The 56,511-nt window shown below is 50.9% G+C and carries 51 protein-coding genes and 1 pseudogene; 29 read left to right on the top strand and 23 right to left on the bottom strand.

What is annotated here, in order from left to right; all coding sequences use genetic code 11:
* Window positions 1-134 precede the first annotated feature (134 nt).
* Window positions 135-899, bottom strand: a complete 765-nt coding sequence (gene nfeF, locus FTE26_RS02065; protein WP_001065895.1) for an NADPH-dependent ferric chelate reductase NfeF — start codon at window positions 897-899, stop codon at window positions 135-137.
* Window positions 900-1,175: 276 nt separating this feature from the next.
* Here nfeF and nfeR point away from each other — a divergent pair, with 276 nt between their 5' ends.
* Window positions 1,176-1,799 (top strand): DNA-binding transcriptional regulator NfeR, encoded by a 624-nt coding sequence (gene nfeR / locus FTE26_RS02060; protein ID WP_000018003.1) that lies wholly within the window; start codon window positions 1,176-1,178, stop codon window positions 1,797-1,799.
* A 153-nt stretch (window positions 1,800-1,952) separates the two neighbouring features.
* Here nfeR and aer read toward each other — a convergent pair whose 3' ends face one another.
* Complete coding sequence (gene aer / locus FTE26_RS02055) at window positions 1,953-3,473, bottom strand: aerotaxis sensor receptor Aer (protein WP_000094682.1); 1,521 nt, start codon at window positions 3,471-3,473, stop codon at window positions 1,953-1,955.
* 417 nt (window positions 3,474-3,890) lie between these two features.
* On the opposite strand from aer, the gene ygjG reads away from it, so the two are divergent.
* Window positions 3,891-5,270, top strand: coding sequence for a putrescine aminotransferase (gene ygjG / locus FTE26_RS02050; protein WP_001297164.1), 1,380 nt, complete (start codon window positions 3,891-3,893; stop codon window positions 5,268-5,270).
* Between the two features lie 41 nt (window positions 5,271-5,311).
* Here the strand turns inward: ygjG and FTE26_RS02045 are convergent, their stop codons facing one another.
* Window positions 5,312-5,644: a tRNA-binding protein gene (locus FTE26_RS02045; protein ID WP_000450589.1), complete on the bottom strand. Its 333-nt coding sequence runs from the start codon at window positions 5,642-5,644 to the stop codon at window positions 5,312-5,314.
* Window positions 5,645-5,862: 218 nt separating this feature from the next.
* On the opposite strand from FTE26_RS02045, the gene ebgR reads away from it, so the two are divergent.
* The 7 genes from ebgR to fadH all read left to right on the top strand — a co-directional run bounded on the left by ebgR (window position 5,863) and on the right by fadH (window position 17,980).
* Complete coding sequence (ebgR, locus tag FTE26_RS02040) at window positions 5,863-6,846, top strand: transcriptional regulator EbgR (RefSeq protein ID WP_000212470.1); 984 nt, start codon at window positions 5,863-5,865, stop codon at window positions 6,844-6,846.
* Window positions 6,847-7,029: 183 nt separating this feature from the next.
* Window positions 7,030-10,122, top strand: a complete 3,093-nt coding sequence (gene ebgA, locus FTE26_RS02035) for a beta-galactosidase subunit alpha (RefSeq protein WP_001082882.1) — start codon at window positions 7,030-7,032, stop codon at window positions 10,120-10,122.
* Complete coding sequence (locus tag FTE26_RS02030; RefSeq protein WP_001219954.1) at window positions 10,119-10,568, top strand: beta-galactosidase subunit beta; 450 nt, start codon at window positions 10,119-10,121, stop codon at window positions 10,566-10,568. Before ebgA ends, FTE26_RS02030 begins: the two co-directional genes overlap by 4 nt.
* A gap of 62 nt (window positions 10,569-10,630) precedes the next feature.
* Entirely contained in the window at window positions 10,631-12,064 is a 1,434-nt protein-coding gene (locus FTE26_RS02025; RefSeq protein WP_001285446.1) for an amino acid permease, read from the top strand.
* 133 nt (window positions 12,065-12,197) lie between these two features.
* The gene (gene ygjJ / locus FTE26_RS02020) at window positions 12,198-13,268 is read left to right on the top strand and encodes a protein YgjJ (RefSeq protein ID WP_000767657.1); all 1,071 of its coding nucleotides are present in this window, start codon (window positions 12,198-12,200) and stop codon (window positions 13,266-13,268) included.
* Between the two features lie 16 nt (window positions 13,269-13,284).
* Entirely contained in the window at window positions 13,285-15,636 is a 2,352-nt protein-coding gene (gene ygjK, locus FTE26_RS02015) for an alpha-glucosidase (protein ID WP_000695479.1), read from the top strand.
* A 325-nt stretch (window positions 15,637-15,961) separates the two neighbouring features.
* On the top strand, window positions 15,962-17,980 hold the full coding sequence (fadH, locus tag FTE26_RS02010) for an NADPH-dependent 2,4-dienoyl-CoA reductase (RefSeq protein WP_000121473.1): 2,019 nt from the start codon (window positions 15,962-15,964) through the stop codon (window positions 17,978-17,980).
* 44 nt (window positions 17,981-18,024) lie between these two features.
* Here the strand turns inward: fadH and higA are convergent, their stop codons facing one another.
* The 3 genes and pseudogenes from higA to rlmG form a co-directional block, all read right to left on the bottom strand.
* The gene (higA, locus tag FTE26_RS02005; protein WP_000560266.1) at window positions 18,025-18,441 is read right to left on the bottom strand and encodes a type II toxin-antitoxin system antitoxin HigA; all 417 of its coding nucleotides are present in this window, start codon (window positions 18,439-18,441) and stop codon (window positions 18,025-18,027) included.
* Window positions 18,438-18,515, bottom strand: a pseudogene (locus FTE26_RS02000) (type II toxin-antitoxin system toxin HigB); the annotation flags it as partial. The gene higA and the pseudogene FTE26_RS02000, both read right to left, overlap by 4 nt.
* 196 nt (window positions 18,516-18,711) lie before the next feature.
* Window positions 18,712-19,848 carry a 23S rRNA (guanine(1835)-N(2))-methyltransferase RlmG gene (gene rlmG, locus FTE26_RS01995; protein ID WP_000018690.1) on the bottom strand — a complete coding sequence of 379 codons (1,137 nt, stop codon included), beginning with the start codon at window positions 19,846-19,848 and terminating at the stop codon, window positions 18,712-18,714.
* A gap of 84 nt (window positions 19,849-19,932) precedes the next feature.
* Here rlmG and FTE26_RS01990 point away from each other — a divergent pair, with 84 nt between their 5' ends.
* The 5 genes from FTE26_RS01990 (at window position 19,933) to sstT (ending at window position 25,152) form a co-directional block, all read left to right on the top strand.
* Complete coding sequence (locus FTE26_RS01990) at window positions 19,933-20,436, top strand: M48 metallopeptidase family protein (protein ID WP_001348306.1); 504 nt, start codon at window positions 19,933-19,935, stop codon at window positions 20,434-20,436.
* A 76-nt stretch (window positions 20,437-20,512) separates the two neighbouring features.
* A complete protein-coding gene (locus FTE26_RS01985) occupies window positions 20,513-21,196 on the top strand; it encodes a SanA/YdcF family protein (RefSeq protein ID WP_001183050.1) in 684 nt (227 codons plus the stop codon).
* A gap of 78 nt (window positions 21,197-21,274) precedes the next feature.
* Window positions 21,275-22,261 (top strand): Gfo/Idh/MocA family protein, encoded by a 987-nt coding sequence (locus FTE26_RS01980; protein ID WP_001297165.1) that lies wholly within the window; start codon window positions 21,275-21,277, stop codon window positions 22,259-22,261.
* A gap of 282 nt (window positions 22,262-22,543) precedes the next feature.
* On the top strand, window positions 22,544-23,509 hold the full coding sequence (alx, locus tag FTE26_RS01975) for a TerC family membrane protein Alx (RefSeq protein WP_001098806.1): 966 nt from the start codon (window positions 22,544-22,546) through the stop codon (window positions 23,507-23,509).
* Window positions 23,510-23,907: 398 nt separating this feature from the next.
* On the top strand, window positions 23,908-25,152 hold the full coding sequence (gene sstT / locus FTE26_RS01970; RefSeq protein WP_000211663.1) for a serine/threonine transporter SstT: 1,245 nt from the start codon (window positions 23,908-23,910) through the stop codon (window positions 25,150-25,152).
* Window positions 25,153-25,156: 4 nt separating this feature from the next.
* Here the strand turns inward: sstT and FTE26_RS01965 are convergent, their stop codons facing one another.
* From FTE26_RS01965 to uxaC, 3 genes are all read right to left on the bottom strand, one after another.
* Window positions 25,157-25,708 carry a YgjV family protein gene (locus tag FTE26_RS01965; RefSeq protein ID WP_000128137.1) on the bottom strand — a complete coding sequence of 184 codons (552 nt, stop codon included), beginning with the start codon at window positions 25,706-25,708 and terminating at the stop codon, window positions 25,157-25,159.
* 82 nt (window positions 25,709-25,790) lie between these two features.
* The gene (gene uxaA / locus FTE26_RS01960) at window positions 25,791-27,278 is read right to left on the bottom strand and encodes an altronate dehydratase (RefSeq protein WP_001199378.1); all 1,488 of its coding nucleotides are present in this window, start codon (window positions 27,276-27,278) and stop codon (window positions 25,791-25,793) included.
* A gap of 14 nt (window positions 27,279-27,292) precedes the next feature.
* The gene (gene uxaC / locus FTE26_RS01955) at window positions 27,293-28,705 is read right to left on the bottom strand and encodes a glucuronate isomerase (RefSeq protein ID WP_000187441.1); all 1,413 of its coding nucleotides are present in this window, start codon (window positions 28,703-28,705) and stop codon (window positions 27,293-27,295) included.
* Window positions 28,706-29,187: 482 nt separating this feature from the next.
* Between uxaC and exuT the strand changes: the two genes are divergently transcribed.
* Complete coding sequence (gene exuT / locus FTE26_RS01950; RefSeq protein WP_001297161.1) at window positions 29,188-30,486, top strand: hexuronate transporter ExuT; 1,299 nt, start codon at window positions 29,188-29,190, stop codon at window positions 30,484-30,486.
* Window positions 30,487-30,573: 87 nt separating this feature from the next.
* Here the strand turns inward: exuT and FTE26_RS01945 are convergent, their stop codons facing one another.
* The 4 genes from FTE26_RS01945 to FTE26_RS01930 form a co-directional block, all read right to left on the bottom strand.
* Entirely contained in the window at window positions 30,574-31,662 is a 1,089-nt protein-coding gene (locus tag FTE26_RS01945) for a CfaE/CblD family pilus tip adhesin (RefSeq protein ID WP_001245988.1), read from the bottom strand.
* The gene (locus FTE26_RS01940; RefSeq protein WP_000358666.1) at window positions 31,659-34,343 is read right to left on the bottom strand and encodes a TcfC E-set like domain-containing protein; all 2,685 of its coding nucleotides are present in this window, start codon (window positions 34,341-34,343) and stop codon (window positions 31,659-31,661) included. Before FTE26_RS01940 ends, FTE26_RS01945 begins: the two co-directional genes overlap by 4 nt.
* Before the next feature lie 91 nt (window positions 34,344-34,434).
* On the bottom strand, window positions 34,435-34,935 hold the full coding sequence (locus FTE26_RS01935; RefSeq protein WP_000755097.1) for a CS1 type fimbrial major subunit: 501 nt from the start codon (window positions 34,933-34,935) through the stop codon (window positions 34,435-34,437).
* Between the two features lie 29 nt (window positions 34,936-34,964).
* Window positions 34,965-35,681, bottom strand: a complete 717-nt coding sequence (locus FTE26_RS01930) for a fimbria/pilus periplasmic chaperone (protein ID WP_000225866.1) — start codon at window positions 35,679-35,681, stop codon at window positions 34,965-34,967.
* 295 nt (window positions 35,682-35,976) lie between these two features.
* Between FTE26_RS01930 and exuR the strand changes: the two genes are divergently transcribed.
* The 12 genes from exuR to FTE26_RS01870 all read left to right on the top strand — a co-directional run bounded on the left by exuR (window position 35,977) and on the right by FTE26_RS01870 (window position 42,591).
* Window positions 35,977-36,753, top strand: a complete 777-nt coding sequence (exuR, locus tag FTE26_RS01925) for a transcriptional regulator ExuR (RefSeq protein WP_000406488.1) — start codon at window positions 35,977-35,979, stop codon at window positions 36,751-36,753.
* 239 nt (window positions 36,754-36,992) lie between these two features.
* Window positions 36,993-37,076, top strand: a complete 84-nt coding sequence (yqiM, locus tag FTE26_RS01920) for a protein YqiM (protein ID WP_211180508.1) — start codon at window positions 36,993-36,995, stop codon at window positions 37,074-37,076.
* 21 nt (window positions 37,077-37,097) lie between these two features.
* Window positions 37,098-37,760: a DedA family general envelope maintenance protein YqjA gene (gene yqjA, locus FTE26_RS01915; protein WP_000422149.1), complete on the top strand. Its 663-nt coding sequence runs from the start codon at window positions 37,098-37,100 to the stop codon at window positions 37,758-37,760.
* A gap of 3 nt (window positions 37,761-37,763) precedes the next feature.
* The gene (gene mzrA, locus FTE26_RS01910; protein WP_001166768.1) at window positions 37,764-38,147 is read left to right on the top strand and encodes an EnvZ/OmpR regulon moderator MzrA; all 384 of its coding nucleotides are present in this window, start codon (window positions 37,764-37,766) and stop codon (window positions 38,145-38,147) included.
* A 146-nt stretch (window positions 38,148-38,293) separates the two neighbouring features.
* Window positions 38,294-38,662: a DUF1090 family protein YqjC gene (yqjC, locus tag FTE26_RS01905; RefSeq protein WP_001297156.1), complete on the top strand. Its 369-nt coding sequence runs from the start codon at window positions 38,294-38,296 to the stop codon at window positions 38,660-38,662.
* A 37-nt stretch (window positions 38,663-38,699) separates the two neighbouring features.
* A complete protein-coding gene (locus tag FTE26_RS01900; protein ID WP_000031415.1) occupies window positions 38,700-39,005 on the top strand; it encodes a DUF883 family protein in 306 nt (101 codons plus the stop codon).
* 2 nt (window positions 39,006-39,007) lie between these two features.
* Window positions 39,008-39,412, top strand: a complete 405-nt coding sequence (locus FTE26_RS01895) for a phage holin family protein (protein WP_000785722.1) — start codon at window positions 39,008-39,010, stop codon at window positions 39,410-39,412.
* A complete protein-coding gene (locus FTE26_RS01890; protein WP_000096086.1) occupies window positions 39,402-39,701 on the top strand; it encodes a YqjK-like family protein in 300 nt (99 codons plus the stop codon). The genes FTE26_RS01895 and FTE26_RS01890 overlap by 11 nt, the downstream gene beginning before the upstream one ends.
* 185 nt (window positions 39,702-39,886) lie before the next feature.
* Window positions 39,887-40,279, top strand: coding sequence for a DoxX family protein (locus FTE26_RS01885; RefSeq protein WP_000732233.1), 393 nt, complete (start codon window positions 39,887-39,889; stop codon window positions 40,277-40,279).
* A gap of 69 nt (window positions 40,280-40,348) precedes the next feature.
* Window positions 40,349-41,335: a glutathionyl-hydroquinone reductase YqjG gene (yqjG, locus tag FTE26_RS01880; protein ID WP_000531201.1), complete on the top strand. Its 987-nt coding sequence runs from the start codon at window positions 40,349-40,351 to the stop codon at window positions 41,333-41,335.
* Between the two features lie 292 nt (window positions 41,336-41,627).
* Window positions 41,628-41,993, top strand: coding sequence for a DUF805 domain-containing protein (locus FTE26_RS01875; RefSeq protein WP_000384145.1), 366 nt, complete (start codon window positions 41,628-41,630; stop codon window positions 41,991-41,993).
* 241 nt (window positions 41,994-42,234) lie between these two features.
* On the top strand, window positions 42,235-42,591 hold the full coding sequence (locus FTE26_RS01870) for a DUF805 domain-containing protein (RefSeq protein WP_001198780.1): 357 nt from the start codon (window positions 42,235-42,237) through the stop codon (window positions 42,589-42,591).
* A 50-nt stretch (window positions 42,592-42,641) separates the two neighbouring features.
* On the opposite strand, the gene yhaJ is transcribed toward FTE26_RS01870, so the two are convergent.
* Window positions 42,642-43,538, bottom strand: a complete 897-nt coding sequence (gene yhaJ, locus FTE26_RS01865; protein ID WP_001041010.1) for a DNA-binding transcriptional regulator YhaJ — start codon at window positions 43,536-43,538, stop codon at window positions 42,642-42,644.
* A 104-nt stretch (window positions 43,539-43,642) separates the two neighbouring features.
* On the opposite strand from yhaJ, the gene FTE26_RS01860 reads away from it, so the two are divergent.
* Complete coding sequence (locus FTE26_RS01860; RefSeq protein ID WP_000633577.1) at window positions 43,643-44,344, top strand: pirin family protein; 702 nt, start codon at window positions 43,643-43,645, stop codon at window positions 44,342-44,344.
* Between the two features lie 22 nt (window positions 44,345-44,366).
* A complete protein-coding gene (yhaL, locus tag FTE26_RS01855; RefSeq protein ID WP_001295544.1) occupies window positions 44,367-44,531 on the top strand; it encodes a protein YhaL in 165 nt (54 codons plus the stop codon).
* A gap of 211 nt (window positions 44,532-44,742) precedes the next feature.
* Here the strand turns inward: yhaL and cyuA are convergent, their stop codons facing one another.
* The 9 genes from cyuA to tdcA form a co-directional block, all read right to left on the bottom strand.
* Window positions 44,743-46,053 carry a cysteine desulfidase gene (gene cyuA / locus FTE26_RS01850; protein ID WP_000460519.1) on the bottom strand — a complete coding sequence of 437 codons (1,311 nt, stop codon included), beginning with the start codon at window positions 46,051-46,053 and terminating at the stop codon, window positions 44,743-44,745.
* Between the two features lie 27 nt (window positions 46,054-46,080).
* Complete coding sequence (locus tag FTE26_RS01845) at window positions 46,081-47,412, bottom strand: amino acid permease (protein WP_000401598.1); 1,332 nt, start codon at window positions 47,410-47,412, stop codon at window positions 46,081-46,083.
* A gap of 274 nt (window positions 47,413-47,686) precedes the next feature.
* Entirely contained in the window at window positions 47,687-49,051 is a 1,365-nt protein-coding gene (gene tdcG / locus FTE26_RS01840) for an L-serine ammonia-lyase (RefSeq protein ID WP_000622101.1), read from the bottom strand.
* A 71-nt stretch (window positions 49,052-49,122) separates the two neighbouring features.
* On the bottom strand, window positions 49,123-49,512 hold the full coding sequence (locus FTE26_RS01835; protein WP_000719990.1) for an enamine/imine deaminase: 390 nt from the start codon (window positions 49,510-49,512) through the stop codon (window positions 49,123-49,125).
* 13 nt (window positions 49,513-49,525) lie between these two features.
* Window positions 49,526-51,820: a 2-ketobutyrate formate-lyase/pyruvate formate-lyase gene (gene tdcE / locus FTE26_RS01830; protein WP_000861734.1), complete on the bottom strand. Its 2,295-nt coding sequence runs from the start codon at window positions 51,818-51,820 to the stop codon at window positions 49,526-49,528.
* A gap of 33 nt (window positions 51,821-51,853) precedes the next feature.
* On the bottom strand, window positions 51,854-53,062 hold the full coding sequence (tdcD, locus tag FTE26_RS01825) for a propionate kinase (RefSeq protein ID WP_001297162.1): 1,209 nt from the start codon (window positions 53,060-53,062) through the stop codon (window positions 51,854-51,856).
* A gap of 25 nt (window positions 53,063-53,087) precedes the next feature.
* Window positions 53,088-54,419, bottom strand: a complete 1,332-nt coding sequence (gene tdcC / locus FTE26_RS01820) for a threonine/serine transporter TdcC (protein ID WP_000107720.1) — start codon at window positions 54,417-54,419, stop codon at window positions 53,088-53,090.
* Between the two features lie 21 nt (window positions 54,420-54,440).
* Window positions 54,441-55,430: a bifunctional threonine ammonia-lyase/L-serine ammonia-lyase TdcB gene (tdcB, locus tag FTE26_RS01815; protein WP_000548347.1), complete on the bottom strand. Its 990-nt coding sequence runs from the start codon at window positions 55,428-55,430 to the stop codon at window positions 54,441-54,443.
* Between the two features lie 98 nt (window positions 55,431-55,528).
* Window positions 55,529-56,434, bottom strand: a complete 906-nt coding sequence (gene tdcA / locus FTE26_RS01810) for a transcriptional regulator TdcA (RefSeq protein WP_272457446.1) — start codon at window positions 56,432-56,434, stop codon at window positions 55,529-55,531.
* Window positions 56,435-56,511: the final 77 nt, after the last annotated feature.

The following is a 56,511-nucleotide window of genomic DNA, read 5'->3' as shown; positions in this document are numbered from 1 at the left end:
TCGCTAAGTATCTGTAAGTAAAGGGTTATCAACCAACTCATAATCGCTTGGTCGCTGGTTCAAGTCCAGCAGGGGCCACCAGATATAGCAAAGGCTGACGAGAAATCGTCAGCCTTTTTCTTTTTATATATCAGTTACTTTGCGTGCCAGTAAGCCGCTGCACGTACCCGCTGTGGGTCATACTGTTCCGCTTCAAAGCGGCGGCTTAAATTCTTAACGACTTTACCTTCGCCGGTTATCCAGATGAAGTAATCATCGGCAGGGATTTGCATCTGCGCCAGACGCGCATCTACCGCCTGCTCATCATGTGCCAGCCATTCGATATTAAAACCATCAAGGTGCGCGAGATAATCCTGACAGGCGTTATCCCGCACGCTAACCAGCGCACTAACTTGCGGTTTAACGGCAAGTTTGCTCAACGTTTCCAGGCGGCGGCGCAGTGCGGGCATTCCGGATTCATCGCAGACATACAGCTGATACGCGTAATCTTCCGGCACCACCAGCGAACCGCGCGGACCTGCCACCGTAAGTTTATCGCCCGGTTGCGCCTGCATCGCCCAGCCGCTGGCGACCCCACCGTCGTGAATAAAGAAATCGATCGCCAGTTCATGGCGTAGTTCGTCATACAGCGGCGTATAGTCACGCGACGGTGGGCGTGGTCCTTCCGGCCAGACGATGCCCTCTTCCGTTACCGTTGGCGGCACAAAGTGAGCGTCAGGTTGAGGAAAGAAGAGTTTGCTGTGATCGTCAAAGCCGCGCGATGTAAAACCGTCCAGCGCCTCGCCGCCGAGGACAATGCGCTGAAAACCGGCGCTGATGCGCTCAACGCGTAACACAGTCAGTTCACGGAAGCGCAGATCATTGCGAACGCGCTGCGGGTAGCGGGGGGAGTTATTCATTGTTATCGCCTTCGTGATAGTAATCAGATATATCTAAATAATTTTCGTAAATGATAATGATTGTTAATCATGATAAATGCAAGCGATTTGTAGAACTGATATATCTGAAGTATGTGAAGGCATTCAGTGCCATAGCAATGCTGCCGGATGCGGCGTGAACGTCTTATCCGGCCTGGATGTGAGGTGCTTCCACGTTTAAAAATCATTTTTGTACTTGCAGTAATGCTCACATCAGATATAAATTAGATATATCTAATCAAGCAAAAGGAGGCTGATATGAGCCATCATCACGAAGGGTGTTGTAAACATGAAGGCCAGCCACGCCATGAGGGCTGCTGCAAAGGTGAGAAGTCAGAACACGAGCACTGCGGACACGGTCACCAGCATGAACACGGTCAATGCTGCGGTGGTCGCCACGGTCGCGGCGGCGGTCGTCGGCAACGTTTCTTTGGTCACGGTGAATTGCGTCTGGTGATTCTGGATATTCTCTCGCGCGATGACAGCCACGGTTACGAATTGATTAAAGCGATTGAGAACCTAACCCAGGGGAATTACACCCCAAGCCCGGGCGTCATCTACCCAACGCTGGATTTTCTGCAGGAGCAGTCGCTGATTACCATCCGCGAAGAGGAAGGTGGTAAGAAGCAGATTGCGCTGACCGAACAAGGCGCGCAGTGGCTGGAAGAAAACCGCGAACAGGTGGAGATGATTGAAGAACGCATCAAAGCGCGTTGCGTTGGCGCGGCGCTGCGCCAGAACCCGCAAATGAAGCGGGCGCTGGATAATTTTAAAGCGGTGCTGGATTTACGCGTCAACCAGAGCGATATCAGTGATGCACAAATAAAAAAGATCATTGCGGTGATCGACCGCGCCGCTTTTGATATTACGCAACTGGATTAATCGCCGCATCCGCCAGTGGCGCGGTGCAATTGCCGGATGCGACGCTTGACGCGCCTTATCCGGCCTACACCCGCTACACACCCCGCAGGCCTGATAAGATGCGCCAGCATCGCATCAGGCATTGTGCTCCAACCGCCGGATCCGGCATACCGATTAATGCAGCACCGTCACCGCGTCTTCCAGTCGGCTGGCGCGGTGTTTCACCATCGCCGACACCTGCGCACTCTCTTCCACCAGCTCGGCATTTTTCTGGGTGATCAGGTTAAGCTCATCCACTGCACGGGTCAGGCTGGAAAGCCCATCGGCCTGTTCCAGCGTTGAATGGCTAATCTGGGCGATCAACTGGGTGACGTTTTTCACCTGTGCCACAATATCTTCCATCGTCCGTCCGGCGGCGTGTACCTGCTGCGAACCGGATTGCACCTTATCAGCACTGGCATCAATCAGCTTGCGAATATCGTTGGCAGCATTAGCGCTGCGGCTGGCTAAATGACGCACTTCCCCTGCCACCACTGCAAAACCTTTGCCCTGTTCGCCGGCACGCGCCGCTTCCACCGCCGCATTCAGGGCCAGAATATTGGTCTGAAATGCAATATCGTTAATCAGCGAAGTAATGGTGCCAATGCGCTGGGTACTGTCGGCGATATCGTCCATTGTCTTGATCACCGTGGTCATCGCCTCCCCACCCTGCACTGCCGCATTACTGGCGGTGATAGAAAGTTTATCGGCAGCCGACGCCGTGGCAGAGTTCTGTTTCACCGACGCCGCCATTTGGTTCATGGTCGCCACCGTTTGCTGAACGTTATCAACTGTCTGCTGGGTATGTTCGTTCAGTTCATCGGTGCCTTTCGCCAGCGTCTCACTGCCATTTCTGACACTGGACACCTGGCTTGAGACATCGTTAATTAGCCAACGGCACATCAGGCCAAGCTGCCCTACCGCGCGTAATGTCAGCCCCAGCTCATCGCTGCGATTCAGGTGCTCAACACTATTACGCTCTCCGGTCGCCACCTTCAGTGCCTGACGGGCGACATTTTCTATCGGGCGCACAATCTGCCATTCAAAACAAGCGCTTGCCAACAATACCACTAACACACAGAGGAAATACGTCACCACCGGGGCAGCAACAAACCAAAGCATGGCCGCCAGCAAGATAAACATCAGGGTCATCACTCCACGCGCCCGCCAGCGAAGCGGTAATGAAGGCAGTTTACCCAGCCAGCCTTTACGCACCACCAGGCCTTTATGAATACGCTTACTGGTACGTCCGGCGTTCAGCGCTTTGTACAGCGGCTCCACCGCCGCAATCTCTTCATCCGTCGCCCGGGTACGAATCGACATATAGCCACTGATTTTTCCCTCGCGCACCATCGGTACCGCATTGGCCCGCACCCAATAATGGTCGCCATTTTTGCGGCGATTTTTCACGATGCCGCTCCAGGGCTCCCCTTTTTTCAGGGTGAACCACATATCCGCAAACGCCGCTTTTGGCATATCCGGGTGACGCACCATGTTGTGCGGCTGCCCTTGTAACTCTTGCAAGGTAAAGCCGCTCACCTGCACAAAAGTGTCATTAGCATGAGTGATATAGCTTTGCAGATCGGTAGTGGACATCAGAGTGGTATCGTCCGCCAGCGGGGTATTTTGCTGAGTGACATACGGATGAGAAGACATGTTCGCGTCCTGTGCAGGTTATATGGTTGTTAACTTCTTGTCAGAGTTTATGTCGGCCCCGCTGCGGTTATCTTTAACCGATTAATTTGATTTAGATCGCAATTTGCGATTAAAGCACAAATCTAATTCTTTGATTTAAAATACTTTCACTCTGTTACTATACGAAAACGTTAATTATCTTGCCCAAAAATCAGGCAATTATTGCCCTGAAAACGTGCATTTGCGCAGCAATCATCAAATCCATACCCGACAAAAACCGTGCAAAATAACAACAAATGTTAACAAATAGCATTAAATATTGCACAAATGATAACCGAATTTGTGTTTATCCCGATTTTCGCGATCGCAGCCGGAGTGGCGCAATCCCTGCAATACTTAAATCGGTATCATGTGATACGCGAGCCTCCGGAGCATATTTTGAACAGGTTACCTTCGAGCGCATCGGCTTTAGCGTGCAGCGCCCACGCCCTGAATCTCATTGAAAAGCGAACGCTGGATCATGAGGAGATGAAAGCACTTAACCGAGAGGTGATTGAATACTTCAAAGAGCATGTCAATCCGGGGTTTTTAGAGTATCGCAAATCTGTTACCGCCGGCGGGGATTACGGAGCCGTAGAGTGGCAAGCGGGAGGTTTAAATACGCTTGTCGACACCCAGGGACAGGAGTTTATCGACTGCCTGGGAGGTTTTGGAATTTTCAACGTGGGGCACCGTAATCCAGTTGTGGTTTCCGCCGTACAGAATCAACTTGCGAAACAACCGCTGCACAGCCAGGAGCTGCTCGATCCGTTACGGGCGATGTTGGCGAAAACCCTTGCTGCGCTAACGCCCGGTAAACTGAAATACAGCTTCTTCTGTAATAGCGGCACCGAGTCCGTTGAAGCAGCGCTGAAGCTGGCGAAAGCTTACCAGTCACCGCGCGGCAAGTTTACTTTTATTGCCACCAGCGGCGCGTTCCACGGTAAATCACTTGGCGCGCTGTCGGCCACGGCGAAATCGACCTTCCGCAAACCGTTTATGCCACTGCTGCCGGGCTTCCGTCATGTGCCGTTTGGCAATATCGAAGCCATGCGCACGGCTCTTAACGAGTGCAAAAAAACCGGTGATGATGTGGCTGCGGTGATCCTCGAACCGATTCAGGGTGAAGGTGGCGTAATTCTGCCGCCGCCGGGCTATCTCACCGCCGTACGTAAGCTATGCGATGAGTTCGGCGCACTGATGATCCTCGATGAAGTACAAACGGGCATGGGGCGCACGGGCAAGATGTTCGCCTGCGAGCATGAGAACGTACAGCCGGATATCCTCTGCCTTGCCAAAGCGCTCGGCGGCGGCGTGATGCCGATTGGCGCGACCATCGCCACTGAAGAGGTGTTTTCAGTTCTGTTCGACAACCCATTCCTGCATACCACCACCTTTGGCGGCAACCCGCTGGCCTGTGCGGCGGCGCTGGCGACCATCAATGTGTTGCTGGAGCAGAACTTACCGGCTCAGGCTGAGCAAAAAGGCGATATGTTGCTGGACGGTTTCCGTCAACTGGCGCGGGAATATCCCGATCTGGTACAGGAAGCGCGTGGTAAAGGGATGTTGATGGCAATTGAGTTTGTTGATAACGAAATCGGCTATAACTTTGCCAGCGAGATGTTCCGCCAGCGCGTACTGGTGGCCGGAACGCTCAATAACGCCAAAACGATCCGCATTGAACCGCCACTGACACTGACCATTGAACAGTGTGAACTGGTGATCAAAGCGGCGCGTAAGGCGCTGGCGGCCATGCGAGTAAGTGTCGAAGAAGCGTAATATCAAATCGGATGGCGATACGACGTCGCCATCCGATCTTTTTATACGACGCGTACGCCCGCAGGCATCATCCGCTCCGGCGTTAACAACACGCTTTCACTGCCGTCATCGGTTTCCGCACACAACAGCATGCATTCCGACGTTTCACCACGCATTTTCGCTTTTTGCAGATTGCATAAGACCACCACCGTTTTCCCCATCAGCTCTTCTTCGCTGTAGTACGGCACCAGGCTGGTCACGGTTTGCAGTGTTTTTTCCCCCACATCAACCTGTACGATGTACAGCTTGTCGGCGTTTTCATGGCGTTTCACTTCCACAATCTTTCCGACGCGCATTTCCAGACGTGCAAAATCAGCGTAAGCCACGGTTTCCATTGTTTCCTCCCTTCGGGTAAAATTTTACTAAACTATAGCAAAAGTTTTTCTCAATCCTGTAGGCTAAAAATGGAGAATGCAGGCGTGATCACATTCGTGAGCCGCTGTGTTACCGTTACAGCGTCAAAGAAACGCGCTTTATTTACTGAAAACAGGTGACCCGATAAGCACTTCCTCTACAATGGGGGCGCACATCAGGGAAAGTAAAAAAGGTAAACATGGCAACACTAAAAGACATCGCAATCGAAGCTGGCGTATCCCTGGCGACAGTATCCAGGGTCTTAAATGACGATCCGACATTGAATGTGAAAGAAGAGACGAAACATCGCATTCTCGAGATCGCCGAAAAGCTGGAGTACAAGACCAGTAGTGCCCGTAAACTCCAGACAGGTGCAGTCAACCAACACCATATTCTGGCTATCTACAGCTACCAACAGGAGCTGGAGATCAACGATCCTTACTATCTGGCGATCCGCCACGGCATTGAAACTCAGTGCGAAAAGCTGGGCATTGAGCTCACCAACTGTTATGAACACAGCGGATTACCAGACATTAAAAACGTCACCGGTATTTTAATTGTCGGCAAACCCACGCCCGCCCTGCGCGCCGCCGCCTGTGCGTTGACCGACAATATCTGTTTTATCGACTTTCACGAACCCGGCAGCGGTTACGATGCGGTGGATATCGATCTGGCACGCATCAGTAAAGAAATCATCGACTTCTATATCAACCAGGGCGTTAATCGTATTGGTTTTATTGGCGGTGAAGATGAGCCTGGCAAGGCGGATATTCGTGAGGTCGCCTTTGCGGAATATGGCCGACTGAAACAAGTGGTACGCGAAGAGGATATCTGGCGCGGCGGTTTTTCCAGTTCGTCGGGTTATGAACTGGCAAAACAAATGCTGGCGCGGGAAGACTATCCGAAGGCACTGTTTGTTGCTTCCGATTCCATTGCTATCGGCGTACTGCGGGCAATTCATGAACGAGGCCTGAACATCCCACAGGATATTTCGCTTATCAGCGTTAACGATATCCCCACCGCGCGATTTACCTTTCCGCCGCTCTCCACCGTGCGCATCCATTCCGAGATGATGGGAAGTCAGGGCGTTAACCTGGTGTATGAAAAAGCCCGCGATGGTCGCGCGCTGCCGCTGTTAGTCTTCGTTCCCAGCAAATTAAAACTGCGCGGCACGACCCGTTAAATCCCCTTACACACTGTCCGGCAATCGTTTTTGCCGGACAGTGCTGCCGTTTATTTTCGTGATCCAGTTAAAGTAAATGCATTTACCTGCTACTTTTTAGTAAAAATTTTACTAAACTCCCCAGCAATTACACAAACTACCATCACCATGAATGGTTCCGATTTCTCTCTACCGGGAGGCCCTATGAATCGCTGGGAAAACATTCAGCTCACCCACGAAAACCGACTTGCGCCGCGTGCGTACTTTTTTTCATATGATTCTGTTGCGCAAGCGCGTACCTTTGCCCGCGAAACCAGCAGCCTGTTTCTGCCCTTAAGCGGTCAGTGGAATTTCCACTTTTTTGACCATCCGCTGCAAGTACCAGAAGCCTTCACCTCTGAGTTAATGGCTGACTGGGGGCATATTACCGTCCCCGCCATGTGGCAAATGGAAGGTCACGGCAAACTGCAATATACCGACGAAGGTTTTCCGTTCCCCATCGATGTGCCGTTTGTCCCCAGCGATAACCCAACCGGTGCCTATCAACGTATTTTCACCCTCAGCGACGGCTGGCAGGGTAAACAGACGCTGATTAAATTTGACGGCGTCGAAACCTATTTTGAAGTCTATGTTAACGGTCAGTATGTGGGTTTCAGCAAGGGCAGTCGCCTGACCGCAGAGTTTGACATCAGCGCGATGGTTAAAACCGGCGACAACCTGTTGTGTGTGCGCGTGATGCAGTGGGCGGACTCTACCTACGTGGAAGACCAGGATATGTGGTGGTCAGCGGGGATCTTCCGCGATGTTTATCTGGTCGGAAAACACCTAACGCATATTAACGATTTCACTGTGCGTACCGACTTTGACGAAGCCTATTGCGATGCCACGCTTTCCTGCGAAGTGGTGCTGGAAAATCTCGCCGCCTCCCCTGTCGTCACGACGCTGGAATATACCCTGTTTGATGGCGAACGCGTGGTGCACAGCAGCGCCATTGATCATTTGGCAATTGAAAAACTGACCAGCGCCAGCTTTGCTTTTACTGTCGAACAGCCGCAGCAATGGTCAGCAGAATCCCCTTATCTTTACCATCTGGTCATGACGCTGAAAGACGCCAACGGCAACGTTCTGGAAGTGGTGCCACAACGCGTTGGCTTCCGTGATATCAAAGTGCGCGACGGTCTGTTCTGGATCAATAACCGTTATGTGATGCTGCACGGCGTCAACCGTCACGACAACGATCATCGCAAAGGCCGCGCCGTTGGAATGGATCGCGTCGAGAAAGATCTCCAGTTGATGAAGCAGCACAATATCAACTCCGTGCGTACCGCTCACTACCCGAACGATCCGCGTTTTTACGAACTGTGTGATATCTACGGCTTGTTTGTGATGGCGGAAACCGACGTCGAATCGCACGGCTTTGCTAATGTCGGCGATATCAGCCGTATTACCGACGATCCGCAGTGGGAAAAAGTCTACGTCGAGCGCATTGTTCGCCATATTCACGCGCAGAAAAACCATCCGTCGATCATCATCTGGTCGCTGGGCAATGAATCCGGCTATGGCTGTAACATCCGCGCGATGTACCACGCAGCGAAGGCGCTGGATGACACGCGACTGGTGCATTACGAAGAAGATCGCGATGCTGAAGTGGTCGATATTATTTCCACCATGTACACCCGCGTGCCGCTGATGAATGAGTTTGGTGAATACCCGCATCCGAAGCCGCGCATCATCTGTGAATATGCTCATGCGATGGGGAACGGACCAGGCGGGCTGACGGAGTACCAGAACGTCTTCTATAAGCACGATTGTATTCAGGGACATTATGTCTGGGAGTGGTGCGACCACGGGATCCAGGCGCAGGATGACAACGGCAACGTCTGGTATAAATTCGGCGGCGACTACGGCGACTATCCCAACAACTATAACTTCTGTCTTGATGGTTTGATCTATTCCGATCAGACGCCGGGACCGGGCCTGAAAGAGTACAAACAGGTTATCGCGCCGGTAAAAATCCACGCGCTGGATCTGACTCGCGGCGAGCTGAAAGTCGAAAATAAACTGTGGTTTACCACGCTTGATGACTACACCCTGCACGCAGAGGTGCGCGTCGAAGGTGAAACGCTCGCGACGCAGCAGATTAAACTGCGCGACGTTGCGCCGAACAGCGAAGCCCCCTTGCAGATCACGCTGCCGCAGCTGGACGCCCGCGAAGCGTTCCTCAACATTACGGTGACCAAAGATTCCCGCACCCGCTACAGCGAAGCCGGGCATTCTATCGCCACTTATCAGTTCCCGCTGAAGGAAAACACCGCGCAACCAGTGCCTTTCGCACCAAATAATGCGCGTCCGCTGACGCTGGAAGACGATCGTTTGAGCTGCACCGTTCGCGGCTACAACTTCGCGATCACCTTCTCAAAAATGAGTGGCAAACCGACATCCTGGCAGGTGAATGGCGAGTCGCTGCTGACCCGCGAGCCAAAGATCAACTTCTTCAAGCCAATGATCGACAACCACAAGCAGGAGTACGAAGGGCTGTGGCAACCGAATCATTTGCAGATCATGCAGGAACATCTGCGCGACTTTGCCGTAGAACAGAGCGATGGTGAAGTGTTGATCATCAGCCGCACAGTTATTGCCCCGCCGGTGTTTGACTTCGGGATGCGCTGCACCTACATCTGGCGCATCGCTGCCGATGGCCAGGTTAACGTGGCGCTTTCCGGCGAGCGTTACGGCGACTATCCGCACATCATTCCGTGCATCGGTTTCACCATGGGGATTAACGGCGAATACGATCAGGTGGCGTATTACGGTCGTGGACCGGGCGAAAACTACGCCGACAGCCAGCAGGCTAACATCATCGATATCTGGCGCAGCACCGTCGATGCCATGTTCGAGAACTATCCCTTCCCGCAGAACAACGGCAACCGTCAGCATGTCCGCTGGACGGCACTGACTAACCGCCACGGCAACGGTTTGCTGGTGGTTCCGCAGCGCCCAATTAACTTCAGCGCCTGGCACTATACCCAGGAAAACATCCACGCTGCCCAGCACTGTAACGAGCTGCAGCGCAGTGATGACATCACCCTGAACCTCGATCACCAGCTGCTTGGCCTCGGCTCCAACTCCTGGGGCAGCGAGGTGCTGGACTCCTGGCGCGTCTGGTTCCGTGACTTCAGCTACGGCTTTACGTTGCTGCCGGTTTCTGGCGGAGAAGCTACCGCGCAAAGCCTGGCGTCGTATGAGTTCGGCGCAGGGTTCTTTTCCACGAATTTGCACAGCGAGAATAAGCAATGAGGATCATCGATAACTTAGAACAGTTCCGCCAGATTTACGCCTCTGGCAAGAAGTGGCAACGCTGCGTTGAAGCGATTGAAAATATCGACAACATTCAGCCTGGCGTCGCCCACTCCATCGGTGACTCATTGACTTACCGCGTGGAGACAGACTCCGCGACCGATGCGCTATTTACCGGGCATCGACGCTATTTTGAAGTGCATTACTACCTGCAAGGGCAGCAAAAAATTGAATATGCGCCGAAAGAGACATTACAGGTAGTGGAATATTATCGTGATGAAACTGACCGTGAATATTTAAAAGGCTGCGGAGAAACCGTTGAGGTCCACGAAGGGCAAATCGTTATTTGCGATATCCATGAAGCGTATCGGTTTATCTGCAATAACGCGGTCAAAAAAGTGGTTCTCAAAGTCACCATCGAAGATGGTTATTTCCATAACAAATAACAACTACGGCGGCAAAAGGAGTTTGCCGCCACCGCTACCCTACACATTTTCGGAGATGTGTTATGTCTGATACCAAACGTAATACAATCGGCAAATTCGGCTTGCTCTCGCTGACTTTTGCCGCCGTTTACAGCTTTAACAACGTTATCAATAATAATATTGAGCTTGGACTGGCCTCGGCACCGATGTTTTTCCTCGCGACGATTTTTTATTTTATTCCCTTCTGTCTGATCATCGCAGAATTTGTTTCGTTAAATAAAAACTCAGAAGCCGGTGTCTACGCGTGGGTAAAAAGTTCGCTGGGCGGACGTTGGGCATTTATTACTGCCTATACCTACTGGTTCGTAAACCTGTTCTTTTTCACCTCACTGTTGCCGCGCGTTATTGCTTATGCTTCGTATGCCTTCCTCGGATACGAATATATTATGACGCCGGTTGCCACCACCATTATCAGTATGGTGCTGTTCGCCTTCTCCACCTGGGTTTCCACCAACGGGGCGAAAATGTTGGGGCCAATTACCTCCGTCACTTCAACGCTGATGCTGCTGTTAACGCTCTCCTACATTTTACTGGCAGGTACGGCGCTGGTTGGCGGCGTACAGCCTGCTGACCCCATCACCGTTGACGCGATGATCCCGAACTTCAACTGGGCGTTCCTCGGCGTTACCACCTGGATCTTTATGGCCGCAGGTGGCGCGGAGTCCGTCGCTGTGTACGTTAACGACGTCAAAGGCGGTTCGAAATCGTTCGTTAAAGTGATCATCCTCGCCGGGATTTTTATCGGCGTACTGTATTCCGTCTCCTCGGTGCTGATTAACGTCTTCGTCAGCAGCAAAGAGTTGAAATTTACCGGCGGATCGGTGCAGGTATTCCACGGCATGGCGGCGTATTTTGGTCTACCGGAAGCGTTGATGAATCGCTTTGTCGGTCTGGTGTCCTTTACCGCGATGTTCGGTTCCCTGCTGATGTGGACCGCAACGCCGGTGAAAATTTTCTTCTCCGAAATCCCGGAAGGCATCTTTGGTAAGAAAACCGTCGAACTGAACGAAAACGGCGTTCCGGCGCGCGCAGCGTGGATCCAGTTCCTGATCGTCATCCCGCTGATGATTATCCCGATGCTCGGTTCCAATACCGTGCAGGATCTGATGAATACTATTATTAATATGACCGCCGCAGCGTCCATGCTTCCGCCGTTATTCATCATGCTGGCTTACCTGAATTTACGCGCCAAATTAGATCACCTGCCACGCGATTTCCGTATGGGCTCCCGCCGCACCGGTATTATCGTTGTTTCAATGCTGATTGCGATATTTGCCGTAGGGTTTGTCGCTTCGACATTCCCGACTGGCGCGAATATTCTGACCATCATTTTTTATAACGTCGGCGGTATTGTTATCTTCCTCGGCTTTGCGTGGTGGAAATACAGTAAATATATAAAGGGATTAACGGCTGAAGAGCGCCATATTGAAGCGACGCCAGCCAGCAATGTTGATTAAGCAGAATAATAAAAAATGAGCAGGCATTTTCCCTCTTCCTGGATGAGGAGAGGGAAAATAGTTTCTGCCTTTATATTTTTATAATTACAACGATAAAAGGCTGTACTTTTTCTTTAGCTCATGGATTAACACAATGAAATTAATCACTGCACCATGCAGAGCATTACTTGCTCTGCCGTTTTGCTACGCCTTTTCTGCGGCAGGAGAAGAAGCACGTCCGGCAGAACATGACGACACAAAAACACCTGCAATTACCTCGACATCTTCTCCTTCATTTCGTTTTTACGGCGAATTAGGGGTTGGTGGATATATGGATTTAGAGGGTGAGAATAAACATAAATACAGCGACGGTACCTATATTGAAGGTGGCCTGGAGATGAAGTACGGCTCCTGGTTCGGCCTGATTTACGGCGAAGGCTGGACCGTGCAGGCCGACCACGACGGCAATGCCTGGGTGCCAGACCATAGCTGGGGTGGTTTCGAGGGCGGAATTAACCGTTTCTATGGCGGTTATCGTACCAATGATGGCACCGAAATCATGCTCAGTCTGCGTCAGGATTCCTCGCTGGATGACCTGCAATGGTGGGGCGACTTCACCCCCGATCTGGGCTACGTCATTCCCAATACCCGCGACATTATGACCGCGCTGAAGGTGCAGAACTTAAGCGGCAACTTTCGTTATAGCGTCACCGCCACACCTGCCGGACATCATGACGAAAGCAAAGCCTGGCTACATTTTGGCAAGTACGATCGCTATGACGACAAATACACCTATCCGGCAATGATGAACGGTTACATCCAGTATGACCTTGCCGAAGGCATCACCTGGATGAACAGTCTGGAAATCACCGACGGCACAGGACAGCTCTATCTCACGGGCCTGCTAACTCCTAACTTTGCCGCTCGCGCCTGGCACCATACCGGACGCGCCGACGGGCTGGACGTACCGGGAAGTGAAAGTGGGATGATGGTGAGCGCCATGTATGAAGCGTTAAAGGGCGTTTATCTCTCCACCGCTTATACCTACGCCAAACATCGCCCTGACCACGCTGACGATGAAACCACCTCTTTCATGCAGTTTGGTATCTGGTACGAATACGGCGGCGGACGTTTCGCCACGGCTTTTGATAGCCGCTTCTACATGAAAAATGCCTCTCACAATCCCAGCGACCAAATCTTCCTGATGCAATATTTCTACTGGTAATAAGGACTGTAATTTCATGAAAATAAAAACTATTTTAACGCCAGTAACCTGCGCTCTGCTGATAAGTTTTTCCGCCCATGCCGCTAACGCCGACAATTATAAAAACGTGATTAACCGTACTGGCGCGCCGCAGTACATGAAGGATTACGATTACGACGATCACCAGCGTTTTAATCCGTTTTTCGATCTCGGAGCCTGGCATGGTCATCTGTTGCCAGACGGCCCTAACACCATGGGCGGCTTTCCGGGCGTTGCGCTGCTGACGGAAGAGTACATCAACTTTATGGCCAGCAATTTCGACCGCCTGACCGTCTGGCAGGACGGCAAGAAAGTCGACTTTACGCTGGAGGCATACAGTATTCCCGGTGCGCTGGTGCAAAAACTGACAGCAAAAGATGTGCAAGTCGAAATGACTCTGCGCTTCGCCACGCCGCGCACGTCACTACTGGAAACCAAAATCACCAGCAATAAACCGCTGGATCTGGTGTGGGACGGCGAACTGCTGGAAAAACTGGAAGCGAAAGAAGGGAAACCGCTTTCCGATAAAACCATTGCTGGCGAATACCCTGACTATCAGCGCAAAATCAGCGCCACCCGTGATGGCCTGAAAGTCACCTTTGGCAAAGTGCGCGCCACCTGGGATCTGCTGACCTCCGGCGAATCGGAATATCAGGTGCATAAATCCCTGCCGGTGCAGACTGAAATCAACGGTAATCGCTTTACCAGTAAGGCGCATATCAACGGTTCGACCACGCTCTACACCACCTATTCCCATCTGCTGACCGCTCAGGAAGTTAGCAAAGAGCAAATGCAGATCCGCGATATTCTGGCGCGTCCGGCGTTTTATCTCACCGCCTCGCAGCAACGCTGGGAAGAATACCTGAAGAAAGGGTTAACCAATCCGGATGCGACGCCGGAACAGACGCGCGTCGCGGTGAAAGCGATTGAAACGCTCAACGGTAACTGGCGCTCACCGGGCGGTGCGGTGAAATTTAACACCGTTACACCGTCGGTGACCGGGCGCTGGTTCTCCGGCAATCAGACCTGGCCGTGGGATACCTGGAAGCAGGCGTTTGCGATGGCGCATTTCAATCCGGACATCGCCAAAGAGAATATCCGCGCGGTCTTCTCCTGGCAGATCCAGCCTGGCGATAGCGTGCGTCCGCAGGATGTGGGCTTTGTCCCCGACCTGATAGCGTGGAACCTTAGCCCCGAGCGTGGTGGCGATGGCGGCAACTGGAACGAACGTAATACCAAACCCAGCCTTGCCGCCTGGTCGGTGATGGAAGTGTACAACGTCACCCAGGATAAAGCCTGGTTGGCAGAGATGTACCCGAAACTGGTGGCCTATCACGACTGGTGGTTACGTAACCGCGATCACAACGGCAACGGCGTGCCGGAATATGGCGCGACCCGCGACAAAGCCCACAACACTGAGAGCGGCGAGATGCTGTTTACGGTGAAGAAAGGCAACAAAGAAGAGACGCAGTCTGGGCTGAACAACTACGCCCGCGTGGTGGAGAAAGGCCAGTACGACAGTCTGGAAATTCCGGCACAGGTCGCTGCGTCGTGGGAATCGGGGCGTGATGATGCCGCCGTCTTTGGTTTTATCGACAAAGAACAGTTGGATAAATATGTCGCTAATGGCGGCAAACGTAGCGACTGGACGGTGAAATTCGCCGAAAACCGCAGTCAGGACGGAACGTTGCTGGGCTACTCGCTATTGCAGGAGTCGGTGGATCAGGCCAGCTATATGTACAGCGATAACCATTATCTGGCGGAGATGGCAACCATCCTCGGTAAGCCAGAAGAGGCCAAACGCTATCGCCAGTTGGCACAGCAGCTCGCGGACTACATCAACACCTGTATGTTCGACCCGACTACCCAGTTCTACTATGACGTACGTATTGAAGATAAACCACTGGCGAACGGCTGCGCGGGCAAACCGATTGTTGAGCGCGGTAAAGGGCCGGAAGGCTGGTCGCCGCTGTTTAACGGTGCGGCAACGCAGGCCAATGCCGACGCGGTGGTGAAGGTGATGCTCGATCCTAAAGAGTTCAACACCTTTGTCCCGCTGGGAACGGCGGCGTTAACCAATCCGGCTTTTGGCGCTGATATCTACTGGCGTGGGCGCGTATGGGTGGATCAGTTCTGGTTTGGTCTGAAAGGGATGGAGCGTTACGGTTATCGCGATGATGCCCTGAAACTGGCGGATACGTTCTTCCGTCACGCCAAAGGATTAACCGCCGATGGCCCAATTCAGGAGAATTACAACCCGCTGACTGGCGCACAGCAAGGCGCACCAAATTTCTCCTGGAGTGCCGCGCATTTGTATATGTTGTATAACGATTTTTTCCGTAAGCAATAATTTGCAACTGCTGGCGGATGCGGCGTAAACGCCTTATCCGCCCTACATGTGCAATCCTCCTGGCCGGATAAAACGCGACAAGCGTCGCATCCGGCATCTGCACCGTGCCACTGGCGGATGCGGCGTGAACGCCTTATCCGCCCTACATGTGCAATCCCCCAGGCCGGATAAAACGCGGCAAGCGTCGCATCCGGCGTTACCACCGGGCGTATTCTTTTTGAATCCCATCACAAACCCCGCACTCCCCTTTTCCCTTTTCTCCGGCGACGGCTAAATTAGAACTCATCCGACCACATAACAATTATTTTACATACTGGACAATTTTATGAGCTACCCGTCGCTGTTCGCCCCGCTGGATTTAGGTTTTACCACGTTAAAAAACCGCGTGTTGATGGGCTCAATGCACACCGGGCTGGAGGAATACCCGGACGGTGCCGAGCGGCTGGCAGCGTTTTATGCCGAACGCGCCCGTCACGGCGTGGCGCTGATTGTCAGCGGCGGCATTGCACCAGATTTAACAGGCGTTGGCATGGAAGGTGGCGCAATGCTCAACGACGCCAGCCAGATCCCACACCATCGCACCATTACCGAAGCGGTACATCAGGAAGGCGGCAAAATAGCCCTGCAAATTTTGCATACCGGGCGCTACAGCTACCAACCGCATCTGGTCGCTCCCTCCGCATTGCAGGCCCCCATCAACCGTTTCGTTCCTCACGAACTCACGCATGAAGAGATCCTGCAACTGATCGACGATTTCGCCCACTGCGCGCAACTGGCACGGGAGGCAGGATACGACGGTGTAGAGGTAATGGGGTCCGAAGGGTATTTGATCAACGAATTTCTGACGCTGCGCACCAATCAGCGTAGTGACCAGTGGGGCGGCGATTACCGCAACCGGATGCGATTTGCCGTAGAAGTAGTGCGTACGGTGCGCGAACGCGTCGGCAACGACTTCATTATTATCTACCGGTTGTCGATGCTCGACCTGGTCGAAGGCGGCGGCACTTTTGCCGAAACGGTAGAACTGGCGCAGGCCATTGAAGCGGCGGGCGCGACCATTATCAACACCGGCATTGGCTGGCATGAAGCACGTATTCCGACCATTGCCACGCCCGTGCCGCGCGGCGCATTTACTTGGGTCACGCGCAAACTGAAAGGCCACGTCTCGCTGCCGCTGGTGACCACCAACCGGATTAACGATCCGCAGGTTGCCGACGATATTCTCTCGCGCGGCGATGCCGATATGGTATCGATGGCACGACCGTTTCTTGCTGATGCGGAACTGCTGTCAAAAGCGCAATCGGGGCGAGCCGATGAGATCAACACCTGCATTGGCTGCAATCAGGCCTGCCTCGATCAGATCTTCGTTGGCAAAGTCACCTCGTGCCTGGTGAATCCTCGCGCCTGCCACGAAACCAAAATGCCAATCCTTCCTGCCGTGCAGAAAAAAAATCTGGCGGTGGTCGGTGCGGGACCTGCTGGGCTGGCGTTTGCCATTAACGCGGCGGCGCGTGGGCATCAGGTAACATTGTTTGATGCCCACAGCGAGATCGGCGGGCAGTTTAATATCGCCAAACAGATCCCCGGCAAAGAGGAGTTTTACGAAACGCTGCGCTATTACCACCGGATGATCGAAGTGACGGGCGTGACGCTGAAACTCAATCACACCGTGACGGCGGATCAGTTACAGGCGTTCGATGAAACGATCCTCGCCAGTGGGATCGTGCCGCGCGTTCCGCCTATCGACGGGATCGATCATCCGAAGGTATTGAGTTATCTCGATGTACTGCGCGACAAAGCGCCGGTAGGCAACAAGGTTGCCATCATCGGTTGTGGCGGGATTGGTTTTGATACGGCGATGTATTTAAGTCAGCCGGGCGAATCCACCAGCCAGAATATCGCCAGGTTCTGTAATGAGTGGGGGATCGACAGCAGCCTACAACAGGCTGGTGGCTTAAGCCCGCAGGGAATGCAGATCCCGCGTAGCCCACGGCAAATTGTGATGCTCCAGCGCAAAGCCAGCAAACCGGGACAGGGGTTAGGCAAAACCACCGGCTGGATCCATCGCACCACCCTGCTCTCGCGGGGTGTGAAAATGATCCCAAGCGTAAGTTATCAGAAGATTGACGATGACGGGCTGCATGTGGTGATCAACGGCGAAACGCAGGTATTAGCAGTGGACAATGTGGTGATCTGCGCAGGGCAAGAGCCAAACCGCGCGCTGGCGCAACCGCTGATTGATAGCGGGAAAACTGTGCATTTAATTGGCGGCTGCGATGTGGCTATGGAGCTGGACGCACGACGGGCAATTGCCCAGGGAACACGGCTGGCGCTGGAGATTTAAATCGTTATTTGAAGCGCCGGATGCAACGCATCCGGCACGTCGCGTTAATCAATAAACAAGGCGGGAGAAATGCCGAATCGTGTTGCCAATTTTTTAGCGTGTTCCAGCGTTAATTTCCTCTTCCCGCTCAAAACGCGTGACACCATAGATTTACTGCCAATTTCCGGCAGATCGGAAAGGGTTAAACCATATTGATCCATAAGGGTACGAATCACGGCTATACCGCCAGGCATGGCTTGAGCCATGGCATTAAATTCCGCAAATTCGGGCGCTGATTCTTCCCACGCGGTTATTTTGGCACACACCAGATCCAGCAAGGGGTTTTCAGGATCGTTGAGCAGCAGATGATCTACCAGTTCCAGCGCCTGGGTGTATTGTTCCTCGTTCTGAATACCCGCCAGAAAAGGTGCCACCGCAGTTAGCTTTTCTCCTGCTTGCAAGATGTCGGCAATCGCAATCATTTTTTCCCCTTAGTACGATGAACAGCGGTAAAGAAATCGTATTCTTTATGCGTCATAACTTCACGTATGTAGCATAAACGTTGAACAACGCTAAACAAGAGAATGTAGAGGATGGTGACAGGGATTTTTTGTTTTATGGAAGCGCGATTCCAGAACTGGGCAGACATTGCCGGATGCGACGCTTGCCGCGTCTTATCCGGCCTGGGAGTAACGTGCTGAACGTAGGCCGGATAAGGCGTTAACGCCGCATCCGGCAGGTAACTCCCAATCTTACCGACGACGCCCCAGCTTCACTGTTTTCAGCACCACAAATTTATTATTCGTGGCGATGGTGGTGCAGTTGCCGAAAATCTTCTTCAGTTTATGGAAGTAATCCAGGTGACGGTTGGCAACGATATACAGTTCGCCGTTGATTTTCAGGCAGCGGCGGGCGTGGTGGAACATCTCCCAGGCGACGTTATCGGTCAGCGCATGTTGCTGATGAAACGGCGGGTTGCAGAGCACAGCATTAAAGCGGAAAGGCTCCACTCCGGAGAGCGCGTTGTTGATCATAAACTCGCAGCGATCCAACGCCTCTGGCATGTTGGTTTCAACATTCATTCGGCTGGAAGCGACCGCCATCGGCGATTCATCGACAAACACCACTTTCGCCTGCGGGTTTTTATCAAGCAGCGTCAGGCCAATAACGCCGTTACCACAGCCGAGATCGACAATCTCACCTTCGAGATTCTCTGGCAGATGTTGCATAAAGAAGCGTGCGCCAATATCCAGCCCAGTGCGGGAGAAGACATTCGCATGGTTGTGGATAGTCCAGTCAGTACCTTCCAGCTTCCAGCTAACGGTCTGCGGCGCATCGGCCAGCGGCGGTTCATTGAAAGTGCAATTAATCAGGCGCGCTTTTTTCCATGCCAGCGTAGTGGTGGTCGGGCCGAGCACTTTCTCGAACAGCTCCAGCGTGGAAGTGTGAATGTCACGGGCTTTGGCACCGGCAATAATACGTGTATCCGACGTGACCACTTTGCGCAGCGCACGCAGTTGCTGTTCCAGCAATGCCAGTGTTTTCGGCACTTTGATCAGCACCACACCCGGCTGTTGCGGGTAGTCGGCGGTGCTGTCGAGAAACTTCACGCTCGACTCATCAATCCCGTTGAGGCGTAAATTCTCGCGCGTCGCCAGTTCACTGATGTATGAGTCGCCAATGCTGTACGGCTTATGTTCCGCCAGCGCGCAGCTTAACGCACCAAAGGCATCATTCAGGATCAACACCGGGCCGCGGATTTCTGTGTCGTCCAACTGTTGCAGCAAATATTCATCCGCCGCTTCCCACGCCTGTAGCGGGTTAACGTCATCCGTCGCCGGAAAACGTTGTAGTGTCAGTGAACGGAAACCGTTGTCTAAGTGGCTCATCGGCCCTCCTGAATGATAAAATTTCGACGTTGCCCCTGAAAAGGGTGCGTGAGTATACCCTTTTTCTCTTTTTCGTGGGCGGTTATGAACAATCTTACTTATCTTCAGGGTTATCCCGAGCAGCTACTTTCCCAGGTGCGAACGCTGATTAACGAACAGCGTCTGGGCGATGTGCTGGCAAAACGCTATCCGGGAACACACGACTACGCCACCGATAAAGCCCTCTGGCAATATACTCAGGATCTGAAAAATCAGTTTCTGCGTAATGCCCCGCCGATCAATAAAGTGATGTATGACAATAAGATCCATGTGCTAAAAAACGCGCTCGGGTTACATAGCGCTGTTTCTCGTGTGCAGGGCGGCAAGCTGAAAGCAAAAGCAGAGATCCGCGTCGCTACTGTGTTTCGCAACGCGCCGGAACCGTTTTTACGTATGATCGTGGTGCACGAACTGGCGCACCTGAAGGAGAAAGAGCATAACAAAGCGTTTTACCAGTTGTGCTGCCATATGGAGCCGCAGTACCACCAGCTTGAGTTCGACACCCGGCTGTGGCTAACGCAGTTGTCGCTTGGGCAGGACAAAATCTGAAAATGATGTCAGGCGTTATCTTTTCTTTCTTTAGCGCCTAAAATCGACCTCCCCCCTTTCGTTAAGGATAACGACCATGCAGCCCCGTCTTCTTCTCCGTATTTGTTTTTCTCGCCGGACTCTTAAGATTGGCTGTTTGTTGTTGCTTATAGCAGGAGCGACCATTTTTATTGCCGATCGCGTTATGGTCAACGCCAGCAAGCAGCTGACCTGGAGCGATGTCAACGCAGTTCCGGAGCGTAACGTGGGCTTATTGCTGGGGGCCAGGCCGGGTAATCGCTACTTTACCCGACGTATTGATACCGCAGCAGCGTTGTACCACGCCGGAAAAGTGAAATGGCTACTGGTAAGTGGCGATAACGGACGTAAAAATTACGATGAAGCATCAGGTATGCAGCAGGCTTTGATCGCTAAAGGCGTACCGGCGAAAGTGATCTTCTGCGACTATGCCGGATTCTCAACGCTGGATTCGGTAGTGCGTGCTAAAAAGGTTTTTGGTGAAAACCATATCACCATTATCTCGCAAGAATTTCATAACCAACGCGCCATCTGGCTGGCAAAACAGTACAGCATCGACACTATCGGTTTTAACGCGCCTGACCTCAATATGAAGCACGGTTTTTATACTCAACTGCGGGAGAAACTCGCTCGTGTCAGCGCCGTGATTGACGCCAAAATCCTCCATCGCCAGCCGAAATATCTCGGGCCATCGGTCATGATTGGGCCGTTTAGTGAGCATGGCTGTCCGGCAAAAGAATAATGCGTATCTGCGCACGTCGAAGATGAAAAAGGCGTGCTACATTGACGACAGAATCCCTTTATGGAGTATCCACGCGTTATGATACGTTTCGCTGTGATTGGTACGAACTGGATCACTCGCCAGTTCGTCGAGGCCGCCCATGAGAGCGGTAAATACAAGTTAACCGCCGTATATTCCCGCAGCCTTGAGCAGGCTCAGCACTTCGCCAATGATTTTTCTGTCGAGCATCTGTTTACCTCGCTGGAAGCGATGGCGGAAAGCGATGCCATTGACGCGGTGTATATTGCCAGCCCGAATGCCCTGCACTTTTCCCAGACACAACTTTTCCTTAGCCATAAAATTCATGTGATTTGCGAGAAACCACTGGCGTCGAATCTGGCGGAAGTGGATGCCGCCATTGCCTGTGCGCGGGAAAATCAGGTGGTGCTGTTTGAGGCATTTAAAACCGCCTGCCTGCCGAACTTTCATTTGCTGCGCCAGGCGCTGCCGAAAGTCGGCAAATTGCGTAAAGTCTTTTTCAACTATTGCCAGTATTCCTCGCGCTATCAACGTTACCTGGACGGTGAAAATCCCAACACCTTTAATCCGTCATTCTCTAACGGTTCAATTATGGATATCGGCTTTTACTGCCTGGCGTCGGCGGTGGCGTTATTTGGTGAGCCGAAAAGCGTGCAGGCAACCGCCAGTTTGCTGGCAAGCGGTGTAGATGCCCACGGCGTGGTGGTGATGGATTACGGTGATTTCAGCGTCACCTTGCAGCACTCAAAAGTCAGTGATTCTGTCCTGGCGAGCGAGATTCAGGGCGAAGCAGGATCGCTGGTGATTGAAAAACTGTCTGAATGCCAGAAAGTGTGCTTCGTGCCGCGTGGCAGCCAAATGCAGGATCTCACCCAGCCGCAGCATATTAATACCATGCTCTACGAAGCAGAGCTGTTCGCTACCCTGGTGGATGAGCATCTGGTGGATCATCCGGGGCTGGCGGTCAGTCGCATCACCGCCAAACTGCTGACCGAGATCCGCCGCCAGACTGGGGTGATTTTTCCGGCAGATAGCGTAAAACTATAATTGCCAAAGTAAAACAGTGTAAAAGGTATGTAACAGACCATTGACTGGCTGAATGGTCTGTCATACTTTGTTACCTGCAAAGGGGAGTAACTTCATTGCCGGTCGATCGTCATTACGATGTGTGAAAAACCACATCCGGTCACCGGGCAACCCGAAAGGAATACGCAGACGTATTCCTTTTTTGTTGTAAGTGAGACCTTGCCGGAAGGCGAGGTCTATGCATAAAAAGCAGCGGCTGACGTCTTCCGACGTTGGCCGTTTTTTTATGTGTAAGGAACTTCTATGAATACTGTCGGCACGCCGTTGCTATGGGGCGGATTCGCTGTTGTTGTCGCCATTATGCTGGCTATCGACCTGTTGTTGCAGGGGCGTCGTGGGGCACATGCCATGACCATGAAACAGGCTGCGGCCTGGTCGCTGGTCTGGGTGACGCTGTCGTTACTGTTTAACGCCGCTTTCTGGTGGTATCTGGTGCAAACCGAAGGTCGCGCCGTTGCCGATCCACAGGCACTGGCCTTTCTCACAGGTTATCTGATTGAGAAATCGCTGGCGGTCGATAACGTCTTTGTCTGGCTGATGTTGTTCAGCTATTTCTCTGTTCCGGCGGCATTACAACGCCGCGTGCTGGTGTATGGCGTGCTCGGGGCGATTGTTCTGCGTACCATCATGATCTTCACTGGCAGCTGGCTAATTTCGCAGTTCGACTGGATCCTGTATATCTTCGGTGCCTTCCTGCTGTTTACCGGCGTGAAGATGGCGCTCGCCCATGAAGATGAATCAGGCATTGGCGACAAGCCGCTGGTGCGCTGGCTACGCGGTCATTTGCGCATGACCGACACCATCGACAACGAGCATTTCTTTGTGCGTAAGAATGGATTGCTGTACGCCACACCGCTGATGCTGGTACTGATTCTGGTGGAATTGAGCGACGTGATTTTCGCCGTGGATAGCATTCCGGCTATCTTCGCCGTGACCACTGACCCGTTCATTGTGCTGACCTCAAACCTGTTTGCGATCCTCGGCCTGCGTGCGATGTATTTCCTGCTGGCGGGCGTAGCAGAGCGTTTCTCGATGCTCAAATATGGCCTGGCGGTGATTCTGGTGTTTATCGGTATCAAGATGCTGATTGTCGACTTCTACCATATTCCAATCGCCGTCTCGCTGGGCGTGGTGTTTGGCATTCTGGTGATGACGTTTATTATCAACGCCTGGGTGAATTATCGGCATGATAAGCAGCGGGGTGGATAATTTTTAATCTGCCTAAGCCGTGTACCCTGTCATTAACATGAGCACCGTTTTCTCCCTCTCCCTTCCAGGGAGAGGGTCGGGGTGAGGGTAATTTTTCGCACCGATGCTGGCCTGTTCCCCTCACCCTAACCCTCTCCCCAAACGGGGCGAGGGGACTGACCGAGTCCTTTTTTGATGTTGTCATCAGTCTGGAAGCCGCACGTTGGCTTTATTTTTATGTCAAATAAATGTAACTATTAAGTTGCAAAATATGACCTCTCTTTAAAATCCAGCATTTTTCGCTTCCCGAAGCTGTAACTTTCCTTATACTCGACCTTGCAAACACTTTGTTACATCCTGAAAGATGCGTCGACAGAACGCACCAGGGATGTGCGACAACACAATGAAAGGATCGAAAAATGACTACGCAACGTTCACCGGGGCTATTCCGGCGTCTGGCTCATGGCAGCCTGGTAAAACAAATCCTGGTCGGCCTTGTTCTGGGGATTCTTCTGGCATGGATCTCAAAACCCGCGGCGGAAGCTGTTGGTCTGTTAGGTACTTTGTTCGTCGGCGCACTGAAAGCCGTTGCCCCCATCCTGGTGTTGATGCTGGTGATGGCATCTATTGCTAACCACCAGCACGGGCAGAAAACCAATATCCGCCCTATTTTGTTCCTCTATCTGCTGGGTACCTTCTCTGCTGCTCTGGCCGCAGTAGTCTTCAGCTTTGCCTTCCCTTCTACCCTGCATTTATCCAGTAGCGCGGTTGATATTTCGCCGCCGTCAGGCATTGTCGAAGTGATGCGCGGGCTGGTAATGAGCATGGTTTCCAACCCCATCGACGCGCTGCTGAAAGGTAACTACATCGGGATCCTGGTGTGGGCAATTGGCCTCGGTTTCGCACTGCGTCACGGTAACGAGACCACCAAAAACCTGGTCAACGATATGTCGAATGCCGTCACCTTTATGGTGAAACTGGTCATTCGCTTCGCACCGATTGGTATTTTTGGTCTGGTTTCTTCTACCCTGGCAACCACCGGTTTCTCCACACTGTGGGGCTACGCGCAACTGCTGGTCGTGCTGGTTGGCTGTATGTTACTGGTGGCGCTGGTGGTTAACCCATTGCTGGTGTGGTGGAAAATTCGTCGTAACCCGTTCCCGCTGGTGCTGCTGTGCCTGCGCGAAAGCGGCGTGTATGCCTTCTTCACCCGCAGCTCTGCGGCGAACATTCCGGTGAATATGGCACTGTGTGAAAAGCTGAATCTGGATCGCGATACCTATTCCGTTTCTATTCCGCTGGGTGCCACCATCAATATGGCGGGCGCAGCAATCACCATTACCGTGTTGACGCTGGCTGCGGTTAATACGCTGGGTATCCCGGTCGATCTGCCCACGGCGCTGCTGTTGAGCGTGGTGGCTTCTCTGTGTGCCTGTGGCGCATCCGGCGTGGCGGGGGGTTCTCTGCTGCTGATCCCGCTGGCCTGTAATATGTTCGGTATTTCGAACGATATCGCCATGCAGGTGGTTGCCGTCGGCTTTATCATCGGCGTATTGCAGGACTCTTGCGAAACCGCGCTGAACTCTTCAACTGACGTGCTGTTCACTGCGGCAGCTTGCCAGGCGGAAGACGATCGTCTGGCAAATAGCGCCCTGCGTAATTAATTGTTTAACCCCTTTCGTCTACGGCGGGAGGGGTTTTCTCTACTTTAAACGGATCAATTCCCCTTTTCTGCATCCGCCAGAAACGAATGATATTCAAGCCATTCATAAGCAGAAAACTACCCTCAATCATTGTGCCGCCTATCGACCCCGCCCAGAAGTTGTGAATCACCCAGCAACACGTTGAAAACCACATCACGCAGCGCATGGTGAGCCCTTTACAGCGGAACAGCGCCCAGGTACTGACAATCGTACCGATAACCGGCAATAGTTCGACAGGATGATGGAACTTCGCGAGGCCAATTCCGCCAGTCAGCACAATAAAAATCGCCATTACCCATAAGCTGCGCGTGCGTAAGGTAATCAATGTACGAATGGCATTAAGGATGGCACTGGCACCAGCGGGATAGGTGCCCAGAAGAAAAAAATGTACGCCAATAACGGCGCTATAGACCGAAAGCTGCTTTTTGAAGCGACGTTCGTCACGATTGAAAAATGTTGTGATACCAATCAGAAAGGCGATGACACCCACGCCCTGGGCCAGCCAATACGCGGTCATGATAAATCCTTATCAGGTATGGAAAAGCAAACGGCGCTTCACATTATGAAACGCCGTTTTTTATTAACAACTCATTTCGACTTTATAGCGTTACGCCGCTTTTGAAGATCGCCAGTTCGCGGAAGTCGTTACGCTCGTTGCAGGTTTGTTTACCGTTGGCAAACTCAACGATGGTGTCGATAAATTCTTCCAGCAACTGCGGCATCACTTTACCGTGGATCAGCTGACCCGCGTCAAAGTCGATCCAGTGTTTTTTCTTCGCCGCCAGTTCACTGTTGGTAGCGATTTTCACCGTCGGTACAAAGCCGCCGTATGGCGTGCCACGACCAGTACTGAACAGCACCATATGGCAGCCCGCACCCGCCAGGGCGCTGGTCGCTACGGCATCGTTACCCGGCGCACTTAACAAGTTCAGCCCCGGCGTTTTCAGACGCTCGCCGTAACGCAGCACGTCAACCACGACGCTGGAACCCGCTTTCTGGGTACAGCCAAGGGATTTATCTTCCAGCGTGGTGATACCGCCCGCTTTGTTCCCCGGCGATGGGTTTTCATAGATCGGCTGGTCATGGGCAATAAAGTACTGTTTGAAGTCGTTGACCATGGTCACCAGTTTTTCAAACGTTGCTTCGTCGCGGCAATGGTCCATCAGCAACTGCTCTGCGCCAAACATCTCCGGCACTTCGGTCAGTACGGTAGTACCGCCGTTAGCAATCACGTAGTCAGAGAAACGCCCCAGCATCGGGTTAGCAGTAATACCAGAAAGACCGTCAGAACCACCGCACTCCAGACCAAACTTCAGTTCGCTGAGTTTGCCTGGCTCGCGTTTATCGTTGCGCATCACGTTATACAGCTGATGCAAATGCTCGATCCCGGCTTCGATCTCATCATCCTGCTGTTGGCAGATCATGAAATGAACGCGTTCAGGATCGATATCGCCCAACGTTTCACGGAATGCGGCAACCTGGTTGTTTTCACAGCCCAGACCAATCACCAGCACTGCGCCCGCGTTCGGGTGGCGCACCATGTTTTGCAGCATGGTGCGGGTGTTGATGTGATCGTCGCCCAGTTGTGAGCAGCCGTAGGTGTGGCTGAAGAGGAACACGCCGTCGGTACCTTCGGCGTTGTTGGTCTCTTTCAGGAAACGGTTCTGGATTTGCCGCGCGATGCCGTTGACACAGCCCACGGTTGGCAGGATCCACAGCTCATTACGCACCCCGACATCGCCGTTAGCGCGACGATAGATCTGCACTTCACGATCTGCCGCTTGCGCAGGCAGATCCTGAAAATCAGGTTGATAGCGATACTGATCCAGATCGCTCAGATTCGTGCGCGTATTGTGGGCGTGGACGTGTTCCCCCGCCGCAATATCCGCCAATGCATAACCAATCGGCAGGCCATATTTGATGACGTTGGCCCCTTTTGCGATATCCGTTAACGCAAATTTATGTCCACGAGCAACATCCTGGCGCAGCGTAACAGTCTGGTTATCGACACTGACTTCTGTGCCTTCAGCCAAATCTGCTAAAGCGACCGCGACGTTATCCAGCGCATGGATCTTGATGTATTGCATATCAACCCCAGACCTTAGTTCAGTTCAATGGCGAAGTAGTCACGCGCATTGTTAAAGCAAATATTTTTCACCATCTCGCCCAGCAGGTTGATGTCCGCCGGTGCTTCGCCCGCTTCCACCCAGCGACCGATCATCTGGCACAGAATGCGGCGGAAGTATTCGTGACGGGTGTATGACAGGAAGCTACGGCTGTCAGTCAGCATACCGACAAAGCGGCTCAGCAGACCGAGCTGCGCCAGTTGGGTCATCTGACGTTCCATACCGTCTTTCTGATCGTTAAACCACCAGCCGGAACCGAACTGCATTTTGCCCGGCATACCTTCGCCCTGGAAGTTACCGATCATGGTGCCCAGCACTTCGTTATCGCGCGGGTTCAGGCAGTAGAGAATGGTTTTCGGCAGCAGGTTTTCTTCGTTCTGCTTGCTCAGCAGCTTAGACAACTCTTCCGCCATCGGACGGTCGTTGATGGAGTCAAAGCCTACATCCGGCCCCAGCAGTTTGAACTGACGCAGGTTGTTATTACGCAGCGCGCCAATGTGGTACTGCTGTACCCAGCCGCGACGTGCATATTCGGCACCAAGGAACACCAGTACCGCAGTTTTGAACTGTGCCACTTCGTGCTCGCTCAGGGGTTCGCCAGCCAGACGGCGCGCCAGAATGCTGTCCAGTTCCGCTTCGTTCGCTTCAGCAAACATCACCACGTCCAGCGCATGGTCAGACACTTTACAGCCGTGAGCGGCGAAGTGATCCAGACGTTTGGTCAAGGCAGTTTGCAGGTCAGCAAAGCGGCGAATGTCGGTATCGGAAACTTCGCCCAGCTTCGCCATGTAGTCGTTAAAGGTCGCCTGTTCAATGTTAAAGGCTTTGTCCGGACGCCAGCTCGGCAGCACTTTGATGGTGAAAGAGCCGTCTTTGGCGATCTCTGCGTGATGCTCCAGAGAATCGATCGGGTCATCGGTGGTGCCGACCATTTTCACGTTCATCTGCTGCATGATGCCGCGCGCGGAGAAGTTATCCTGCGCCAGCAGTTCGTTACATTCGTTCCAGATTTCATCGGCAGTTGACGGAGAAAGCAATTTGCCAGTGATACCGAACGGACGACGCAGTTCGAGGTGCGTCCAGTGGTATAACGGGTTGCCGATAGTGTGCGGAACAGTCGCCGCCCAGGCGTCAAATTTTTCACGGTCAGACGCATCACCAGTACACAGACGCTCAGCCACACCGTTGGTACGCATAGCGCGCCATTTGTAGTGATCGCCTTTCAGCCAGATGTCATACAGGTTTTTAAAACGATAGTCTTCCGCAATCTGCTGCGGCGGCAAATGGCAATGGTAATCGAAAATCGGCTGGTCTTTTGCGTAGTCGTGATACAGACGGCGGGCAAATTCGGTATCTAACAGGAAATCTTCAGTCATAAACGGAGTCATTTTCGTCTTCCTCTCAACGAGTGAGCTAGCTTGCTTATGGTGCGATGCTGACAAAGTTATCACACCAATTTCCAGAGTCCGAAGATATTTTCGTGAGTTAGATCAATAAACGTAGTTAAAAAAATTACTCTCAAAGTGGTAAATCTCTCTGCAGGCCGCGCCAGTACTGGCCTCGCTGTCGTCAGGTAATGTCCCTACAAATATTCGCACATTTGTGATGGCTCTCACCTTTTAAAGTTGTATGACAAGTTATCTTTCTGCCGTCGCAAATCATAAGTCGACGGAATGCAAATTGCCGATTCATTCATTTGTTAGATGAATCGGGTTAACCGGTACGGAAGCCGAATTAGCACGAAACTTTCATGGCAACGTTCGGGGCGTGCCGGTTTTTTTTCGGTTACCCGGTCGTAACTAACATCTTCAGCCTCTGGCGGGATGATGGCCGCGCTTCCTGCGGATATAACAAAACGATGAGGTTTTACATGCGTAAAATTAAAGGGTTACGTTGGTATATGATCGCACTGGTGACGCTTGGCACCGTGCTTGGTTACCTGACGCGTAACACTGTGGCGGCAGCTGCGCCAACTCTGATGGAAGAGTTAAACATCTCCACCCAACAGTATTCCTATATCATCGCAGCCTATTCTGCTGCTTATACGGTCATGCAACCGGTAGCGGGCTATGTACTGGATGTGCTGGGTACGAAAATCGGTTATGCAATGTTTGCTGTGCTGTGGGCCGTGTTCTGTGGTGCAACCGCGCTGGCTGGTAGCTGGGGTGGCCTGGCGATTGCTCGTGGTGCAGTCGGTGCCGCGGAAGCAGCGATGATCCCGGCGGGTCTGAAAGCCAGCTCCGAATGGTTCCCGGCGAAAGAGCGTTCCATCGCGGTAGGTTACTTTAACGTAGGTTCTTCGATTGGTGCGATGATTGCGCCGCCGCTGGTGGTATGGGCAATCGTAATGCACAGCTGGCAGATGGCATTTATCATCTCCGGTGCATTGAGCTTTATCTGGGCGATGGCATGGCTGATTTTCTATAAACATCCGCGCGACCAGAAGCATCTGACCGATGAAGAACGCGACTATATTATTAATGGTCAGGAAGCCCAGCACCAGGTGAGCACGGCGAAGAAAATGTCCGTTGGTCAGATCCTGCGTAACCGTCAGTTCTGGGGTATCGCACTGCCGCGTTTCCTGGCAGAACCGGCCTGGGGTACTTTTAACGCGTGGATCCCGCTGTTCATGTTTAAAGTTTACGGCTTTAACCTGAAAGAGATCGCGATGTTCGCCTGGATGCCGATGCTGTTTGCTGACCTCGGTTGTATCCTCGGTGGTTACCTGCCGCCGCTGTTCCAGCGTTGGTTTGGTGTGAACCTGATCGTTTCCCGTAAGATGGTCGTAACGCTGGGTGCTGTGCTGATGATTGGCCCGGGTATGATCGGTCTGTTCACCAACCCGTATGTCGCAATTATGCTGCTGTGTATCGGTGGTTTTGCCCACCAGGCACTGTCTGGCGCGCTGATTACGCTCTCTTCTGACGTGTTCGGTCGTAACGAAGTGGCGACGGCGAACGGTTTAACCGGGATGTCCGCATGGCTGGCAAGTACGCTGTTTGCGCTGGTTGTCGGTGCACTGGCTGACACCATCGGCTTCAGCCCGCTGTTCGCAGTTCTGGCAGTATTTGACCTGTTAGGTGCGCTGGTTATCTGGACCGTGTTGCAGAACAAACCGGCGATTGAGGTGGCGCAGGAAACACATAACAATCCCGCACCGCAACATTAACGTTTAACTTAAGTTGTAATGACGAAGCCGCTTTATCAGACGGCTTCGTCGTTTATATAGAAAAAAGCGTTTGTCCGCTTTGCAGGGTTAATTGATGGTTGGCAAGGAAGGCGTAAAGATTACTGACAATTTGCCCATGTAGTACCCGGCCTGTTTATCCATCACGCTGAATTTATCGACTGCCAGAGTCAAGGGTGTCGGCACACACATCACGGCATAGCGAATACCGGGCAGTACCACCGGACGCACACGTTTCAGGTTAATGCTGTTCCAGACCATATTTTCATTATTGCGCACATCAATTTGCCCACCGGTTTCCGGGTTGTACATTTTGACCCGGTAATCAATGCGTTCTCCCTCGTCGGTGGTGGTCCCTCCCTGACGATAGATAGAGAAGTAACCGTCTCTGCGCCCTGCAGCTGGTCGCCCTTCATCTTTGAGCATGATTTCATAACTGATGGCATTACCGTTAAAACCATCGTACAGGCACATGTCCAACATGGTCAGATCTTGCGCGTAGTTGCTGCCGTTAACGCTTCCTGTTGGATGCAAGTCTAACTGCACCCTTGGCGTGGCGTGGGCGAACTCCGGGAAGAACACGTCAATATGGTTGGGGTCGAGCGTATTCAGGGTAATATTTGCGAAATAGTCCTGGGCCGGGCTGTTCGAATGTAATTTAACTTTCCCCTTCCAGACGCCACCAATCGGCAAATTCTTCATCTCTGTCTGCTCAAGGTAGAGCGTAAGAAACTTTGTATCGTATATATAATAATGTTGACCATCTTCTGTACATGAAGATCTATTAGAATCCTTAAGATTCGTCTGAAGCCCTTTGCCCCCCTTGCATCCTGGCGGCGCTTCATCGCTACTTACAATGGCTGTTTTAAATCCTTTGAGTTTTACCGGCCAACGCATCCCACTGCGTTGTTCAGTTAAATAGATTTGTACTGTCGATATATTTCCATTAGCTGTACAGGTTTGTTGGAGGTCAGGATACGAACATTCATACCACATATATCCATTATTTCCTGCCGACGCTTCATCCTTCCAGAAGTAATAATCCGCTCTACCAGATGCCAAATCATACGTAATTTCACTGGTCACGTCAGGAGCTGCCTGAACGCCAGTGAGCGTGCCAAACAAGCCCAATATCGCCGCAATCAATCGATTTCTCATGGTGCAACCTCCCTTTGCGCCGTCTGAACGTTTCCACGTAATTTAGGCTGTTTCAACTGTGCCTGAACCTGAATCGACTCCGGTAATTGTGAATAAGTCACCACACTACAAGTAACATCTCCGCTGTAACGAATGCTGGCGCGTTTCTTTACAACACTTAGTGGACACTTAAGGAATTGCTGCCCGGAAAGCAGATAGAGCTCTTTTTCGCTGCCGTTAATTTCAAGTGTAAATCCGCCATCTTCAGCTACCAGTAACATGGCGCTGTTCAGCCCCACAATCGGGAATTTTTTCACCGCTGCCGGCAGTAATAAACGACCGATATAGTTGTAGTTAAAGCTGGCAGACACTTCGCGATAGCGCAGCTTGCCAGGCAACAACATTAATTCACGATTCCCTGCACCGTTAATGATGTTTGTTGTCCCCTGCTGATTGCCCTGGCTACTGTCGTTAACCTCAACAAAACCAGACTGAAATCCAGGATAAGGGAACAACACACTGTCACTTTGACCAAGCTGCAAAGTTCGGCTGCCTGCCACCCGCGCTTCGAGTTGCAGATCCTGACTCTCTTCATCCTGTTCAGAGAAGCCTTTCACATCCACCAGTACCGCACCCAGCAAATCGTCTGTACCACTGGCTCCCAAATTAACGCCATAGCGACTGACAGCCAGCGTAGAGCTATAAGTGCCCGTAAAGGCCGAAAGATGATCATGATTCTTACGGTCATAACTATCAGATACGGTAGCGTAGACATTTCCGTATTGCCCATCCCAACGCCCGTTAACCGCGCTGTTTATGGTATCGGTGTTCAGGCCTCCGACGGTTACGCCAAGTTCTTTATGGCTGAATGAATCGTTATAAAAGGTATGCGATAACTGCCATGACGTTTGATCGCCATCCTGTTCGCTATAACGATAATCCGTAGACACATTGGTTGAATGGCTGTTGTTATTGCTATCCATCGCTGGCGTGTCAGATAACGAAAACGATAAGTACAAGCCGTTGTCGTCGTTATCGCCACCGTTGTCATTACGATGGAAAACACCGACTGACGTACTCAAAATCCAGTCACGCATCACAAAAGCGCGGGAAGCGCTAAGTTGTACAGTTTCAGAGATACTTTGCGCTGTTGTCTGGCGAAGATAGTTATTTTCAAAGCTCTGCTGTTTATCCCAACGCAAACTATCATCAGTGTTATTTTGTGTGCGGGTATAACCCAGCATCATATTCCAGCCGACAAAATTCTGTGAAACCGTCGCGGAAATACTTTCATAACAGCTTAAGGCGTTATAGCTCTCTCTGCTGTCGGTTGTACAAGCATCGCCGTCAGAGTTGGTCCGATAAAAGCCCAACGTCGGCCATCCCGGATTACTCCAGTTGGCCTGTTGCATATCACCTTTGCCGCCGTCATCGTTACGGAACACGCTGGCGCTGATTGCAAGATTCCCCACCCCGCCTAAATCTGCCGTCCAGTTATTACCTAACTCGAAAGCACTCACATCATCGGCATTCGCCAGCCCTGCGTAGAGCTCATATTGCGGATGTAATGGCAGGCGTACTCCTAGCTGATAAGCTGAACTTTCATCATCAGAAACCTGTGATGTAGTTTTACCTGCCTGTAAGAACCATTGCGCATTTCCGTCAGTCAGACCGCCGGTTTTGGTAAACGGCACAAGCTCGGTGCGGGTGAGTTGGTTATTTTCGTAGACTTTTAATGCCACGCTGTAGCTGCCAGGCGGAAAGGAACTGGTATCAATAAATTGCGAACCACTATTGAGATAAAATGATCCCAAAAGTTGCTCATTACGATAAGCGTCAACACGAGAATTGCGCGAAAGCAGAACCATTACTGGGGTTCCTTGCTGGCTTTGCGCCTGGTTTAAATAGCTCAGTGTCGACCCGATACGCATCCCATCAATTGCACCGAGTGGCAGAAAGTTAAAGGTAAAGTTCCCGCCTTGTGCATTAAATAGTGTGCGGTTGTCCATGCGACCCGCCTGCACATAATAACGACGTAAAAAATCATAACGATAATAGAGATCGCTGACGTCAGCATTACTGTCACTGACATCATCTGCATCATAACCGTTGAAATTCCAGTGTGCACCAATATAACTATTTTCTGTTATTCCCAGCGCACCGTTTCCCTGAATAGACAACGATTGGTAATCATCCTGTGCCAGAACATTGATGTCTTGCTGATGTATAAAAGCATTAACAGTATTTTTGTCTGGATTTAAATATAATGACTTCGCATCGAAAGCTGAATTCCATTGCGGATTAATAAACAACGTTGCCGAACTTTCTTCATCATTATAGATTATTTCCAGCGTATCGGTATTCAGAAAACCACACCCTGAGTCAGTACGTACATAACCGCAAGCCAATTCACCGTGGCGAGCTAGCGGCTGCGATAATTTTTCTTTCACTATATGCGCGATTTTCTGATCGTCTACATCCAGTTCCAGCTTGTTATATAGACTTGCTGGATCAAGAAATGTTACGGTATCAAGATTAACCATTGCATAATATTTACCGAGACTTTTCCCTGAAAAATAAACCTCGATATACTCCTGCTGTCCCTGAGCAATAACCTCAAACCCTGCGGGAATTTTGGTTAATGTCGCCTCTGCCGGGCTGAGACTCGCCAGGATCAAAAGAGCCAGTAATTTTTTATCCATGGCAATCCTGAAATCCATAACAAATACTAAAACAGTTAAAATAAGGGAGGGCTACCCCTCCCTTTGTTACGTGTTAATTCTGTTATCTGGATTAGATATCCTGAGACAGATAAATGCTTACTACACCACGGTAGATGCCTGTCTCCAGAACACCTTTGGTGGTTTGAGCAAACATCAGGTTTTTAGCCAGAGAACCGTTAGTTAACGCATCGGAAGCAAAGATTTTGGTTGCGGTAAAAGTGGTTGCCGCATCAGCTTTAATTTCTTCACCGCCCCAGGTTACTGTCAGCGGAACAATCTTGCTAGCATCCAGGCTTTGAACCAGTTGCGCCGGGGAAACTAACTGCATTTTTACATCTTTGGTAACGTCGTTAGACCAGATTTTGGTCATCAACTGGTAAGATTGCAGACCCTGCCCCGGCAGATATTGCATTTCTACTGCTTTCGGCAACGCGGTGTTATCGGTCTGTGTCATATCCAGAGCGGCATCAACGTTGGCCGTTACAGTAATATCCTTTTGTACTGCCAATGCGGAGCCTGCAACAGAAAACATCGCTGCGACCAGAAGAGATTTTGCAAATACCTTTTTCATTACTATTCCTTCGTTTATTACAATGATAATTAATGGACCGCCAGTTCAAACTCGCCATTATCTTTGGTGATCCAGTTATTATATTTGACAACGATTTTGTCGTAGCCAGATATGCTTTCAAGATTTCTTTCCTGACCAGGGAAGATGTTTTTATTTACGGTCTGTATCTTACAATTTTCTTTGCTATTATTTTTACAATAAGCGATCGTTAAAATCTTTAAGCGTTGATTCCCTGCATTAACTAATTTTTGGGCAGCATTTACTTCTAACTTAGCAATAGGTTGCTGAGGTGGAACACTAACAACAATCCCCCAAATTAAGTTAACTGTTAACTGCATAGAGAGATCTTTTTTATCTGTGGCAACGTCATCAATACTGGGAACCGCTTCAAATTTAACGCGATAATTTTTCTCTTTTTGCTCTGGTTCCATCGCAACAAAACGTACGGTTTTGCTACTACCGGCTGGTAAAGCGAATTTAGGTGGCATAACAACCAGATGATTTGCATCACCGGATTTAATCTCAACTTCATTTTCCTGAGGCGTCGATGGATTATCGATACGGAATACTGTCGCCTTGATGTACTGAACTTCATTACTTTTAGATATTACGCGAACGTTGCCTTCACCCTGACTATTAATGGAAACAGCCATAGGATAAACAGTCATATTTGACTGTGCCAAAAAAGGAGCGAACACGAATAAAAGCGGCGTAAGCCGTGATAAGAGATTAATTTTCGCCACCATATAAATTTGATCTTACAATATTGTTTCCAAAAAGTTGGTGTATTAGAGATGTAGATTTATTGTAAGTCAATATAAAAAAGCATTTTTAGTTAATATTAAATTTAAAGGCTGGGAATTAACTTACTGAAATTTAGTAGCTTTCACAATGACGATACTTATTTTTTAGGAATTTATAAATATTCACAATATTAATTCAATACATTAATTCAATCACCAAATTTATATATGACCAATGGCATACCCATGAATAAAGTGGTATGATAACTTCGTCCGCATTCCACTCCGGGAGACGCATATGGAAATCACTGAACCACGCCGTTTGTATCAACAACTTGCCGCTGACCTGAAAGAGCGCATCGAACAGGGCGTCTATCTGGTAGGTGATAAACTGCCTGCAGAACGCTTTATTGCCGATGAAAAGAACGTCAGCCGTACGGTAGTTCGTGAAGCCATCATCATGCTGGAAGTTGAAGGCTATGTCGAAGTGCGTAAAGGTTCAGGTATTCATGTGGTTTCCAACCAGCCGCGCCATCAGCAGGCAGCTGACAATAATATGGAATTCGCCAATTACGGTCCGTTTGAGTTGCTTCAGGCTCGCCAGCTCATCGAAAGTAATATTGCCGAATTCGCGGCAACTCAGGTAACGAAACAGGACATCATGAAACTGATGGCCATTCAGGAACAGGCGCGCGGCGAACAATGCTTCCGTGATTCCGAGTGGGATTTACAGTTCCACATTCAGGTAGCCCTGGCGACGCAGAACTCCGCCCTGGCGGCCATCGTTGAAAAAATGTGGACACAACGTAGCCATAACCCGTACTGGAAAAAACTGCACGAACACATTGATTCCCGTACCGTCGATAACTGGTGTGATGACCACGATCAAATCCTCAAGGCGCTGATTCGCAAAGATCCTCATGCTGCTAAGCTGGCAATGTGGCAGCACCTGGAAAACACCAAGATCATGTTATTCAACGAAACCAGCGACGACTTCGAGTTCAATGCCGACCGCTATCTATTCGCCGAAAACCCGGTGGTGCATCTCGATACGGCCACCAGTGGCAGTAAATGAAATACCTGTCCGACAGGCGCTGCGACGCGCCTGTTTGTCTCGTCGGTAAGCGAAAAGTATAAAGTGTCAGCCTGTGTAAATCCTCTCGCCACCCTCCCCTGCATTCAGCAAAATCAGACTCCACGGACATGTAATTTTGATAACGAACAACGTTGACCTTTGTTACAATTAGATTCAATTTGAATTTATGTTTTTGAATGCTTTCTTATCTCACGATTTAACAGGGAATAGTTCAGGCTGTGTTGATGTATCAAACCCGCAGAACATACCAAAACAGCAATAACATTGCGGTAGTGCATCTTTTAAAACCAGCGTGGCGTTAACCGATTCACTAGGAATAATGAATGGAACTTTTGACCCAATTGCTGCAAGCCCTGTGGGCGCAGGATTTTGAAACCCTGGCCAATCCATCGATGATTGGCATGTTGTATTTTGTCTTGTTTGTAATTTTGTTCCTTGAAAACGGCTTGCTTCCAGCGGCCTTTTTACCGGGCGACAGTTTACTGGTATTGGTCGGCGTGTTGATTGCGAAAGGCGCGATGGGTTACCCGCAAACGATTCTGCTGCTGACCGTTGCCGCCAGCCTCGGCTGCTGGGTCAGCTATATTCAGGGGCGATGGCTGGGCAATACCCGCACCGTACAAAACTGGCTATCTCATTTACCCGCGCATTATCATCAACGCGCACACCATCTTTTTCATAAACACGGTTTATCGGCGCTGTTAATTGGTCGCTTTATTGCGTTTGTCAGAACACTGCTGCCGACGATTGCCGGGTTATCAGGGCTGAATAACGCGCGCTTTCAGTTTTTCAACTGGATGAGCGGTCTGCTGTGGGTATTGATCCTGACAACTCTGGGTTACATGCTCGGCAAAACGCCGGTATTTTTAAAGTACGAGGACCAGCTGATGTCATGCCTGATGCTGCTCCCGGTGGTGCTGCTGGTGTTTGGCCTGGCAGGTTCTCTGGTCGTGTTATGGAAAAAGAAATATGGAAATCGGGGGTAAGGGATGCAAATACCTCGCATGTCGCTTCGCCAGCTAGCCTGGTCCGGCACTGTTTTACTTCTGGTCGGCACGCTGTTGCTGGCCTGGTCCGCGGTTCGCCAGCAAGAGTCTACGCTGGCGATTCGTGCCGTTCATCAAGGCACAACGATGCCAGACGGTTTTTCGATCTGGCATCACCTTGACGCTCATGGCATTCCTTTCAAAAGTATCACCCCCAAAAACGACACTCTGTTAATTACATTTGACTCCAGCGACCAGAGCGCCGCCGCAAAAGCGGTCCTCGACAGAACATTGCCCCATGGCTACATCATTGCGCAGCAGGACAATAACAGTCAGGCTATGCAGTGGCTGACCCGGTTACGGGATAACTCTCATCGCTTCGGATAACTTCCTGTTATCCGAAACATATCACTCACTTTGGTGATTTCACCGTAACTGTCTATGATTAATGAGGCGGTGGTTAACACTACCGCTTCGTTGTCTGGACAATCGTTCCTTTGTAATAGGTCCGAATCACAATGGAAGGTTCAAGAATGAAATACCGCATCGCTTTAGCTGTTTCTCTCTTTGCTCTTAGTGCCGGTAGTTATGCCACTACCCTGTGTCAGGAAAAGGAGCAAAATATCCTTAAGGAGATCAGCTATGCCGAAAAACACCAAAACCAGAATCGTATTGACGGTCTGAATAAAGCCCTGAGTGAAGTCCGGGCCAACTGTTCAGATAGCCAGCTGCGTGCCGATCATCACAAGAAAATCGCAAAGCAGAAAGATGAGGTGGCGGAACGCCAGCAAGATTTAGCCGAGGCGAAGCAAAAAGGCGATGCCGATAAGATTGCCAAACGCGAACGGAAACTGGCAGAAGCGCAGGAAGAGCTGAAAAAGCTGGAAGCGCGCGACTACTAACTCACAATAGTCACTACTTACTCACCTGGAGAAAACTATGTCGAAAGAACACACTACGGAACATCTGCGTGCTGAGTTGAAATCCCTTTCCGATACGCTGGAAGAGGTGCTTAGCTCATCTGGCGAGAAGTCGAAAGAAGAGTTGAGTAAGATTCGTAGCAAAGCGGAGCAGGCACTGAAACAGAGCCGTTATCGCCTGGGTGAAACCGGTGATGCCATCGCCAAACAAACCCGTGTCGCGGCGGCGCGTGCTGATGAGTATGTGCGTGAAAATCCGTGGACCGGCGTGGGAATTGGCGCTGCAATCGGTGTAGTGCTCGGCGTTCTGCTGTCGCGTCGTTAATTATGGCGGACACTCATCACGCGCAAGGGCCCGGTAAAAGCGTTCTGGGCATCGGGCAGCGAATTGTTTCCATCATGGTTGAAATGGTGGAAACACGTCTGCGGCTGGCGGTGGTGGAGCTGGAAGAGGAAAAAGCTAATCTCTTTCAACTTTTACTGATGCTGGGCCTGACGATGCTTTTCGCTGCATTTGGTCTTATGAGCCTGATGGTGCTAATTATTTGGGCGGTTGATCCGCAATATCGCCTGAATGCGATGATTGCCACCACCGTGGTGTTGCTGCTACTGGCACTGATTGGCGGTATCTGGACGTTACGTAAATCGCGTAAATCCACCTTGCTGCGCCATACACGCCATGAGCTGGCAAACGATCGGCAACTGCTCGAGGAGGAGTCCCGTGAGCAGTAAAGTCGAACGTGAACGACGTAAGGCGCAACTGCTTAGCCAGATCCAGCAACAACGGCTGGATCTTTCCGCCAGTCGTCGTGAATGGCTGGAGGCAACAGGCGCTTACGATCGTCGCTGGAATATGCTGCTAAGTCTGCGCTCCTGGGCGCTGGTTGGCAGTAGCGTGATGGCGATCTGGACGATTCGCCATCCTAATATGCTGGTCCGCTGGGCCAGACGCGGTTTTGGCGTATGGAGCGCCTGGCGTCTGGTTAAAACGACCCTCAAGCAGCAACAGCTTCGCGGTTAACTTCCCTCTGGCCGGAGCAATTCCGGCCTTATCCCTCAAATTTTTTGAAGATTTTTGACAGTTTTCCTTGCTAACAATCATCATTCACCACGTTTATGATTCTCTCCATCGACAGCAACGACGCTAATACCGCGCCCTTGCACAAAAAAACAATCAGCAGCCTGAGTGGCGCAGTGGAGAGTATGATGAAAAAATTAGAAGATGTTGGTGTACTGGTAGCGCGCATTTTAATGCCGATTCTGTTTATTACCGCAGGCTGGGGAAAAATCACCGCTTACTCTGGTACCCAACAATATATGGAAGCAATGGGTGTCCCGGGTTTTATGCTGCCGCTGGTGATTCTGCTTGAGTTCGGTGGTGGTCTGGCAATCCTGTTCGGTTTCCTGACTCGCACCACAGCCCTGTTTACTGCGGGCTTTACGCTGCTGACGGCATTTTTATTTCACAGCAACTTTGCTGAAGGCGTCAACTCGCTGATGTTCATGAAAAACCTGACAATTTCTGGCGGATTCCTGCTGCTGGCAATTACCGGTCCGGGCGCGTATAGCATCGACCGCCTGCTGAATAAAAAGTGGTAAGCACGCGCTATACTTAACGATAAAAAACGAGGAGGAAGCTCCTCGTTTTTGCTATTGGAGGAGAGAAAAATGGGTCAACTGATTGACGGCGTCTGGCATGACACCTGGTACGATACCAAATCTACCGGCGGTAAATTTCAACGTTCAGCTTCCGCATTTCGTAACTGGCTCACTGCCGATGGCGCACCTGGCCCCACTGGCACAGGCGGTTTTATCGCAGAGAAAGATCGTTATCATCTCTATGTTTCACTCGCCTGCCCGTGGGCGCACCGCACGCTGATCATGCGCAAACTCAAAGGACTGGAACCGTTTATTTCCGTTTCCGTAGTGAACCCGCTGATGCTGGAAAACGGCTGGACCTTTGATGACAGTTTTCCGGGAGCAACCGGAGATACGCTCTATCAACATGAATTTCTGTATCAGCTTTATCTCCACGCCGATCCACACTACAGCGGACGAGTTACTGTTCCCGTGCTGTGGGACAAAAAGAACCACACCATCGTCAGCAACGAATCAGCAGAAATCATCCGCATGTTCAATACCGCGTTTGATGCGCTGGGCGCAAAAGCGGGTGATTACTACCCACCAGCCCTGCAAACGAAAATTGACGAACTTAACGGCTGGATTTATGACACCGTTAACAACGGCGTGTATAAAGCTGGTTTTGCCACCAGCCAGCAAGCCTACGACGAGGCGGTGGCGAAAGTGTTTGAATCGCTGGCGCGACTGGAGCAGATTTTAGGCCAGCATCGTTACCTGACCGGCAACCAGCTAACCGAAGCCGATATTCGCCTGTGGACCACGCTGGTCCGTTTTGATCCAGTGTATGTGACCCACTTCAAGTGTGATAAGCACCGCATCAGCGATTACCTTAATCTGTATGGCTTCCTGCGTGATATCTACCAGATGCCGGGAATTGCCGAAACAGTCAATTTCGATCACATCCGTAATCATTACTTCCGCAGCCATAAGACCATCAACCCTACGGGGATTATTTCAATTGGTCCATGGCAGGATCTCGATGAACCGCATGGACGAGATGTTCGCTTCGGTTAAAAAAAGGCACCTTACGAGGTGCCTCTGATAATTAGCTAAGTGCATGTTGTTCATGTCGGATGCGGCGTGAACGCCTTATCAAACCTACAAAACATTTATATTCAATATGTTGCAATGACCGCGCAGGCCAGATAAGCGTAGCGCATCTGGCGATTTTGCGCTTGTCATCAGTCTTAGCGCGCCTTCACAGCACTTTATTAATTCCTTGAACGAATATTTACTGCCATTTCATTCACGTCTATTCTTAATTTGCTGCTTTAAAAACAAGTGATTGAGCAAAATTGAGGCAAAAATGGACTGGTATCTGAAAGTACTAAAAAATTATGTCGGTTTCCGGGGTCGTGCGCGGCGCAAAGAGTACTGGATGTTTATTCTGGTCAACATCATCTTTACGTTCGTGCTGGGGCTGCTGGATAAAATGTTAGGCTGGCAACGCGCTGGTGGCGAAGGCATCCTGACGACAATCTACGGTATTCTGGTGTTTTTACCGTGGTGGGCAGTTCAGTTCCGCCGCCTGCACGACACCGACCGCTCGGCGTGGTGGGCACTGTTGTTCTTAATCCCGTTTATCGGCTGGCTTATTATCATCGTCTTTAACTGCCAGGCGGGTACGCCAGGCGAAAACCGCTTTGGACCAGATCCGAAACTGGAACCTTAAAACAAATCTGCTCGCCGGATGTCTGACTCATCCGGCTTTTATCATCATGTTGATGAATGAATAATTTACTAATGTTTATTTAAAATATTTCAATGTCGTTATATAAATTACCTATAAAAAACAACCATGTATTTATCTTAAATATCAAAACCTTTATAACATCCGAAAAAGAAAGATACGAATAGCATTTACACAATACCCGGAATAGACTTTCGTCACTTTTAATTAAAGGGATGTTTTTATGCAGTGGTATTTAGCCGTATTAAAAAATTATGTTGGTTTCTCTGGTCGCGCACGTCGTAAAGAGTACTGGATGTTTACTCTGATTAACGCCATCGTCGGCGCTATTATCAATGTCATTCAATTGATTTTAGGTTTAGAGTTTCCATTCCTTTCTCTCATTTACCTGGCAGCAACAATCATTCCGGTCATTGCTCTGTGTGTTCGTCGTCTGCACGATACTGACCGTTCAGGTGCGTGGGCGCTTCTCTATCTGGTACCGATCATTGGCTGGTTAGTTCTGTTTGTATTTGCCTGTTTAGAAGGCAATTCTGGCAGCAATCGTTACGGAAACGATCCTAAGTTTGGTTCAAATTAATCTTAGAATTGGGGCGACATTTCGCCCCTTTTTATTAATAATAACAAATATTATTTTCCGCTAAAAAGTTTGGGAATTTCCCGCAGACACCAGGATTTCGCTTCCCCCATACTGTCACGACGCCAGGCCATAATAATATCGATCTCGCTGGTCGATTCCGGGCTGACGACACGCAACCGCCCTTCCGCAATATCTTTTTCGACCATCGGATACGGCATCGTCGCCACGCCAAGCCCCGCCAGTAATGCCTGACGTTTATCTTCAATCGTGCTCACCGTTAAGCGCGGCTGTTTGTCCAGCAGCTGTACGGTCAACACCGGGCGCTCACGAGCGGTATCCGCTACCGCAATTCCACGATATTTCACGCGCGTCACTTCAGATAACGGTTCCGGCTCCTGATGAATCGGGTGATCAGGCGCGGCAACGTAGACGTTCATTAAGGTATAGAGCTTGCGCGAGTTGATCTCCGACGAGGAACGAAAATGCATATCCGGCGCGATAACGATATCCGCCCGCCCCTGCTCCAGTCGTTCCCACGCCCCCGCCAGCACTTCGGTGATGATTGCCAGTTGGGTATTGGCTTTTGCCGCCAGTTTGTCGATTAACGGGAAAAAGGCAGGTGTCGGTACCAGCGCCTCGGTCACAATGGTGAGATGCGTTTCCCAACCGCGCGCGAGGGCTTCCGCATCGGTAGTCAGTTTATCTGCGGCTTCCAGCAAAACGCGCCCTCGCTCCAGCAACATCCTCCCGACATTGGTGAATTTGGTGCGATGGCCCGAGCGGTCAAACAGCACCACATCCAGCTCTTCTTCCAGTTTTTGCATGGTGTAGCTAAGTGCGGAAGGCACGCGTCCCAGCTCATCCGCCGCCGCCGCAAAACTGCCCCGGCGATCGATCGCATCCATAACCCGTAGTGCTTCCAGCGTTAATGCCCTTTCTTTGGCCATTTCGTTCTCATTCAGGAAATTTGAACATACCGGGCAGAATATCTGGCTAACAATGTAGCGTCCAGCCCCTTACCATAAAAGGAAGTAAAGAGAGGTCAAGAATTATGATTACTACCCGAACTGCCAGACAGTGTGGACAAGCAGACTACGGATGGTTGCAGGCCCGGTATACTTTTTCCTTTGGACACTACTTCGACCCGAAATTGTTAGGCTATGCCTCCCTGCGTGTGCTTAACCAGGAAGTGCTGGCCCCAGGTGCCGCCTTTCAGCCGCGAACCTATCCCAAAGTCGATATTTTAAATGTGATTCTGGATGGAGAAGCAGAGTATCGCGACAGCGAAGGCAATCATGTTCAGGCCAGCGCCGGTGAGGCGTTGCTGCTCTCTACCCAGCCGGGTGTCAGCTACAGCGAACACAATCTCAGCAAAGACAAACCGTTAACACGAATGCAGCTTTGGCTGGACGCCTGCCCGCAGCGAGAGAATCCGCTGATTCAAAAACTGGCGCTTAATATGGGCAAGCAGCAATTAATCGCCTCGCCAGAGGGTACGATGGGAAGCCTGCAATTACGCCAGCAAGTGTGGCTGCACCATATCGTGCTCGACAAAGGCGAAAGTGCGAATTTCCAGTTGCATGGGCCACGCGCGTATTTGCAATCGATTCACGGGAAATTTCATGCGCTTACGCATCATGAAGAGAAAGCGGCGCTGACCTGCGGTGATGGGGCGTTTATTCGTGACGAGGCTAACATTACGCTGGTTGCCGATTCCCCACTGCGCGCTTTGCTGATAGATTTGCCTGTCTAGTTGTTTTTACAGGGAGATGATGATGAGTAAAAAATCGGCCAAAAAGCGCCAGCCAGTGAAGCCCGTGGTGGCGAAAGAACCTGCTCGCACCGCCAAAAATTTTGGCTATGAAGAGATGTTGAGCGAGCTGGAAGCCATCGTCGCGGATGCTGAAACGCGTTTAGCCGAGGATGAAGCTACCGCGTAAAGACAGGTTGCCGGATGCGGCGAAAACGCCTTATCCGGCCTACAAAATCCAACAACATTAACGAATTAAACAACCCGTAGGCCGGATAAGATGCGCCAGCATCGCATCCGGCATCAGGTACAAAACACAACAACATCAACAAGTTGAGCACCCCGTAGGCCGGATAAGGTGCGCCAGCATCGCATCCGGCACGATACCCAAAACCTGGCGTTTATCTGGCCTTGCTCGCCATAATCTCGATAATCTGCCGATCCGTTTGCTGCATCGAATGGCTTGCTAACGCACACAGGTTGGCAATCGACTGCTCAACATCATGCGCCACGATCCCTTCATTGCCGGTCACGGCGGTATCATCCAGCGCCATTAACACCGCTTTCCACGCAGCCGAAGCACTGGTCGAAACCTTCATCGCGCAGCTGTTCGACGCACCATCGCAAATCATGCCGCTGACATCGCCGATCATACTGCTGATCGCCATCGAGATGGTTTCATAACGCCCATCCACCAGCCATGCCATCCCGGCGGCGGCCCCCATTGCTGCGGTCGTTGCGGCACACAGCGCAGACAAACGCGGTAACTGGTTATGGATGTAAATTGCGCTCAAATGAGAAAGCATCAGCGCACGCGCCAGCCGTTCATCATCCGCTCCGAAGTGTTCTGCTACCACCACCACAGGCATTGTTGCGGTGATCCCCTGGTTACCCGAGCCGGAGTTACTCATAGCCGGAAGCGTAGCGCCGCCCATACGCGCATCGGATGCCGCGCTGGTACGAATCACAATGGATGAAGAGAGATCTTTCGCCAGCAAACCGCGCTCGCACTGTTTTTCCAGCGTCGCGCCAATATGCAGCCCCCACTTACCGCTCAAACCTTCCTGCGATAACGCACAATTTAGCTTCGCGGAATCGAGAATAAAGCGGATCGCCGCAAACGGGACTTCATTGACGAACTTCAGGATCTCAGCCAGCGTCGTTCTGGAAAGCACCGTCAGCGGAGACTCTTGCTCGCCCTCTGCCACACACGCCTGCTGGGTAAACACCACACCATTGTGCGTCTCAATATGCACAATGTTGGTATGCCCGCCGACGATGGTGACACACGCCCACTTCTCACCGTTCCAGACTTTGGCGCGTGAGAAGAGGATTTCATTGCAAGGTTCCTGGATCTTAACGGAGACTTTCCCCGCCGCCAGCAGTGCTTTGGCATCGGCAATTGCCTGCGCAGTTGCGTCTTTCAGCACTTCCAGCCCTGCGTTGGCATTTCCACCTAACGCCCCCAGCGCCGCCGCAATCGGCAGCCCCACCATTCCCGTGCCGGGAACGGTGACGCCCAGACCGTTCTTCATCAGATTTGGCGAAACCCAGGCTTCTACACGTTCAACCGGACCTTCCAGTTCTGCCGCAGCAACCGCCGCCGCCAGCGCCAGTGAAATCGGTTCAGTACATCCCAGCGCCGGTTTTACTTCCTCCTGAACGGCGAGGATGTAACGCTGCCATAACGGATTTAAAGTCGAATCAAACATATTAAAAACCTTAAAATTTCAGGTAAATCAAGAAAATGCCAGGAACGGAGAAACACAAAGCAACAAACCAGTGACGATAATCAGGTACAGAGACATCCCTTTGTATTTGTGCAATGCCGGTACTTTGTAAACCAGCCACGCCGGGATCAGGCACCCTACCATGCCGAAAATCGGGCTACAGATAGAGGTGAAGCTCAACACCGGTGCGTTCAGTACGATGGCGCTCCAGGCCAGCAAAATGGCGAAAATCATGATGCCGCGCTGAACAAGATTTTCGTTAATCTTCTCGGCAGGCATCTTGCGACGCAGGATGTTCATTACGATCCCTTGCGTTGCTTCGCGAAAGCCTAAATAGACGCCAAAGAATGCAGTCATGACAGCAAAGATATTGAGAATGACGCTGACCACTTTCACCCACGCTGCGCCGTCACCGCTAATAAACTGTGCGGCAATCGCCAGCGCGGAAATATTCTGCTCATAGGCTTTTACCGCTTCGTCATGTCCCATCGCCAGCGTGAACGACACGGCGTAGAAAAAGACGGTGACAAACAAAATGCCAAACGCGATATTCATTGCCCGCAATGCTTTATGCCGCGCCACTTCAATTGATTTTTCCCGCGAGCGATAAGAGATCACCATCGGGCTTAACGTCTGGATAAACAGAATCGACGTCAGGGTAAACGGCAGCGTAATAATGGCGTTTTTCACCAGCAGCCCCAGCGGCGGTAGCGAACCGACGTTATACAGATGCCACATTCCCACCATCGACACGCCCAGCGCCGCGACCACCAGCAGCTTGGTCAGCACCATGCCGGTCGAAATTTTGAATAACAATTTCTCGCCGCGTGAAGAGATCGCCACCAGAATGCAAATCAGTACCAGACCATAAAAGGGACTGTCTGACAGCAACCCTTCCGTCACGCCGAAGGTATGCAGATAGGAAGCACTATCGTTGGTGATGGCGGTGGAATAGACGAACATCCAAATCACCAGCATTACGAAATAGAGCGCACCTAACAGGATGCCCCAGTTTTTACCTAAATAACCGCTAATGACACTCGGGTAATCTTTACATTCTGGTGATTCTGCCAGCGTATTAATAAACAACCGCTGAAACAGATACATTGCCGGGTAACCAATCACCGATGAGAGCAAAAATACCCACAATCCCATCAAACCGACCTGCACCGGGAGAAAAACAATCCCCGCGCCAATCGCCATCCCGATACTCATAATCACCCAGCCGGTGTCAGTACTGTCGAATTTGATCGCTTCTCGCCACTCGCTCTCACTCATTCCAGCACGACCCGCCGGGGTCGAAGCGTCTGCAATGACGCCTTTATTCGATGCAATTTCCATAATTTCTCGCTCAATATTTTGTAGGGCTTATTATTTTTTTCCGAGCCGCATCAAGGCGATATGCGGTCTACGTTTTTGCAGGCGAGTTATTAGAATAAAGAAATGATACGCGCGAGGTCAGAGAAAATCTTCACAATCAAGACTTTGAAATAACGGAGATGGATAAGAATTTTCTACTAAATTAATCGCAAGAGAATATTCATTCTCTATTTGCGGCAGATCACAAAAAAAAGGTGCACATTTGTGCACCCAAGGATGAAAGCTGACAGCAATGTCAGCCGCAGACCACTTTAATGGCCAGTCCTCCGCGTGATGTTTCGCGGTATTTATCGTTCATATCTTTGCCGGTTTCATACATCGTCTCGATCACTTTATCGAGTGAAACACGCGGTGCCGAGGTGCGGCGCATCGCCATCCGCGCGGCGTTTACTGCTTTCACGGCATTAATGGCATTACGTTCAATGCACGGGATTTGTACCTGTCCGGCAACCGGATCGCAGGTCAGCCCAAGGTTATGCTCCATCGCGATTTCCGCCGCATTGCATACCTGCGCCGGACTGCCGCCCAGTAGTTCAGTTAACCCTGCCGCCGCCATTGAACAGGCCACGCCAATCTCCCCCTGACAGCCGACCTCCGCGCCAGAGATGGAGGCGTTCATTTTATACAGCGCGCCAATAGCCCCCGCTGCCAGAAAATAGCGGGCAATTGACCGCTCGTTTACCGGACGACGGAACTTATCGTAATAAGCCAGCACTGCCGGAATAATGCCGCACGCACCGTTAGTCGGTGCCGTTACCACGCGCCCGCCAGCTGCGTTTTCTTCACTAACCGCCAGCGCGTACATGTTGATCCAGTCGATGACATTCATCGGATCGTTAGAGATGTTATCGCTAGAAACCAGCTGACGACGCAGCGCTACGGCACGACGCGGCACATTGAGCGGACCAGGCAGCACGCCTTCAGTGTTCATCCCGCGTTCAATACCGTCATGCATCACTTGCCAGATACGGGCAAACCCTGCGTCAATTTCCGCTTTACTGCGCAGCGCTAGCTCGTTGTGCATCATCAGGCCAGATATAGACAGGCCGTTGTAATCACACATTTTCAGCAGTTCACCTGCTGAGTGGAAATCGTAAGGTACGGACGTTTCGACATCGTGCGACAGGCCGAAGTGTTCTTCTTCGACAATAAACCCGCCGCCGACAGAGTAATAGGTTTTACTTAATAGCGCTTCCTGTCCCTTCCAGGCAGTGATCCGCATTCCGTTCTCATGGCGAGGCAACATTTCGAGATGGAAGATAATGTTCTTTGCTACAGGAAAATCAACAATATGCGCACCAGATGCCACTGGCAGCCGCCCGCTGCGCGTTACTAACTCTATAAATGCAGGGATCTCATCAATGACAACATCCTGCGGACTGTTTCCTGCCAGTCCCATGATAATGGCGACATCCGTGGCATGGCCTTTGCCCGTCAGTGACAACGACCCATACAGATCGACCACAATATGGCTCGTCGCGGTTAATAAGCCGCTACTTTCCAGCCGATCAATAAAACTTTTTCCGGCATTCATTGGCCCCACGGTATGCGAACTGGAGGGACCAATCCCAATTTTGAAAATATCGAATGCACTAATCATATCCACACCCTCGGATTGCCGTTCAGTGAAGTGGAGCGGAACGACCTTGCGACCGTCCCGCTCACGAGGCTTTACGCACTACGTACTGCGATAGCTTCAATTTCCAGCTTCACATCTTTCGGCAAACGCGCAACCTGCACACAGCTCCGGGTCGGGTAGGTCGCCTGATGCTCATCGAAGAACTGCTTATAGACTTCATTGATGGTGGCAAAATCATTCAGATCGGTGATGAACACGGTCATCTTGATGATATCGCCCACGCTCAGCCCGGCAGCAACCACGATCGCTTTGACGTTTTCGAGGCTTAAACGCGCCTGATCTTGCACATCAGCCGGGATCTCACCGGTCTGCGGGCAAACCGGAATTTGCCCGGAGGTGAAGACCATGCTGCCTAAATCAACGCCCTGAACATAAGGGCCGATTGCGCCTGGGGCACGTTGCGTTTCGATAATCTTTTTCATACATCCTCCGGCGTCAGAGCGCCTGGGTAAAAGTACGTGAAATAACATCCTGTTGCTGTTCACGGGTCAGTGCGTTGAAGCGCACGGCGTAGCCAGAGACACGGATTGTCAGGTTAGGATATTTTTCCGGGTGCTCGATGGCATCCAGCAGCATTTCCCGATTCATTACGTTGACGTTGAGGTGTTGACCGCCTTCGACATCCGCTTCGTGGTGGAAATACCCATCCAGCAGGCCGACAAGGTTGGTTTTACGTACTGGATCTTCTTTGCCCAGCGCCGCAGGAACGATTGAGAAGGTGTACGAGATCCCATCTTTGGCGTAGGTGAACGGCAGTTTCGCCACCGACGTCAATGAGGCCACGGCACCTTTGCGGTCACGACCATGCATCGGGTTAGCGCCCGGCGCGAACGGTGTTCCGGCGCGACGACCGTCCGGCGTATTACCGGTTTTCTGGCCGTACACCACGTTAGAAGTGATAGTCAGAATCGACTGGGTAGGGACGGCGTTGCGATAGGTTGGCAGCGCTTTAATTTTCTTCATAAAGCGTTCAACCAGGTCGCAGGCAATGCTGTCTACGCGCTCGTCGTTGTTGCCGTACTGCGGATATTCACCGTCGATTTCAAAGTCCACCGCCAGGCCGTTTTCGTCACGGATTGGTTTCACGCGGGCATATTTGATGGCAGACAGGGAGTCCGTCGCCACCGACAGGCCCGCGATGCCGCATGCCATAGTGCGATAGACATCACGATCGTGCAGCGCCATCAGCGAAGCTTCGTAGCTGTACTTGTCGTGCATGTAGTGAATGATATTCAGCGCGCTGATGTACTGCACCGCCAGCCAGTCCATGAAGTGATCGAGGCTGTCCATCACTTTGTCGTAATCCAGCACGTCGTCCATCAGCGGTGCTGTTTTCGGCCCGACCTGAATCTTCAGCTTCTCGTCCACCCCGCCGTTAATTGCGTAGAGCAGCGTTTTCGCCAGGTTAGCGCGTGCACCAAAGAACTGCATTTGCTTACCAATCACCATTGGGCTGACGCAGCAGGCAATCGCGTAATCGTCGCTGTTGAAGTCAGTACGCATCAGATCGTCATTTTCATACTGCAAGGAAGAGGTGACGATCGACACCTGCGCGGCATATTTTTTGAAGGCAATCGGTAATTCTTCCGACCAAAGAATGGTCAGGTTAGGTTCCGGTGCCGGCCCCATAGTGTGCAGGGTGTGCAAATAGCGGAAGGAGTTTTTGGTCACCAGCGTACGACCGTCCAGCCCCATCCCGCCGATCACTTCCGTCGCCCAGATTGGGTCGCCGGAGAACAGCGAATCAAATTCCGGTGTACGCAGGAAGCGTACCATACGGATCTTCATGATGAAGTGATCGATCAGTTCCTGTGCCTGCTGCTCATTGAGTACGCCAGCTTTAAAGTCGCGCTCAATGTAGATATCGAGGAACGATGCCGTGCGGCCCAGCGACATCGCGCCGCCATTTTGCGATTTCACTGCCGCCAGATAAGCGAAGTAGAGCCACTGCACCGCTTCCTGCGCATTCTGCGCCGGGCGAGAGATATCAAAGCCATATTTCGCCGCCATTTCCTGAATCTGCAACAGCGCATGACGATGCTCTGCCAGCTCCTCACGCAGACGGATGGTGGCTTCCAGATCCTCGCCTTTTTCCAGACGAGACTGGAGATCGGCAAATTGCAGTTCGCGTTCACGTACCAGATAACTGATGCCATACAGCGCTACGCGGCGATAGTCACCGATAATGCGCCCACGGCCATAGCCATCTGGTAAACCGGTCAGCACGCCAGATTTACGGCAGCGCAGCATATCCGGTGAGTAAACATCAAATACGCCCTGGTTATGGGTTTTACGCAGATCGGTAAACAGATATTCAAATTCACTGTCCATTTCTCGGCCATAGGCGTGGAATGAACTTTTAATCATATTAATGCCACCGAACGGGTGTAGCGCACGTTTCAACGGCGCATCCGTTTGCAGGCCAACAATTTTTTCCAGCGGCTGGTTAATATATCCCGCATCATGAGCGGTAATTGTGGTGGCAATATTGGTATCGAAATCAACCGGCGCGTGGGTTGCATTTTCGATACGGATGCCTTCCATTACTTTTTCCCACAATTCCGTGGTGGCAGGCGTCGCTTCGGCGAGGAAAGATTCATCGCCTTCATACGGTGTATAGTTATGTTGAATAAAATCGCGGACATTAATTTCGTTTTTCCAGTCCGTACCTTTAAAGCCAAGCCATGCGTCGGCGTACAGCTTATCGCTGGTATCAATATCTACCTTCATGAAAAATAATCTCTCTACAATACTTCAACTAAATTATGCAAATTCTGCGGGCGCGTTAACTTTGCCTAAATGAATGGCATCCAAAGCAATCATTTTTTCTTCGTTAGTCGGAATAACGGCACAAATGACACGCGCATTTTCACTGGAAACAATTCGCTCACCACAGGAGTTAGAGCGATTATTCATTTCTGTATCAATCTCTACGCCTAATACAGCCAAATGTTCCATGACCAGACGACGAATTAAGCTTGAATTCTCTCCTATTCCGCCGGTGAATATAATTCCATCCAGGCGACGTAATGAAGCTGCGTGTCCGGCAATATGACGGGCAATTCGGTGAACAAAGGTTTTAATTGCCAGTTGCGCGCGTTCGTGACCTTCATGCCAGGCTTTTTCCAGAACACGTAAATCCGAAGAAAGACCGGAAATACCTAATAATCCCGACTCTTTATTCACTACGCGTTCCAGGTCACCCAGGCTCTGGTTGGTTTGGCTGGCGACCCAGGACATCGCACCAAAGTCGACATCGCCACTGCGGGTACCCATCATCAAGCCTTCCAGCGGCGTCATTCCCATTGAAGTATCAACACTCTGACCGTTGCGAACCGCGCAGATTGACGCGCCATTGCCAAGATGCGCCACAACCAGGCCGGAGTCATCTTCCGCCAGATTCAGCAGCGAATGTGCGCGCTGGGAAACATAGCGGTGCGACGTGCCGTGGAAACCATAACGGCGTACACCTAACTCTTCATAATATTTCCACGGCAGGCCGTATAAATAAGCTTCCGGAGCCATCGTCTGGTGGAAACTGGTATCAAATACCGCCACCTGAGTTACGCCCGGAAATAATTGCTGCGCCGATTCAATACCACTTAAATTGGCGTAATTATGCAGGGGTGCCAGTGGAGAAACGCGACGGATATTATCAATGACTTCATCGGTAATAATGGCGGACTCGGTAAAAATACTGCCGCCGTGAGCGATGCGGTGGCCAATTAAGGCCACACTGTCATTTAAATTCCGTTTTTCCAGTTCAAATGCAATTGCCTTCAATGCACCTTCGTAGCTGTGGTGAGCCAGCGGTGCTGGCTCTCCCCCATTTACGGATAAGAATGCATTTTCCGAGTTAATACCGTCGGCAATACCTGACATTAATACTTCACAGTCGCTGGCATCGAGTACGGAAAACTTAATCGAAGACGAACCACAGTTAATAACCAAAACAACCGGAAATTCATTCATCTCTTTTCTCATCCTGAGTTACGGATTAAAACAGTTTGTATACGATGTTCAGGATGGTCAGCAGACCAATCACGGTAACAAACACGTTATCCAGACGACCACGGTATTTCGCCAGAGACGGCGCTTTACGGATGGCATACATCGGCAACAGGCACAGCAGGGATGCGATAATCGGTGCGCCCATGGCTTCAATAAGGTCGAGGATGTTCGGGTTGGCGTAGGCAACAACCCAGGTGGAGCCCATGATGAAGATCATGCTGATAGTGTTCAGTTTACCCAGCGACACTTTAGTTTTGTCGCCTTTATAACCGAACTTCAGAATCAGACCATTCAAGCCTTCCAGCGTCCCCAGATAGTGACCGAAGAAAGATTTGAAGATAGCCACGAGTGCGATGATGGAAGCCGCATATTCCAGTGTAATCGCGAACGTTGTTTTGGTACCGGTCATGGACGCAAAGTGGTTAGCCAGATAAGAAAGCACTGGAATATTCTGCGCTTTGGCTTCCGCCATGTTGGCCGGAGACAGCGTAAACAGGCAGCTAAAGGCAAAGAACATCACCACTGCAACCATCAGCATGCTGGCACGAGAAATGATTTGGGAACATTTACGTTCGGTGAAGTCGCGACCGAAGTCTTTCTCATACTCTTCACGTTTAGAAACCACGAAGGAAGAGACGATTGGCGAGAAGTTAAAGGAGAAAACCATGATGGAAATCCCCAGCCAGACAGTGATCAGGATACCGTCATGACCGGTTAACGACAGCGAACCGAGGTCAACCTGGTCGATAACTGCAGAGTTCCAGTAAGGGATCAGCGACAGAGAAATCAGCACCAGGCTGGCGATAAACGGCCATACCAGGTAGCTCATCACTTTAACCATCAGATCCTTACCAAACCAGATGACGAAAGCCATCAGCAGCAACAGGAACAGCGCCACAAAGCCGCGATTCAGCGGTGCAAATCCGAGCTGGTTTTCCCAGAACGTCATAAAGGTATTGGTAATAGTAACGCCATAAATCCACAGCAGTGGGCAAATCGCGAAGAAGTACAGGAACGTGATAACCACGCCGCCAGTTTTACCAAAATGCTCTTCCACCGTTTCCGTAATGTTGCCGGAAGGGTTAGAGCCAGAAAGACACAGACGCGCCAGCGCCCGGTGGCAATAAAATGCGATGGGGTATGCCAATACCAACATCAGAAGAATCGGGATCAGTCCGCCAAAACCTGCGCGGATAGGGAAGAACAGCACCCCGGCGCCGATTGCCGTACCAAACAAGCCTAACGTCCATGTGGTATCTGATTTACGCCAGGACGATTGTTTTGTCTGGCTGGATACAATGCTATCTGAAGTACTCATATCCTATCCTCAACGAATTAATTAAGCGTCAACGAAACCGGTGATTTGAGAGACGCGAGAAAGATCGATATTGCCGCCGGAAATAATACTGACGGTTTTTCTGTTTTGAATATATTGGTCTAATTTACCGCTTAATAATGCAGCACATGCCAGAGCGCCTGCGCCTTCGGTGACGACTTTATTGCGCTGAATTAAGGCAATCATACTGTTTCTGATTTCGTCTTCGCTGACCAGCACGATGTCATCGACTAATTCACGAACGATTTCGTAAGTTAAATTACCCGGGCGGGAGACATCACAACCATCCGCCAGGGTGCCGGTAGTTCGGTGCGTGGTTATTTCTCCGGAGTGGAAAGAAGCCGCCATGCCGTGAACGTTTTCTGACTGTACGCCAATAACACGAATGGTCGGGTTAATAGATTTAATTGCCACCGCAATACCAGCAATTAAACCACCACCACCAATTGGCACAATCACGTTATCGACATCATAGAGATCTTCCATAATTTCCAGACCAATCGTTCCCTGGCCAGCAATCACTTTCGGATCATCGTAAGGTGGGATAAAAATACGACCTTCCATTTCGACAATTTCGCTCACTTTAGCGATAGTGTCGTTGAAATTATCACCATGCAGAACGACTTCTGCGGAGTAGTCGCACGTTGCCGCTACTTTGGATTTTGGCGCACCTTTTGGCATCACCACTTTACCGTCGATACCCAGCATCGCGCAGGAGAGCGAAACCCCTTGCGCATGGTTGCCCGCAGAACAGGCCACTACACCTTTACGTTTTTCCGCATCAGTCAGTGAACTTAATTTATTAAATGCGCCACGAATTTTAAATGAACCCGTACGCTGCATATTTTCAAACTTCAGGAATATTTCACCTTTGCAACGTTCACTAAAATAGTTTGAGCGAGGCATGCCTGTTTTATAAATTCGCCCAGCCAGTCGTTGTTTCGCTTCAATAATGTCATCAATAGCAACCGGCAGATCGTATGTAATATGCATTATAAAACCTCTTCGCCTGAATTAAATATGTAGGTAACCGTAACCGACACCTGCAAAACAGACAGGTGGATTATTTATGTTTAAATAAAAACAAATAACTAACCAACTTCTATTAATTGCCTTCGTCTACACCCATTATAAGATGAATACTCTTTGGCTAATTCCACCAAAACCGATGCTGCTTTTTTAATACGATAATTTTTCGACCATACCGCGGCATATTGTGCCACAGGTAATGTTTCTTCAACCGGAATAGTAATAAATTGATTTGAACCAAAAGGTGACGTCATATCACAAGGAATTACAGTTAAGAAATCAGCATTGAGAACAAGATTATAAATTGTCACGACTGAGTCGGTTTTAACGATGTTTTCAATACTGATGCCATTTCTTTGTAACGTAGTAAGAAGCTCGCTGTAGTACCCCATATTGGTTTGTGGCAACACCCACTGTTCGTTCTTCAACGACTCCAGCGTGGTGGTGCCGGTGCATGTTCGGGACTTACTGGCTACCAACACAAACTCGGACTCGAACAGCGGCTCAACATGTAAATCCTGAAGCTTCATTTCTGCACTTAACGTACCAATCGCAAAATCCAGTCGACCGTCGCGGATTGCCGGTAAGAACGAAGACAGTTGCGCTTCATACATAGAAACCTGCGCTTTCGGGAACACCTCTTTGAACTTGTTGATCATCCCTGACATAAAAGTAAAACCAATCAATGAAGGAAAACCAAATGAGACTTCCACCACCGCCTCAGAAGACATACCGCTTATCTCATTAACCATATTTTTCATTTCACGGGTAATGGATTCGGAACGGGAGAGTAACAATTGACCGGCAGGTGTTAATGTTACACCGGTATTTTTCCGCACCACTAATTCCACACCAAAATAATCTTCAATATCGTTAATGATTTTACTGACGGCTGGTTGAGTTAACCCTAATTCTTTTGCAGCCGAGCCGATAGAGCCACTTCTAATGACTTCCTGAAAGACGGTAATGGTGCCAACTTACTGATTTAGTGTATGATGGTGTTTTTGAGGTGCTCCCGTGGCTTCCATCTCCATCAGTTGTCCCT

The sequence above is a fragment of the Escherichia sp. S10b genome (assembly GCF_028421345.1).
Taxonomy (GTDB): Bacteria; Pseudomonadota; Gammaproteobacteria; order Enterobacterales; family Enterobacteriaceae; genus ECMA0423.
This window is presented reverse-complemented; position numbering and strand designations above follow the sequence as displayed.

What these genes read in the sequence shown, in the direction of transcription:
- nfeF (WP_001065895.1), bottom strand. Translation starts at nt 899, where the DNA reads ATGAATAACTCCCCCCGCTACCCGCAGCGCGTTCGCAATGATCTGCGC.
- nfeR (WP_000018003.1), top strand. Translation starts at nt 1,176, where the DNA reads ATGAGCCATCATCACGAAGGGTGTTGTAAACATGAAGGCCAGCCACGC.
- aer (WP_000094682.1), bottom strand. Translation starts at nt 3,473, where the DNA reads ATGTCTTCTCATCCGTATGTCACTCAGCAAAATACCCCGCTGGCGGAC.
- FTE26_RS02045 (WP_000450589.1), bottom strand. Translation starts at nt 5,644, where the DNA reads ATGGAAACCGTGGCTTACGCTGATTTTGCACGTCTGGAAATGCGCGTC.
- ebgR (WP_000212470.1), top strand. Translation starts at nt 5,863, where the DNA reads ATGGCAACACTAAAAGACATCGCAATCGAAGCTGGCGTATCCCTGGCG.
- ebgA (WP_001082882.1), top strand. Translation starts at nt 7,030, where the DNA reads ATGAATCGCTGGGAAAACATTCAGCTCACCCACGAAAACCGACTTGCG.
- FTE26_RS02030 (WP_001219954.1), top strand. Translation starts at nt 10,119, where the DNA reads ATGAGGATCATCGATAACTTAGAACAGTTCCGCCAGATTTACGCCTCT.
- FTE26_RS02025 (WP_001285446.1), top strand. Translation starts at nt 10,631, where the DNA reads ATGTCTGATACCAAACGTAATACAATCGGCAAATTCGGCTTGCTCTCG.
- ygjJ (WP_000767657.1), top strand. Translation starts at nt 12,198, where the DNA reads ATGAAATTAATCACTGCACCATGCAGAGCATTACTTGCTCTGCCGTTT.
- ygjK (WP_000695479.1), top strand. Translation starts at nt 13,285, where the DNA reads ATGAAAATAAAAACTATTTTAACGCCAGTAACCTGCGCTCTGCTGATA.
- fadH (WP_000121473.1), top strand. Translation starts at nt 15,962, where the DNA reads ATGAGCTACCCGTCGCTGTTCGCCCCGCTGGATTTAGGTTTTACCACG.
- higA (WP_000560266.1), bottom strand. Translation starts at nt 18,441, where the DNA reads ATGATTGCGATTGCCGACATCTTGCAAGCAGGAGAAAAGCTAACTGCG.
- rlmG (WP_000018690.1), bottom strand. Translation starts at nt 19,848, where the DNA reads ATGAGCCACTTAGACAACGGTTTCCGTTCACTGACACTACAACGTTTT.
- FTE26_RS01990 (WP_001348306.1), top strand. Translation starts at nt 19,933, where the DNA reads ATGAACAATCTTACTTATCTTCAGGGTTATCCCGAGCAGCTACTTTCC.
- FTE26_RS01985 (WP_001183050.1), top strand. Translation starts at nt 20,513, where the DNA reads ATGCAGCCCCGTCTTCTTCTCCGTATTTGTTTTTCTCGCCGGACTCTT.
- FTE26_RS01980 (WP_001297165.1), top strand. Translation starts at nt 21,275, where the DNA reads ATGATACGTTTCGCTGTGATTGGTACGAACTGGATCACTCGCCAGTTC.
- alx (WP_001098806.1), top strand. Translation starts at nt 22,544, where the DNA reads ATGAATACTGTCGGCACGCCGTTGCTATGGGGCGGATTCGCTGTTGTT.
- sstT (WP_000211663.1), top strand. Translation starts at nt 23,908, where the DNA reads ATGACTACGCAACGTTCACCGGGGCTATTCCGGCGTCTGGCTCATGGC.
- FTE26_RS01965 (WP_000128137.1), bottom strand. Translation starts at nt 25,708, where the DNA reads ATGACCGCGTATTGGCTGGCCCAGGGCGTGGGTGTCATCGCCTTTCTG.
- uxaA (WP_001199378.1), bottom strand. Translation starts at nt 27,278, where the DNA reads ATGCAATACATCAAGATCCATGCGCTGGATAACGTCGCGGTCGCTTTA.
- uxaC (WP_000187441.1), bottom strand. Translation starts at nt 28,705, where the DNA reads ATGACTCCGTTTATGACTGAAGATTTCCTGTTAGATACCGAATTTGCC.
- exuT (WP_001297161.1), top strand. Translation starts at nt 29,188, where the DNA reads ATGCGTAAAATTAAAGGGTTACGTTGGTATATGATCGCACTGGTGACG.
- FTE26_RS01945 (WP_001245988.1), bottom strand. Translation starts at nt 31,662, where the DNA reads ATGAGAAATCGATTGATTGCGGCGATATTGGGCTTGTTTGGCACGCTC.
- FTE26_RS01940 (WP_000358666.1), bottom strand. Translation starts at nt 34,343, where the DNA reads ATGGATAAAAAATTACTGGCTCTTTTGATCCTGGCGAGTCTCAGCCCG.
- FTE26_RS01935 (WP_000755097.1), bottom strand. Translation starts at nt 34,935, where the DNA reads ATGAAAAAGGTATTTGCAAAATCTCTTCTGGTCGCAGCGATGTTTTCT.
- FTE26_RS01930 (WP_000225866.1), bottom strand. Translation starts at nt 35,681, where the DNA reads ATGGTGGCGAAAATTAATCTCTTATCACGGCTTACGCCGCTTTTATTC.
- exuR (WP_000406488.1), top strand. Translation starts at nt 35,977, where the DNA reads ATGGAAATCACTGAACCACGCCGTTTGTATCAACAACTTGCCGCTGAC.
- yqjA (WP_000422149.1), top strand. Translation starts at nt 37,098, where the DNA reads ATGGAACTTTTGACCCAATTGCTGCAAGCCCTGTGGGCGCAGGATTTT.
- mzrA (WP_001166768.1), top strand. Translation starts at nt 37,764, where the DNA reads ATGCAAATACCTCGCATGTCGCTTCGCCAGCTAGCCTGGTCCGGCACT.
- yqjC (WP_001297156.1), top strand. Translation starts at nt 38,294, where the DNA reads ATGAAATACCGCATCGCTTTAGCTGTTTCTCTCTTTGCTCTTAGTGCC.
- FTE26_RS01900 (WP_000031415.1), top strand. Translation starts at nt 38,700, where the DNA reads ATGTCGAAAGAACACACTACGGAACATCTGCGTGCTGAGTTGAAATCC.
- FTE26_RS01895 (WP_000785722.1), top strand. Translation starts at nt 39,008, where the DNA reads ATGGCGGACACTCATCACGCGCAAGGGCCCGGTAAAAGCGTTCTGGGC.
- FTE26_RS01885 (WP_000732233.1), top strand. Translation starts at nt 39,887, where the DNA reads ATGAAAAAATTAGAAGATGTTGGTGTACTGGTAGCGCGCATTTTAATG.
- yqjG (WP_000531201.1), top strand. Translation starts at nt 40,349, where the DNA reads ATGGGTCAACTGATTGACGGCGTCTGGCATGACACCTGGTACGATACC.
- FTE26_RS01875 (WP_000384145.1), top strand. Translation starts at nt 41,628, where the DNA reads ATGGACTGGTATCTGAAAGTACTAAAAAATTATGTCGGTTTCCGGGGT.
- FTE26_RS01870 (WP_001198780.1), top strand. Translation starts at nt 42,235, where the DNA reads ATGCAGTGGTATTTAGCCGTATTAAAAAATTATGTTGGTTTCTCTGGT.
- yhaJ (WP_001041010.1), bottom strand. Translation starts at nt 43,538, where the DNA reads ATGGCCAAAGAAAGGGCATTAACGCTGGAAGCACTACGGGTTATGGAT.
- FTE26_RS01860 (WP_000633577.1), top strand. Translation starts at nt 43,643, where the DNA reads ATGATTACTACCCGAACTGCCAGACAGTGTGGACAAGCAGACTACGGA.
- yhaL (WP_001295544.1), top strand. Translation starts at nt 44,367, where the DNA reads ATGAGTAAAAAATCGGCCAAAAAGCGCCAGCCAGTGAAGCCCGTGGTG.
- cyuA (WP_000460519.1), bottom strand. Translation starts at nt 46,053, where the DNA reads ATGTTTGATTCGACTTTAAATCCGTTATGGCAGCGTTACATCCTCGCC.
- FTE26_RS01845 (WP_000401598.1), bottom strand. Translation starts at nt 47,412, where the DNA reads ATGGAAATTGCATCGAATAAAGGCGTCATTGCAGACGCTTCGACCCCG.
- tdcG (WP_000622101.1), bottom strand. Translation starts at nt 49,051, where the DNA reads ATGATTAGTGCATTCGATATTTTCAAAATTGGGATTGGTCCCTCCAGT.
- FTE26_RS01835 (WP_000719990.1), bottom strand. Translation starts at nt 49,512, where the DNA reads ATGAAAAAGATTATCGAAACGCAACGTGCCCCAGGCGCAATCGGCCCT.
- tdcE (WP_000861734.1), bottom strand. Translation starts at nt 51,820, where the DNA reads ATGAAGGTAGATATTGATACCAGCGATAAGCTGTACGCCGACGCATGG.
- tdcD (WP_001297162.1), bottom strand. Translation starts at nt 53,062, where the DNA reads ATGAATGAATTTCCGGTTGTTTTGGTTATTAACTGTGGTTCGTCTTCG.
- tdcC (WP_000107720.1), bottom strand. Translation starts at nt 54,419, where the DNA reads ATGAGTACTTCAGATAGCATTGTATCCAGCCAGACAAAACAATCGTCC.
- tdcB (WP_000548347.1), bottom strand. Translation starts at nt 55,430, where the DNA reads ATGCATATTACATACGATCTGCCGGTTGCTATTGATGACATTATTGAA.